We start from the raw sequence: 57,330 nt of genomic DNA on the forward strand, positions 1-57,330 counted from the left end.
TGAGAGTAGGACGCCGCCAAGCTTGTTGTTTTTATATCGTCGCGGGGTGGAGCAGTTCGGTAGCTCGTCGGGCTCATAACCCGAAGGTCGCAGGTTCAAATCCTGCCCCCGCAACCAAATTATTTTATATACCAATAGGGAGTACTGATTGAGTGCAACCCAAATGGTCCGGTAGTTCAGTTGGTTAGAATGCCTGCCTGTCACGCAGGAGGTCGCGGGTTCGAGTCCCGTCCGGACCGCCATTTTTAAGACTTGTAAACGAAAACGTATAGTTTCGTTTTTTTTTATGTCTTTTTCTTTGAACAAGTAAGCATGCTACAATGAAATAGCTTGCGTTTGGCTACACTATCATGTGAAAAGAAAAGATAGATTACTTCGACACAGCCTGGTTTTTTCATACCAGGCTTTCTTTATATCATTTTTAGTTGGAACTGAGGCTCATATTCGCTACACTAATATTAACTGTGTCTGACATGATGTCTACTCAATCAATTGATTGCATGAAGGGGCTGTCTTTTATGGATGAGTTTGATCTTATACGCCGGATTACACCAGAAGAAACGCATCAACGTTCCTTGGTCATGGGGATCGGTGATGATGCAAGTGTTTATCAACCTCATTCACATTGTGAAGAGGTCGTTTGTGTTGATACAATGGTGGAGCATGTTCATTTTCGTTTTGATTTTTCCTCGCCCTATGAGGTTGGCTTTAAAGCGCTGGCTGTCAATGTCAGTGATATTGCGGCAATGGGAGGAACACCAAAGTATTATCTTGTATCAATTGCGATCCCGCCTCATGGTGATGAGACAATCGTCACTGCTCTTTACGAGGGAATGAAGACTTTGGCTGACATATATCATATGGATTTAATTGGCGGGGATACAGTAGCTACCCGCAGTGATTTTGTCATCACGGTGACGGTTATTGGTGAGGTTCCAAAGGGAACAGCTTGTTATCGTCACAGTGCACAGACAGGAGACGTCGTCTTTGTCACAGGTGAACTTGGTTCATCAGCTGCTGGGTTATCACTCTTAATGAACGAAGTAGACCCTGCAAAGGCAGTCGATGCTGCTTTTTTTCTTAAGCGTCACAAAATGCCAGAGCCTCACATTGCTGCCGGACACATTTGCTCAAGCTTCCCGCGGGTGACCTTGAATGATGTGAGTGATGGATTAGCAAGTGAGCTGAACGAGATAGCAGAAGCAAGCCGGGTGACGATGGAGATTGAAGCTGACAAGCTCCCAAAGCATCCCGATTTACCGCTGTTACGTAAAGACTGGCTTGAATGGGTGTTATTTGGTGGAGAGGACTTTGTATTAACTGGCACGATTCCAGAGGCTGATTGGGAAAGCTTTCAAGCGCAATGTCAAAGAAAAGATATTCAGATCACACGCATTGGACACGTTAAAGGTGATCAAGCGGCCAGCGTGATGTTAAAAGACAATGATCAACAAACAGTGTTAATGAAAAAAGGATATAATCATTTTAGGAAATGAGGTGACATGAACCGTGAAATTAACATGGACGACAAAAGGTGCGGATGAGACGAAACGAATTGCTGCTGCCTTGGCCAAACTTGTAATGCCGGGCGATGTATTGACCTTAGAAGGCGATTTAGGCGCAGGCAAAACCACTTTTTCAAAAGGATTTGCGGAAGGTTTAGGTATTACCCGTATCGTCAACAGCCCCACCTTTACGATTATTAAAGAATATACAGATGGCAGACTGCCACTTTATCATATGGACGTGTACCGCATGGAAGATGCGGAAGAAGACATCGGACTCGAAGAATATTTTGAGGGCGAAGGTGTATGCTTAGTTGAATGGGCACATCTTATTGAACCTCAATTGCCTTCTTCCTATTTAAAAATTGATATGCTGAGAACAGAACGTGAAGAAGAACGTCATCTCACGTTTGATGCAAAAGGGGAGCGCTACGAGACCCTTTGTAAGGAGATGAAAGAATTTGACCATACTGGCGATTGATACGTCAAACCATACACTAGGAATTGCTCTTGTAAGAGATTTCACAGTAATTGGAGAGAGCATCACGTACTTAAAAAAGAACCATTCCGTCCGAGCGATGCCAACAGTCGAAGCTTTGATGAAAGAATGTGGTGTAGCACCAAGTGAACTAAGCAAAATCGTTGTAGCGAAAGGACCTGGTTCCTATACTGGCGTCAGAATCGGTGTGACCATTGCAAAAACACTTGCATGGACGCTGTCTATCCCGATATCGGCTGTTTCGAGCCTAGAAACGCTTGCTGCAAATGGTCAATATTTTGATGGATGGATTTCGCCGCTATTTGATGCGAGAAGAGGACAAGTTTATACTGGGCTATATACGTTTGAAGCAGGAGAGATCAAAGAGGTCAAACCAGACCAAAATATGTTGCTCACAGATTGGCTGCATGAGCTGAGACAGACAGGAAAGCCTGTTTTATTTCTTGGGCATGATGTGCATCTTCATCAAGAGAGCATTCGCTCCATTTTAGGAGAGGCTGCTGTGTTAGCAGAGGGGGCATTTCATAATCCAAGACCTTCAGTGCTTGCGTATTTAGGAGCAGACCGTCCTGCTGAAGATGTTCACCAGCTTGTCCCTAATTATATACGTATGGCAGAAGCGGAAGTGAAATGGCTTGAAGGACAAAAATAATCTCAACACAGCAGAGATCCGGCGAATGACGGTAGAGGACATTCCAAAGGTGTATACGATTGAAGTGCATTCGTTTACAGCACCTTGGAAAAAGGAATCGTTTGTCTATGAGATTCTCCATAACCAATACAGTCATTATTTCCTCATTGAAGAAGATAACCAGCCTGTTGGGTATTGCGGAGTCTGGATTGTGATGGACGATGCACAAATTACGAATATTGCGATTCTCCCGGAGCATAGAGGAAAAGGCTACGGGGAAGCATTGCTTCGATATGTCATGGAATTTTGCAAAGAAAAAAAGACAGATCATCTTTCTTTAGAGGTGCGGGTTTCTAATACACCAGCACAATCCCTTTATGAAAAGCTTGGTTTTAGACCTGCATCTATTCGGAAGAATTATTATACAGATAATGGGGAAGATGCATTAGTTATGTGGGTGAATATAAATGAGTGAACAAACAGACCGATTCATATTAGGTATCGAAACAAGCTGTGACGAAACAGCTGCGTCCATTGTGAAAAATGGAAAGGAAATTGTAGCCAATGTTGTGGCCTCGCAAATAGAAAGTCATAAACGATTTGGCGGTGTTGTGCCAGAAATCGCTTCGAGGCATCATGTGGAGCAAGTCACGATCGTATTAGAAGAAGTGATGGCACAGGCCAATATGAGCTTTAAGGATTTAGATGCCATTGCTGTCACAGAAGGGCCGGGCTTAGTCGGTGCACTTCTGATCGGTGTCAATGCAGCGAAGGCACTGAGCTTTGCTCATCAAATACCACTCGTTGGTGTTCATCATATTGCTGGACATATTTATGCAAACCAGCTTGTTGATGAATTGCTGTTTCCATGTTTAGCTCTTGTCGTTTCTGGCGGGCATACTGAGCTTGTTCTAATGAAGGAGCATGGGTCCTTTGAGGTCATTGGAGAAACATTAGATGATGCGGCTGGAGAAGCCTACGATAAAGTGGCCCGGACGATGGGGCTTCCGTATCCAGGCGGGCCTCATATTGATCGGTTAGCACATGAAGGGGAGCCAACGGTCAAGCTCCCTCGAGCATGGCTTGAAGAAGGGTCCTATCACTTTAGCTTCAGCGGATTAAAATCAGCTGTGATCAACACCTTACACAATGCGTCTCAAAAGGGAGAAACGATTGCCCCAGAGAATTTAGCAGCAAGTTTTCAGGAAAGCGTGATTGAGGTGCTTGTTGGAAAAACATTAAAAGCGGCTGAAGCGTATGGTGTGAAGCAGGTTGTTCTAGCTGGAGGAGTCGCTGCCAATAAAGGACTGAGAGAAGCTTTAACATCAGCATTTGCAAAGCTGCCAGACGTGAAGGTTATCATTCCGCCATTGTCTCTTTGCACAGACAATGCAGCCATGATTGCCGCTGCTGGAACCATTGCATTTGAAAAAGGAATAAGGGGCGATATGGCGATGAATGGTCAGCCTGGAATGCCACTTGTCTCATATGAATGAAAACTCCTGTGGATATACAGGGGTTTTTTTCATTTTCAATGAAAGCGTTTTATGCACATGTAAACGTTATATATCCACAATTGTTAGAAAATTTCGTTTTAAAATGAAGGTGATGTGTATAAATACGAACTTTTATGTGGATATGTGATTAAAACTCTGTGGATAAAGTGGATAAGTGCAATTTTTAAAAGAATAATAAAGAAGTTCTTGTGGGTATCATTGTGGATAATAATTTTCACGAAAAAGAAAAAAGAGCACCCATTAGAGTACTCTTTAAGATTCTGATAGCTCTTCCCACTCTGCAAAAAGTGATTCAAGCTCTTGATTGAGCGCATCATTTTCAGTTTGAATGGCTTGCACCTTCTCGTGATCTTGGAAAATAGCAGGATCACATAGAAGCTGTTCATTTTCACCGAGCTTGTCTTCAATGACGGCGATTCGCTCTTCAATTTCTTCAATTCTGCGCTGCTTTTGTCTTTCTTTCTTTTTCAGTTCTTTTTCTTCTGCATAGGAAAGCTTGGCTGTTTCGACTGGTTGTGATACTTGTTTTTTAAGCGGCTCATGCTCCTGGAGTGCTTCAAGCTCTAATTGTTCGTTTTTCTTTTCAAGATAGTAGTCGTAGTCACCAAGGTATTCTTTTGTTTCTGTTTGCGACAGCTCGAGTACTTTCGTTGCCAGGCGGTTAATAAAATATCGATCATGGGAAACAAATAAGATGGTTCCCGGATAATCAATGAGCGCATTCTCTAAAATTTCCTTACTATCTAAGTCAAGATGATTCGTAGGTTCATCAAGAATGAGGAAATTGGCTTTTTGCAGCATTAGCTTTGCCAGTGCAAGACGCGCTTTTTCTCCACCACTTAATGCATGAACGGGCTTTAAGACATCATCACCGGAGAAAAGGAAGTTTCCTAAACATGTCCGAATTTCTTTTTCAGTCATATGTGGATAATCATCCCAAAGTTCATTTAGCACTTTCTTGGAGGATGTCAGTTTGGCTTGTTCTTGGTCATAGTACCCGATTGTGACATGAGATCCGAAAGTGATATCGCCTTTTACAGGCGTTAATGTATTCGTTAAGGTTTTTAAAAGTGTTGATTTCCCGATTCCGTTAGGACCAATGAGTGCCACGCTATCCTCGCGTTTAATATGAAATGAAAGAGAGGATAGGAGCGGTGTTTTTTCATCATAACTAATATCGAGATCATGCACCTTCAGCACATCGTTGCCGCTTTGTCTCGTAATATCAAAGTGAAAGCTTGCGGATTTTTCATCTCCTTGTGGCTTATCTAAACGATCCATCCGCTCCAGCTGCTTCCGTCTGCTTTGAGCGCGCTTTGTGGTGGAGGCTCTTGCTAGGTTGCGATCCACAAAATCCTGTAGCTTCGAGATTTCTTCTTGCTGCTTTTCGTAGAGCTTCGTATCTCGCTCTAACTGCTCGGCTTTCAATTCAAGATACTTACTATAATTGCCTGCGAATTTTTTCATCGCTGTTCTTGAGACTTCATACACATGGTTGACCACTTTGTCTAAGAAGTAGCGGTCATGGGAAACGATGAGAATGGCACCTGTATAATTTTGCAAATACTGCTCAAGCCATGATAAGGTATCAATATCTAAATGGTTGGTTGGCTCGTCCAGGATTAAGAGTTCTGGTTTCATTAATAATAGCTTACCAAGTGCTAGACGGGTTTTCTGGCCGCCGCTTAAGGATTGAACAGTTGTTCCATCTTCAAAATGACTAAAGCCGAGCCCATGAAGAATGGAGCGGACATCTGCTTCATATTGATAGCCGCCTTGATCTTTAAATTCCTGCTGAAGCCTATCATAGGTTTTCATGAGGGAATCCAGTTCTGATCCTGTGGAAGAAGCCATTTTTTCCTCAATGGTTCTCATCTCTTGTTCCATTCTTTTTAAATGATCAAAAACCGATAATAATTCGTCTTTTAATGTACGTGTAGACGTCACATCGGTATGCTGTGCTAAATAGCCGATCGATAGGTCCTTCGGTTTGATGATCTCACCTTGCTCGTAAGACATTTGACCGGCAATGATTTTCAAAAGCGTGGATTTGCCCGCGCCGTTACGACCTACAATGGCAATTCGATCCTTTGCTTTGACTTCCAATTTTATATTCGTTAAAACGGTATCAGCGCCAAACGATTTGGACAGCTGATTCACTTGTAAAATCATCATGTAACTTCACCTCTGCTATAATATGTTAAGTGTAGCTTATCAGCAGTAAACCAGCAAATCTTACATACAATCGACATATTCAAATGAAAGACAGATAGGAAAAAATAGTGTATGATTTGAGGGAGGGAGCGTTGGAAGATGAGTCAATTTAGCCACTTTAACGAACAAGGAAGAGCAAGGATGGTCGACATTAGTGACAAATCGTCTACAGTGAGAACCGCCGTTGCTGTTTCAAGCGTTCGTATGATAAAAGAAGTGTTTCATAAAATAGAGCAACGTGAAATTGGAAAAGGGGATGTGCTGTCTGTCGCACAGGTTGCTGGCATCATGGCAGCAAAGCAAACATCTAGCATCATTCCAATGTGTCATCCGCTCGCACTAAAAGGCGTGGATATCTCCTTTGATTGGGAGGAAGACGGAAATGCGCACATTCTGAACATACAAGTACAGGTGAAAACAAAAGGAAGTACGGGTGTGGAGATGGAAGCGCTCACTTCTGCTTCAGTATGTGCACTGACCGTTTACGACATGTGCAAAGCGATTGATAAAGGCATGATCATCGGTCCTACCTATCTAGTTGAAAAGACAGGCGGGAAAAACGGTGATTTTCACAGAGCATCTGATATTTAAGTTGGAGGACCTTATATGAATATAGACCAGTCAAAAATTCCACAAGCGACAGCCAAACGTTTGCCGCTTTACTACCGTTTTTTAAAAAATCTGCATGCATCAGGAAAACAAAGGGTGTCATCGGCAGAGCTTAGTGATGCAGTCAAAGTGGATTCTGCGACCATTCGCCGAGATTTTTCGTACTTTGGTGCACTAGGGAAGAAAGGGTACGGCTATAATGTCGATTACCTCTTGACCTTCTTTAGAAAGACCCTTGACCAAGATGAAATGACCAATGTCATGCTCATCGGTGTCGGGAATTTAGGGACTGCTTTTTTACACTATAATTTCATCAAAAATAATAATACAAAAATTTCAATGGCTTTTGACGTCAATGAGAGTAAAATAGGAAGTGAGATAGGCGGCGTGCCTGTCTATGATTTGGATAAGCTTGAAGAGCATGTGCAAGAGGTAGGAGATATTCCTGTTGCGATTTTGACAGTACCTGCCGTAGCAGCTCAGTCCATTACAGATCGTTTGATTGCCCTTGGCATCAAAGGAATCCTTAACTTTACGCCGGCTCGATTGAATGTGCCGGAACACATTCGAATTCATCATATAGATTTGGCGGTTGAACTTCAGTCTCTTGTGTATTTCTTAAAGCATTACTCTGTTACGCAGGAGGATTGATGAAAAGGGGTAAAGGGGGTGGAGCAAATGGGTCCGATCGGTCCTGGAAGTTTGGTTCTGATTGCGATTGTTGCGCTTATTATTTTTGGGCCGAAAAAGCTTCCTGAATTAGGAAGAGCAGCAGGAGATACATTACGTGAATTCAAAAATGCCACAAAAGGTTTAGCTGATGATCAGGAAGAAAAAAAGAAAAAAGAAGATCAGTAGAATAGGATGAGCTTCATGAATGTCAAAGATATGCCGCTTATGGAGCATATTGTGGAACTGCGGAAACGTTTAGTGATCATTGCGATGTTTTTTGTCACCTTTATGGTGGCAGGTTTTTTTCTTGCTAAGCCGGTCATTGTGTATTTACAAAATACCGATGAAGCGGCAACACTGACACTAAACGCGTTTAAGCTCACAGATCCACTGTACGTATTTATGCAGTTCGCTTTTGTCATTGCTCTCGTTTTGACGTGTCCCGTGATTTTATATCAGCTATGGGCGTTTGTGAGCCCTGGTTTATATGAAAAAGAAAGAAAGGTGACACTTGCTTACATTCCAATTGCACTGCTTTTATTTTTGAGCGGTGTGGCTTTCTCTTATTTTATTTTGTTTCCATTCGTCGTTGATTTTATGATACGAATGTCGAATGATTTAAATGTAGAGCAAGTGATTGGGATTCATGAGTATTTTACATTTCTGATGCAGTTAACACTTCCATTTGGCTTTTTGTTTCAGATGCCCGTCGTGTTGATGTTTCTCACAAGACTTGGCATCATTACACCGATGTTTTTATCAAAAATACGGAAGTATGCCTATTTTGTCCTCCTTGTCATTGCCGCACTTATTACACCGCCAGAGCTCGTTTCTCACCTCATGGTTACCTTGCCAATGCTCGTTTTGTATGAAGTGAGTATTGTCATTTCAAGAGTGACCTTTCGCAAAATGCAGCAAACAGAGGAGAAAGAAAATCATTATGTCTCATAAAAAAAGCATCGTGATCACGATGCTTTTTCTATTTTGAAAATAATTGGTTGATCGCTTGAAAGAGGTGCTGGTAATATGCGGGCTCATGCGGGACAAAATCATGTACACCTACTTCTTTATTTTCCTCATGTCGTTTTCCATCTATATCGACTTCAAAGCCTTCCACCTGAATTCTTTCACATGTCCCTGTGAAAAGATGCTGTGCATCGAGGCATTTCGTACGATAAAGTCCAGCGACTTCTTCTTTTTGTAATTGAACGTTCATCTGCTCTTCTTGATGGACGTAAAGATACACATGGCAATATTCACGATCGATGAACGCAGGCATATGGATCTCATCCTGTATGACACCTGCAAAGGTCAGGACCTCAAAAGGCAGAGAGAGACCAAGCTCTTCTTCTACCTCTCTTATGCCATCAGAAGGCTGTTCATCTGAGAGAAGGTGACCTGCTGCGGTGATATCAAGCAGAGAAGGAAAATCCTTCTTGGCAGGACTTCTTAGCTGAAAATAGAGATATACTGTGCCATGTTCCTTTTTGAGAAGCCAGAAATGAAAGGTTTCATGCCAAAGGCCCTGTGCATGGACATCTGAACGGACGGCAACTCCAATTGTTTCTTGCTGATCGTTTAAGATGCTCAGTTTTTCATGTTCCATGAAGACACGTCCTCCATAAAAAAACCATTTTCCAAGCGCCGGAAAATGGTTTTTGATTTATTTTTGCTGCTGTTTTTTGAGTTTGACCGAGAAGGCAAACATTTTAAACGCGATGTTGATATTATAGGCCGCAAACACCATGAGCAAAATGCTGTAAAATGACCACATGTCACCTGGGTTTTGAATGGCCATATAAGTGAACGCCACACCTACGGCAAAATAAATGATGCCCCATACGACTGGGTTTCTCATGAGAAAAAGCCTCCAATAATTAGTTGCATTGTTTGAGATTGTTCTTCAATCATTTTTTTCACTGGCTCAATCTGCACAAGAATGACGAGCGAGTTCATCAGCATGTGTGCACCGATTGGCACAATGATTCGTTTTGTTTTCGCATATAAAAAGGCAAAGGTAAAGCCCATCGCAGTATAGAGCAAGATATGAGCAAAATCAGTGTGTACAGCGGCGAAAACCACTGAACTAACAAGCGCTCCAATGAAGAAATTCGTTTTTTCATAAATGACACCAAAAATGATTTTTCGGAAAATGATTTCCTCTAAGATAGGTCCAATCAGGGCGATGACGATCACAAGCCAAGGAACGGCATCCATAATGGATAAAATGGCTTGAGTATTTTCTGACTCACGGCCAATACCAAATGCATATTGTTCAATCGCTCCTGCAATCGATTGCGCAAAGAGGGAAAGAAAGAAACCACCAATGATCCAAGCAATAGCAGAACCGATGGAAACCGGTGCCTCATTCCGAAGTGAAGCTTTTGGGACGGTTCGAAGAATGAACAAAATGATGATTAATCCAATACAGAAGCTGATGATTGTCCATGTTCCTGATAATTGTGAGAGCTTCATTTGTGTCATCGGTGTATGAATAAATCCTAACCACTTCATAATGAGCACATATGGAATTGCAGAAACCTGCACCAATATATACGTTAAGATGATGTACCAATATTGTTTTTTCAAGTAACGAAAACCCCTTTACTAAAAGAACTAGATTTATTGTAACACAAGTCTTCTTTTTCGATGAAAAGGAAAGAACCTGTGATGAAAAAAGATCGTGAAAGCGTAAAAATTTTTAAAGGTTTTTACTTGAAATTACGGAAGACATTCTTTATTATAATAAATGTGTTAGCACTCACTAGTGATGAGTGCTAAAAAAGACTACATATAAAAATTGAGGAGGTTGTTTCTTATGTTAAAGCCATTAGGCGATCGCGTAATCATTGAACTCGTTGAATCTGAGGAAAAAACCGCTAGCGGTATTGTTTTACCGGATTCTGCAAAAGAAAAACCGCAAGAAGGTAAAATTGTGGCAGCAGGTTCAGGGCGTGTACTTGAAAGTGGTGAGCGCGTTGCGTTAGAAGTAAACACAGGCGACCGCATTATCTTCTCAAAATATGCAGGCACTGAAGTGAAATATGAGGGCAAAGAATATTTAATCCTTCGTGAAAGCGACATTTTAGCTGTTATTGGTTAATCACATAAAAAAGATTGAGATATATTTCTAAAAAGACTGAGGAGGTTTCGTTATTATGGCAAAAGATATTAAGTTCAGTGAAGAAGCACGTCGCGCGATGTTACGTGGTGTAGATGCACTTGCAGATGCTGTAAAAGTAACTTTAGGACCTAAAGGACGTAACGTGGTTCTTGAGAAAAAATTCGGTTCTCCACTTATCACTAATGATGGTGTAACGATTGCAAAAGAAATCGAATTAGAAGATGCATTTGAAAACATGGGTGCAAAACTTGTGGCTGAAGTTGCAAGCAAAACAAACGATGTAGCTGGTGACGGTACAACAACTGCAACAGTTCTAGCTCAAGCAATGATCCGTGAAGGCCTTAAAAACGTTACAGCTGGTGCAAACCCTGTTGGCGTTCGTAAAGGGATTGAAGAAGCAGTCAAAGTAGCACTTGAAGGCTTGCACGAGATTTCTAAACCAATCGAAGGCAAAGAATCAATTGCTCAAGTTGCGTCTATTTCTGCAGCAGATGAAGAAGTCGGAAGCCTGATCGCTGAAGCTATGGAGCGTGTAGGAAACGATGGCGTTATCACAATCGAAGAATCTAAAGGTTTCACAACTGAGCTTGAAGTGGTTGAAGGGATGCAATTTGACCGTGGATACGCTTCACCATACATGGTAACTGATTCTGATAAGATGGAAGCGGTTCTTGAAAATCCTTACATCTTAATTACTGATAAAAAGATCACAAATATCCAAGAAATCCTTCCAGTACTTGAGCAAGTCGTACAACAAGGAAAACCATTATTGATCATTGCTGAGGATGTAGAAGGCGAAGCACTTGCAACACTTGTTGTGAACAAACTTCGTGGTACATTCAATGCAGTAGCAGTAAAAGCACCTGGATTCGGTGATCGTCGTAAAGCAATGCTTGAAGACATCTCTGTTCTAACTGGCGGAGAATTAATTACAGAGGACCTAGGACTTGACCTGAAATCAACTGAAATCGGTCAGCTTGGCCGCGCGTCTAAAGTCGTTGTGACAAAAGAAAACACAACAATCGTAGAAGGTTCAGGAGATTCTGCTCAAATCGCAGCACGCGTGAACCAAATTCGTGCGCAAGTAGAAGAAACAACTTCTGAATTCGATAAAGAAAAATTACAAGAACGTCTTGCAAAACTAGCTGGTGGCGTCGCTGTCATCAAAGTTGGTGCTGCAACTGAAACAGAATTAAAAGAGCGTAAACTACGCATCGAGGATGCACTGAACTCAACTCGTGCAGCAGTTGAAGAAGGTATCGTATCCGGTGGTGGTACAGCACTTGTGAATGTATACAACAAAGTTGCTTCAATCGAAGCTGATGGTGACGTTCAAACAGGTGTAAACATCGTTCTACGTTCTCTTGAAGAGCCAATTCGTCAAATCGCTCACAACGCAGGTCTTGAAGGATCTGTCATCGTTGAGCGCTTGAAAAACGAGGAAATTGGCGTAGGCTTCAACGCAGCAACAAACGAATGGGTAAACATGATCGAAAAAGGAATCGTTGACCCAACAAAAGTAACTCGCTCTGCACTTCAAAACGCAGCTTCTGTTGCAGCAATGCTTCTAACAACTGAAGCAGTCGTTGCTGACAAACCAGAAGAAGGCGGCTCAGGCGGCGGAATGCCGGATATGGGCGGCATGGGCGGTATGGGTGGAATGATGTAAACACCCCCGAAAACCCCTTGAAATATAGGGGTTTTTGTTTTGTCTTTTTTTAATTGGTCACGTGTATATGAGAAATGATGAATTGAAACCTTCACCGCTTTTCATTCGTTAACATTAGTGACAGTGATTTCATGGGACTTTACCCGATATGAAGAGAATGGGTGATTTTAAAAAGAAAAGCGGTGATCATATGGGCTTGACGACTTGGGTGGCGATTATTCTTGTACTAGTCATTGTGTTTGGATTATGTGGATCGAAGAAGCGTGAGAAATAATGAAAGAGTTAACCCCACTTCCTAATAGGAGTGGGGGATTTTTATTGCTAAAGTGGAAAACGTTTGAAGAGTTTTAAAAGGAGCTCGTGATTTTTCAAGGCTTCATGCTTACATATCCACTTCAAAGAAGCCATTCCGACGTGGAATTATCAGCCTGTCCATGTATATGGAAAATGAATGCAATAAAAAAGCCCTTATTATTCAAGGGCGTTAATGAAAGTTTATTTTACTTTGACTGTGAATGTCACGTCTTTACTATTCATGAAATCATCAGTTGTGACATCTCCAAATTTCAGCTTTAATTCTTTGATGTTTTTAATGTTGATCTCTTTGCCTTTAGGAGCTAAGAATTGAATGACGCCATCTTGTTTCACGCCACCTTCAACATCTCCTCCAATCTTACCGTCAGTCATAAACATATTCGCATCTAACTGCATACTTCCAGCTACAGCTTTACCTTGATCTGGATAGAAATTTAGGACTTTATCTGTCGTATTTTCGATGTTCATGCCTACATTAATTCTATCCTTCATAATTTTAATTTCGCCAAGATTTACTTTCATTCCTTGAGCATTCGTTTTGTATTTACTTGCATTAATTTTCTTTGAACCATCATCTTCTTTATTTTTTGATTGTGATTTTGTACTTGTTGACTCTTTTTCTTTAGACGCACCCGTAGATACATCATTTGTTGAGCCGCATGCAGCCAGTGTGAATGTTAGCCCTAAAGCTAGAAATAAAGCATAAAATTTTTTCAAAATAAAAATCCCCTTCAGTCAATTTATATAAGCATCTTTTAATGGCTTATATATTATATAGTACTATTATAATAGGATAAAAGAATCTATAAATCAACATAAAATGATAAAAATAGAAAATATTTGTTGATTGAGGTTGAATCGTCTTTGAATATTTTATAAACCGGTTAGCTTAAAATTACTTAAAATCTTTTCTGATGACTTAAAATTAACCTGAATTTCCTTATAATAGAATTATTGCGAGGGATTGGGAGTGATTGGGATGGATGATACATTGGTTAAGATGGTTAATAGAGAGGGTCATCATGACAGCTTATTTCTAAATATATCTTCAAATGCAATTGGAGCTCTTTCAAAGGAATCTGCTGAGAGGATTTTAAAGAGAAAGGATACCAATGAAATTCATCAATTGATGTATGTTCCTATTGAAAATGCTGATGACCTTAAATGGTTGATTCATAGTTTGCATAGAATCATCATGGATGAAAAAGATGTACATGTCGTTCTTGAATTGGCAGATCTACTGTATTTCTTCGTTGTTCCTTTTTATAAAGAAGAATTAGTGAGCCAAGGAGAGCTGTCTTACTTGATGAATGATATGTTGTTTATTCTGGATCTTTGGACAAATCAAGACCTAGTAGAGCTAGTTGATGCCATTCAATTTGAATTAAAAAGAGTAGAGAAAAAAGGCTTGTAGAGCGATCTCTACAAGCTTCCCTCGTTATTCTGATGCAGTTGTTTTATTGACGACAGGCTCTTTTCTAAACACACCCATACATCCTGCGATGATGATTAATACAGCTGGAAGGATAAAGAACATAGAGATAGAAATAATGCCACCAACAGCAGATACTAATAATAAAATCCCGCCAAGCTTTGCTTTTTTCTTCACGATAACAGATGCCACAATAGCAAGAATAGAGAAAAGCATTGCAGCCCAGCCTAATCCTGTAATTTCACTAGTGCCTGTGTCGCTAAATGCCGCATCGATTCCCCCAAAAGCAAGTGCGAACATTGCGCCGAAAAATCCAAAAATTCCTCCAATTAAGCCTAAAACAAATTCCGTCGTTCTTTTCATGGTATGTTCCTCCGATATGTAATTAAGAATTATTGGTACTTAAGAACCAACACAATCTTACTAATCGGCATTCCTTTCATAATGTTAATAGTTTTGTCAAAAAAACAAGAAAATCCATGAAGAATTTTCTTGTTCATCTACTGGGCTCTTTCCCAGGTGATTCTTGTTTCATTTGTTGTTTTCTTTCCTTTTGCGAGTACCTTGCCGTTTTCTTGTTTCACGGTGATCTTTAGGTCATAAAAGGAATAAAGGGCGCCGAGGCTGTCATTTTCCGGTTTATGCAGGTTGTTTTCCTTTTCAGTTGATGCCCCAATGGCGAGCGTCTTGGCAAAGTTTAAACCGATGACTTCAGCGTAATCACTATTGGTATTAGAGGAAGCTGTCACGTTTAAAGAAATGACTTTCTTCTTTTGATCAACGGTGATGGCTGTGTCTTTTACGAGCTTAGACTGCTCCATGACCTCTTTTGTTTCTTTTTGAATGCGTTCATTAATTGTAGGAAGTGCCTTAGATTCTGTTTTTTGTTCTTTTGTCGTATTCGAGCAAGCTGCTAGAATGAAGAGACCTGCAACTAGACTCATGAAAATAAGTAGACTTTTTCTCACGTTCGTTCTCCTTTTTCCTTCGAAGTATGTATGCTTATGTTACCACGAATTCTTGTTTTGATTAAAAGACAAGTGTTGATAAGCTGTGAACAATAAAAAGCACCCAAAACTGGGCGCATTTTTCTTATTGTGCTGAAAGGCTTGTACTAAGTGGAATAGAAGAATGTACCGTGAATGTAGGGGACGGCGCACCTGATTCTAGATTTTTACGCAACAGCGATGATTTGATGGTACCATCCCATTTTTTATAGATGCTTCCTGATGTATCTGCACGAAGCTGTACGTTCGAGAAGCTTGCTTGTGAGTAGCTGTTTGCCCCATTATCCTGAACACCGTGTACCATTTTGACAACATCAAGGTTTTTGAGACGGCTAGGGTTGAAAACAGGCTGCTTGTAGCGCAATTTTCCATTGACATATAGTGACACCGTGCCATCACCATTGTTGATGAGCTTTAGGTTGACACGTTCGCCATCCTTAATGCTCTTATCGTATTCACTGTTCCAATATTGACTGCCGCCTTGTGAGCCGCTGCCAAGAAAGACCTTATAGCCAGAAGGCGTTTTTGAAATACCGCTCTCTATAACGGCAGAGCCAAGACCTAGATACCAGTCAGCATATCCATTTTTAATCGTCGCTGTTTTCGGAAGTACAATATCAGCAGAGATGCCTGACCATTTCGCTTCATCCGTTTGTGTCACAATCGCACCGTGACGGGGACCAGCTGCTGAGGCAGGTAGACTTGAAAGCATCAAAACGAACGTTAAACTCACACTCAAAGCGATGAACCACTTTTTCATAAAAATTCCTCCTTAAATTTGATTCACTTTTATTATATAAAATGAAAGAGAGGGGCTACTTGCATTTTTCTGGCTTATTTTGGTGTTTTTTATGAACAAAATCGGTCATAAAGTGGTCAACTTGTATTCGAATTGTAATGTGACTGTAAAATAACTGGGGGCATCTTCATGTATAATAAGTGCAGAAACCAAATACGGAGGATTTTTTAAATGAATAAAAAGCTTATCGCGACAATCGTAACAGTAGCTAGTTTATTTTTAGCGTTTAGTTTCTCACATGGAGCAAGTGCAAAAAAAGTAAGCGGCAATATTACTTGGTATAATGGTGTCGGTAAAAAAGGCGCAGATGGAAAAAAACTCGGTCATTGGGATGCAGCAACTAAAATGGGATTTGACGTACCGAAAAAGGGTACAAAACTAAGAGTGACAACTAAAGCGAAACCACATAAAGTGATTACAGTCTATAAATATGATGTAGGTAGAATGCCAAACGCTGTATTAGACGTTAGTCCAAAAGCATTCAAAGCACTTGGGTATAAAACAAGTAAAGGTGTCGTAAAAGGGCATTACACTTATTAATACATAGGCATGCAAAGAAGCGGGGAAAGTTCATTTTCTGGCTTCTTTTCTTGTGGAGAGGGTCTGAAAGACAATGAAAAAATCAACATGGTGGATCATCACGGTCATTGGAGTCGCAGTGATTGCGGCAGTTATTTTCTTCATGGTGAAGCCGGCGCAAGAGGCGAAACATGCAGGAAAAGTCAAAACGAATCAAGATGCAAAAGACGAATTGCTCGTTTCATTTACGGATCAACAGTTAAACAATACGTACTATCTGCATGACCGAGCGCTTCATACGGAGAAACTGACAGCGTATCCTTCGATTGCTTATGATTCTACGAAACAGCTTTTATATTATACGTATACGGACGAGGACACACAAAAAGTAAGTATTCGGGAATTGAATGTGAAAAATGATGAAGAAAAAACGCTGTTTACAAGTGACGATTCCATCGACAGTATGAGGCTTTCTGGCGATGGAAAACAGTTATTACTAAGGTATAACAAGGATTCAGGGGAGCAATTTTGTGTCGCTTCTTTTGATTTGAACACACACAAAGTGAAGATGCTGTATCCAGAAAAAAGCAAGGATGATACGGTGAGTTCTTTTGCTTATGATCCGTCTTCAAACCTCTTGGCGATCCAGCATTATTCCTTAAAGGAAGATTATCAGAAGACCGATGAAGCGAATGAAAAGGGAAAAGACCCTGAACCAACGACCATGAAGATTACCCTGCAAACAGGTGAGAAGGGGAAACGTATCGCACGTATCTCACAAACGATCAATGATATTTCATTTTCACCAGATCATAAAAAATTGGTTTATACAGAAGTGAAAGTTCGAAAAGAAAAAGAAGTATCCTCTATTAAGATGCTGAATGTAGAAACGGGAAAAACGACGACACTCGTTAAAAATAGCCAGGATGCTCATATTTTAAGTGCTGCACAGCCGCAATTTTCTACAGACGGGTCTTCTGTTTATTTCTTAGGGGTTGCAAAGAACGCTAAGGAATTAAAGGATGACACCGGAAGAAAGGCTAAAGTAAGGACGATTTTTGAATATGATATCAAGAAGAAAACAGTAGAAGCCGCTTGGGAGAAGGATGGCGGAATCATTAACAATTTCACTGTCAATCGATAAAGGATGCGTTCAGTTATTTTATATAACTGGACGTTTTTTTATTTTGCCAGTTGAAAGGGCGGATAATTAGGTGAATTCATGAAGGGAAAGTCAGTTTTTAAGCAGGGAAATGAGTGGTATTTTCGTATTTTGCTTGTGTGACAGAGGAGAGGAAAGAGTGTAGCATAAGTGGAAATAAAAAAACGAGAGGACAGATGGCTTCTCGTTTTCTCTAACTTATTTGGTGTTATTGTCTAGTAAGTTTTGAAAGATAAATAGGGCATTAATGGAATGAGGGAATCCAGCTACCTTTGTACAGTGCTTAATAATCTCCATGACCTCTATGACAGAGAGTCCAATATGTAATGCTTGTTCGAAATGCGTCTTTAATTCGTCATCACAATTGCCTTTTGTGATGAGGGCAGATAATGTACTGATGGCCTTCTGTTTATCGTCTAATATGAAGTGGTTGAATTCTTTTTGTTCACCGAGTTCAATTGTTAGCTGTTCAATGTTTGACCGAATGCTCTCGTTTTCATGAATTGAAAGCTTCTCTATGTTACCTGCCGCTATTTCTTGTTTGACCTGGCAAGTCTCTTTTTCTTCATTCAAATTGAACTCCTCCGTTTTTTATCGCAATTTTCCATTTGTTTGTTCAATGTTTCTTGGGTGCCTTTTGATAGATGTAATGGGTATATAGTAGTATTATCGGTTTGCTTCGTCAACTTTTTAAGTGTTGAATGTACAAAGAAACCATTCATTAAGTGTATTGTTCAATTTCCAAATAGATAGATCGTGAAAAGGAAATAAAGGGCTAATGAATCGATGTCAGTTAGCCCTTTCACGATAACTTATTTCATACAAGTTTCTACGTCTGTAGGGAAGAGTCGTTTTATTTTTTACTAAATGATATCCATCGGCCGCATCATGTCATAATCTTCGTGCTCTAAAATATGACAATGCCACACATATCGTCCGCTGTATGGGACAAATCGAGCGATGATTCGAATGACTTCACCTGCATGGGCCTGAATGGTGTCCTTGTACCCTTGTTCATGCAAAGGAGGTGCTTCATTTGGTCCTGTATACACGATTTCTCCTGTCGATTGATAGACCTCTGTATCAAATGGTCTTCTGTCTATTACCCTAAATTGAACAAGATGTAAATGAATAGGATGTGTGCCCCTGGTTGGATTGACGATAGACCACATCTCTACACTGCCAAGTCGAGGATTTTCCGTGACGGGGTCATTCCAAAAGTGGTTATCCAGTAATAAAATAGGGCGACCATATTTATCCTGCGTGCCGGTAAGTGTGAGCGTACGCTCTTTATCAGCTCGACTCGGCCGAAGCGGTGGCAGCGGTTTGAAGATTGGGCGTAATGCTTTAGGTGCTTTCCCTTTTAGCGGACGTGTGACCTTAAACTGCATAATGTTTGCATCGGTTTCTGGATTTACTTCCTGTCCGCAGCCTGCTTTATTTTTTAGAATAATTGTTTTGTTTTCATAAGCTGAAAAGTCGATGATGACGTCGAAACGTTCAGCAGGTGCAATGCTAAAGGACTGATGATGAACAGGTCTTGGTAAAAAGCCGCCATCAGATCCAATTTGCAAGATCGTGGCATCGTTATCTAAATGCAGCTCGTAAGTTCTTGTATTGGACGCATTTAAAATGCGAAAACGGTATTTTCGCGGCTCTACTTCTAAATACGGCCATACTTTTCCATTAACCAGTATCGTTTCCCCGCAAAAAAATGGGACGATGGAGGGATCAGGAATGTCACTGTCTTCTGGCGTGTTGCTTGGTCTGCTTGGATAAAACAGTGCGCCATCCTCCTGAAACGTACGGTCCATGATCATTAAAGGAATGTCATATTCATCTTTCGGTAATTGTAATGATTTTTCAAACGGATCTGAGATCAAGTAAAACCCAGCTAAGCCGGCATATACATTTAATCGTGTTAATGCCATCGCATGATCGTGATACCACAATGTGCATGCTTGCTGGTGGTTTGGGTATTCGTAAATCTGCCGTTCAAAGAAGGGGCCTGTCGCTTCAAAGTCTCGTGAAAACCAAGCCTCTGGATAACCGTCACTGCTTGCTGGTGTGACCCCGCCATGTAAATGAACGACAGTTTTGACTTCTGGTTCGTCATGATGGCCTTCGTGAATGGTGTGATCGACCGGCAGAAAATGCTTAAGCGGCAATTTGTTCATCCATTTTACTTTGACCTTTTCATTACGATTCACTTTAATGGTCGGACCAGGCAAACTGCCATTATAGGTCCATAGCTTGGTTGGGGGCAGGTCTCTATGAACTTTTAAGAATACCTCCTCCATGGCGATTTCATAATATGTTTGTCTTGGGTTCTTTTTGACAGGCTCCGCGACTTCTGGAATTGGTAGCTCGTCAACAAATTTTTCTAGGTTCATTTTCACTAATCCTCACTTAGAATCAATTTGATACATTATAAGTGCGGACATCAAAATAGGTGAATAAAATAAAAAAACCCGCTTTTCAGCGGGAGAATTAAGGGTGTTTATTTTCAAGCGCCGCATTTGCAGGCACCTTTTTATTCGGTTTAAAGATAAAATAGGCAGCTAGCACACCAAAGGTAATGATACTCGTCAAAATGAGCTGTGGTCTCATTGATTCGATAAACAGCATAGAGGCCAAGATAGCGCAAATGACCAAAATGGTAAAGTACGTGAGGTATGGGAACAGCCACATTTTGATTTTAAGTTGTTCTGGATTTTCCTTTTCGATTTTACGGCGCATTCTTAATTGCGAAACAGCAATGACCAAGTAGACAAGAAGTGCAATCGCGCCAGATGCATTGACTAAGAACAAAAAGATGGTTTCAGGATAAAAGTAGTTCATCATGACGGCAATATAGGAAAAGAAGGTACCTGCGACTGTAGCCGCTACAGGAACACCACGCTTGCTGATTTTCATAAAGCGTTTCGGGGCTTCGCCTCTTTCCGCTAATGAATAAAGCATTCTGGACGTTGTGTATAAGCCGGAGTTTAAACAAGAAAGAACGGCTGTTAAGACAATGACGTTCATGACTTGAGCGGCTGATGGGACGCCGATGTATTCTAAAACAGCAACGAAAGGGCTTGTTAAAATACTTGCTGAATTCCATGGGAGTAGGGTGACAACGACGGCGATTGATCCGACATAGAAAACAATAATACGCCATACAACAGAACGAGTAGCCGTTGTAACCGATTTGACAGGATCTGCTGATTCACCAGCCGCAATTGCCACAATTTCTGTTCCCATGAAGGAAAAGATGACGACGACGATCCCGAGCAGCACAGAGCCGAATCCGTTTGGAAGGAAACCGCCGTTCCCTGTTAAATTGGCAAGACCTGCGGTATGATGACCGCCAAAACCAAAGATAAATGCAAAACCAATAAGTAGAAAGAGAATAATGCTGACGACTTTAATTAATGAAAACCAATATTCAAATTCGCCAAACGATTTAACCGAAAAGATATTTGTCAATGTTAAGAGGATTGTGAGGATAAGACTTGTGAGCCAAACAGGTGCATCTCCATACCAATATTGAATAATGGCAGCACCGGCAATGGCCTCGATGGCGATGACGATCACCCAGAAGAACCAATAGAGCCAGCCGATTGTAAACCCAGCCCATGGGCCAATGGCGTCGCTTGCATATTGTGAGAAAGAACCGCTTGTTGGATAGGCACACGCCATTTCTCCAAGCATTCTCATAATAAAGATCACCAGAAGTCCGGCAAACGAATAGGAAAGAATGGATCCAGGCCCTGCAGAATGAATGACAGCGCCGCTACCAACAAATAGCCCTGCCCCAATGACCCCTGCTATGGAGATCATTGAAATATGTCTTGTCTTAAGGTTTTTTTGAAGACCGTTTGTCATGTTGGACATTTCTTTACCTCCAAACACTTCTCTTTCATAGAGAATTTGTTTTTAGAATATTTTAAATTTTATCATACTGAATTGTCATTCAGCATTGGACAGGTTATCAAACTGACCTTTCAAACCTCTTAACATGATGTTAAAAATTATAAAGGATTTGAGAGATTATGTTCCCTCTTTTTCCTCAGCTCATTCTTAAAAATAGCATAAAATAGGAGGAGGGAAAGTTGTGTCTCAAAATAAAATTATTCTGATAATTTCTCGCGAAGAGTGATTTTGTTTCATGTCCATTACGGGGCGAATTGGAAAAAGGTTGATGGGAGAAGGTTTTGAGATCAATTGACCTTGTAAAAATAAGTTTGCTTAGGTCAACACATTTCTATGTATCCTATTTTGCTGACAGAAGCGAATCATGTTGCTGTAGACCCACACGGGCTTTGCTTTGTAAGATAAATAATAGAAAAGTGATGTGTGAGGAGGCGCGGTTTGACATGGAGCGCTATAACGAATTAAAACAAGGTGAAACAGGTGCTTGGGTCAGCATCATTGCCTATGTGATCTTATCTGCGGTGAAACTCATTATTGGGTATGTGTTTCATTCAGAGGCTCTTTCGGCAGATGGATTGAATAATACGACAGATATTATTGCATCTCTTGCTGTATTGATTGGGCTGCGTATTTCTCAAAAGCCGCCTGATGAAGATCATCCATACGGTCATTTTAGAGCAGAAAATATTGCGTCACTTGTGGCTTCCTTTATTATGATGCTTGTTGGGCTTCAGGTTCTGCTGAGTGCAGGCCAGTCGCTTTTCTCATCTGAGCATCAAACGCCTGATATGATTGCGGCTTGGACGGCAGCAGGAAGTGCTGTTGTGATGTACGGTGTGTATATTTACAACCGCAATCTGTCCAAACGAATCAATAGCCAGGCACTTCATGCGGCAGCTGCTGATAATAAATCAGATGCGTATGTGAGTATTGGGACATTTGTAGGGATCATCGCCTCCCAATTTCAGCTGGCATGGATTGATACGCTTGCTGCGTTTGTCATAGGTTTAATTATTTGTAAAACGGCATGGGAGATTTTCAGAGATGCCTCTCATTCGTTAACAGACGGCTTTCATATAAAAGATATGTCAAAATATAAAGAGACCATTGAGGAGACACCAGGAGTGGGCGATTTGAAAGATATTAAGGCGCGTTATCTTGGAAGTACAGTCCATGTAGATGTGGTGGTTGAGGTAGAGCCGCATTTAAACATTGCAGAAAGCCATGAGATTGCAGATGAAATCGAACGTAGAATGAAAAAGGAACATGATATTTTACATTCTCATGTTCATATGGAACCAGCAAGTGCGCCTAAAGAAGAGAAGAAGTCTTTTCCATCGTGAGAAGGCTTCTTTTTTATACGTGTTGATATTTTATGCAAATGCGCGTTGTATGGTAAAGTTAGACTATATGGAATTTGACAGAAACGTGATAGGGGGATCAGGATGGCATTTGATGAACCAATACATTCAGATTTACAAAAAATCGTAGATAACATCAATAAAGTCATGGTTGGGAAAAAAGACATTACGATATTAAGCCTTGTTGCGATTTTGGCGAAGGGGCATGTGTTATTAGAGGATGTGCCTGGCGTAGGGAAGACGATGATGGTTCGTGCTTTGGCAAAATCTATAGGCTGTGAGTTTAAGCGAATCCAGTTCACTCCTGACCTTTTGCCTTCAGATGTAACAGGTGTGTCGATTTATAATAAAAAGACAAATGAATTTGAATTCAGGCAAGGACCGATTATGGGGCAGATTATTTTGGCGGATGAGATCAATCGGACCTCTCCTAAAACACAATCAGCACTGCTTGAAGCGATGGAAGAGGGCAGTGTCACTGTGGACGGAGAAACGATGCCGCTTGCGGATCCTTTCTTTGTCATGGCTACACAAAATCCAGTGGAATATGAAGGAACCTATCCGCTGCCAGAAGCGCAAATGGACCGGTTTTTATTCAAGCTGCAGATGGGGTATCCAACGATGCTAGAGGAGCTAGAAGTGCTCAACTTGCAGGAGAAGCAATCCCCGATCGATACACTTCAAGCTGTGATGACAAAGGAGCATATTCATGCTTTGCAGCAAGCTGTTCAAACCATTCATGTGGATGCATCTATTAAAGAATATATTGTGGAAATCGCTCAAGCGACGCGGAATCATCCATCTGTTTATTTAGGCGTTAGTCCAAGGGGATCGATCGCCCTCATGAAAGCGGCACAGGCGTATGCACTTTTGAATCAGCGTGATTATGTCATTCCTGATGATGTACAGTATTTGGCGCCATATACATGGCCGCATCGAATGATTTTGACATCAGAAGCGACGTATGAAGGGAAGAAGGCGGAGACACTGCTGCGACAGCTGCTTGAGCAAATTGGCGTACCAGTTCAAAAGTCGATGACGCAATGACGTCACGTGACCGTTTCGCTATTTCATTATGGTTACGGGTGATGATGCTCATCATCCTCACTGCCGCAGCCTTTTGTTATGCCATGTTTCAGGGCGGCTTTGTAAGCTGGTTCCTTTTTTATGCGTGTTTACCATATGCTTTGTATGCTTTGCTATTTGCGCTCGTTCCGCTTCGCGCGACAGCGAAAAGGACATTGCAGCACACCCGGTTGAAGGCGGGGGATGTGCTGTCTGTTGACATTGACATCAAGCGAACGAATCCATTTCCGTATGTGTACGTCTTAATTGAGGATGATCCGCCGGATACCTTCCACTTGCAGGAACAAATTGAAATGAAGCAAATGCTGTTTCCCTGGTTTCGGAAAACGTGGCGATTTTCTTATCAATTGGATGATATTGTGCGTGGAGAGCATCAATTAACGGCGGTTAGAATCAAAACGGGTGATATGTTTGGGTTTGTTGAAAAAGAAGTGATTCTTCCATTAGAAGACAAGCTGCTTGTGTATCCAAAATTGCTGGATATTCCAGTTGAACCTACTGAATCGGTGAATGAAAATGGAGGCAAAGCGGTGCACTCGTGGTTAAATGAACCGACCAATGTGACGACAGGCGTGCGAGAATACCAGCAAGGAGACCGTTTTGCTTGGGTGGACTGGAAAACGACGGCCAGAAGAGGTCAGCTGATGACGAAGGAGTTTGAACAGAATCAAACAAAGGATCTTGTGGTGTTTGCTGATTTTACGGATGAAGCCGTATTTGAAACAGTCGTGTCTATTGCAGCCTCTGTTCTTCAAACGGCTGTGAAAAAAGGGGTGCCGTCAGGCCTTGTACCTCTAGGAGATCAGCATGCCTTTCGAGTGGATCAAGGAGAACTTCATTTACAGGACATGCTTTATTATTTGACAAGGGTGCAGTATCAGCCTTTTCGTGCACTAGAATATCAATCGTTAGCAGCGAGTGAGTACCAGCATTCAGGAAAATATATCATCACGGGTCAGCTACAGGAGGAGCTTGTCACCAGTCTTCTTAGACATCGAAACAAAAAGAACATCACCGTTCTTTTAGTGAAGAGAGCCGTGGACCGATTGACGACAAAAGAAAAACAGCTTGTAGACCGGCTCAAGGCTTCTGGAATACGTACCACCCTTTTATTTGAAGACCGGCTGCACGAAAGAACTGTGAGGTGACAAACATTTATGCTGCATACGCATCAGCGGCAAAGCCGTTTTGAGTTGTTCATCTATTATGCTGTAGCATTTCTGCTGCTTTGGGAGTGGCTTCGTCCACTTCAGGATTTTACAGAGACGAGTCATACGTCTTATTTCATCATTTTTATCGGGCTTACGTGTTTGTTTACGTTCTTTCGTCTTAAGTGGTATGTGACGTTTCCGATTTGTGCTGGACTGATTTTGCTTGCCTTATATTTGATCTTTTATCAATCAGAGCCAAGCTTTCCGGCTGCTTTACTTGCTGATATGAAAGATAATATCACGTTCATGAGCACTGGCATGTGGAGTGACATGTATCCGTCTTTCCGTACATTGTTGTTTTATATTTTGCTGTGGCTGCTTGTTTACTTGCTTCATTATTGGGTGGTCTATCAGCAGCGTATCTTTTTCTTTTTACTGATGACGATTGTGTATGTCACGATCCTTGATACGTTTACGCCATATGATGCGACCTTTGCAATCGTTCGAATTATGGTGTTTGGCTTTTGTTTGCTCGGATTGCTGTATTTTGATCGACTGCGTTCGGCTGAAGGCATTCGGGTCTCGCAGAAAGCGCGTCTTCAGTGGTTTTTACCGATGCTGGCGCTTGTTCTCGTATCAGCGTCACTCGGCGTTTCTTTGCCGAAGTCTGATCCGAAATGGCCCGATCCTGTCCCGTTTTTTAAGGCGGTCACGAATCAAGATAACGCAGCCGGGCAGAATAAGGTGGGATATAGTGCAGATGATTCGTCGCTTGGCGGACCGTTTAGTGAGGACCGGACACCGGTCTTTAAATGGAGCGGAAAGGAGCCGTCTTATTTTCGTGTAGAAACAAAAAGCATCTACACGGGAAAGGGCTGGGAGGATGCTTCAAATGATATGAAGCCTACTCGGTTAAAGGACGACGAGGTGCCGAACCGCTGGTTTACCGAGCAGGTGAAAACAGAGGAGCATGAAACGAGAGTCGATATGGAATCGGATTATCGTTTTCATCATGCAGTTTATCCAATTGGGACGATCAGGTTGACGCCAATGGAAAATATCCCGCTGCAAATGATAGGCAAAACAGAGAAAATTGTGCCGTCTATTCAAAACTCGCCGAAAAATTTAGGGAACTATCAAGTCAGCTTCTTATCACCTACATTTATCCTTGAGGACTTGCAGCGGATCAAAGTGCCGACCAAGCAGCAGGTGAATCAGCAGGTCGGACGTGAATATTTGCAGCTTCCATCCTCACTCCCAGAGCGTGTGAAAACTTTGGCAAACAGCTTAACGGAAACGAAGGATAATATGTATGATAAAGCCAAAGCGATTGAGGATTATTTAGGGTCTGCGAAGTTTTCATATGAAACGCAAAATGTCGCCGTGCCTAGTCGAAACGAAGATTATGTGGATCAATTTTTATTTGATACGATGATGGGCTACTGTGATAATTTTTCAACCTCTATGATTGTGATGCTTCGCTCGATCGGGATTCCAGCGAGATGGGTGAAAGGATATACGTCTGGTCAGTTATATGAAACACAGATGGATGGAAACAATGTGTATGAAGTGACCAATAACAATGCGCATTCATGGGTAGAGGTTTATTTTCCAAACAGGGGCTGGGTGACCTTTGAACCGACAAAAGGATTTACGAACCCAGAAACATTTACGAATGAAACCACTGCTAGCGATCAAACGGATGATCAAAAGGAAGAAGAGGATCAGTCTAGTTCTGATTCAAGCGAAGAACAGCAGCAAGACCAGCCGCAGCAGCAGGAAGCGGAGCAGCCGTCAGAACCAAAGGAACAAACAGCGCAAGCAAAGCCAAGTATGGTGCATGTTGGTTCAATCGTAGGGTATGTGGCCGGAGCTATTGTCCTTCTTGGATTCATCAGCTGGTTGCTTTATCGATTGAGAGCAAGATGGCTGCCATTCTTGATTGTAAGAAAGGTGAAACGTCTGCCAGATGAGGAAGCATTCTTCTATGCGTATGCTGCTCTATTAAAGCAACTTGGGCGCAGGGGAATCGAGAAAAAACCAGGTATGACGCTAAGAGAATTCGCTTCTTTGATTGATGAGAAGGATGGAGATCATGACATGTCAGAGCTGACGCAGCTCTATGAGCGTGCGCTCTATCGACGAGAAGATGTAGCGGCGCTTTGGCGGCAATCCGCAAAGTTATGGGAAAATTTAATAAACAGGAGATAGTCTTGACCGCGTACCTTCCTGTTGTTAGAATAGGTGAATATTAAAACCTTCTAAAATACATGAAATTGAAGCGCTCGGATGTGAGTCTGGGCGCTTCAAAAGCGTGATTCACACTGAGAGCAGGTTTTCTCCTCTCATTTTTTCTGTGCGTTTATAAAAACTATATTGGACATAGAGGTGACACCATGACAAATTTAGTAAATGAAATGATTTTGGTTCTCGATTTCGGCAGTCAGTACAATCAGCTGATCACACGCCGTATTCGTGAATTTGGTGTGTACAGTGAGCTTCATCCGCACACTTTAACTGCTGAAGAAATTAAAGAAATGGCGCCTAAAGGAATCATCCTTTCTGGCGGACCGAACAGTGTTTATGATGAAGGATCTTTCCGCTGTGATGAAAAGATTTTTGATCTAGACATTCCGATTTTAGGCATTTGCTACGGCATGCAGCTGATGACTCACTATTTAGGCGGGAAAGTAGAAGCAGCAAGCCAGCGTGAATATGGAAAAGCAGATATCCACATTAACGGAACACCTGCTTTATTCAAAGACCTTCCGACTGATCAAGTCGTTTGGATGAGCCATGGTGACCTCGTCGTTGAAGTACCAGAAGGCTTTACAGTTGATGCAACAAGTGCACATTGTCCAAACTCAGCGATGAGCTTAGCTGAGAAGAATTTCTATGGCGTTCAGTTCCACCCAGAGGTTCGTCACTCTGAGTACGGTAACGACCTATTGAAAAACTTTGTCTTCGGCGTGTGTGATTGTGATGGTAAATGGTCAATGGAGAACTTCATTGAAATTGAAATGCAGAAAATCCGTGAAACAGTAGGCGACAAACAAGTATTGTGCGCACTAAGCGGCGGTGTAGATTCATCTGTTGTGGCTGTATTGATCCACAAAGCCATCGGTGATCAGCTGACATGTATTTTCGTTGACCACGGTCTTCTTCGCAAAGGCGAAGCAGAAGGGGTTATGAAGACATTTAGCGAAGGTTTCAACATGAACGTGATTAAAGTAGATGCGAAAGATCGTTTCTTAAACAAGCTAAAAGGTGTATCTGATCCTGAGCAAAAACGTAAAATCATCGGTAACGAATTCATTTATGTCTTCGATGATGAATCGGACAAGCTCAAAGGAATCGACTACTTAGCACAAGGAACACTTTATACAGATATCATTGAGAGCGGAACAGCAACGGCACAAACAATCAAATCTCACCACAACGTAGGCGGTCTTCCAGAAGACATGCAGTTCGAATTGATTGAGCCACTTAATACGCTATTCAAGGATGAAGTCCGTGCCTTAGGTTCAGAGCTTGGCATTCCTGACGACATCGTGTGGAGACAGCCATTCCCAGGTCCAGGACTAGGTATCCGTGTACTAGGCGAAATTTCTGAAGAAAAACTAGAAATTGTTCGTGAATCGGATGCGATTCTCCGCGAAGAAATTGCCAACTTCGGCCTTGAGCGCGACATCTGGCAATACTTCACAGTCCTCCCAGACATCCGCAGCGTAGGTGTCATGGGTGACGCAAGAACATACGATTACACAATCGGTATCCGTGCTGTTACATCTATTGACGGTATGACGAGTGACTGGGCAAGAATCCCTTGGGATGTACTTGAAAAGATCTCAACTCGTATTGTGAATGAAGTGAAGCATGTGAACCGTGTTGTTTATGATATTACGAGTAAGCCACCTGCTACGATTGAGTGGGAGTAATAATAAGAAAGCCCAGAATCCTTATTAAAAGGGTTCTGGGCTTTCTTTTTTAAGCATTTGCAAACAAAATATTTATTTTTCTAATCCTAATTTATAAAATTCTTTATTAGAAAGTTTTTTTTCTAATCTAAGTCCTTCGTATTGCTCCTTAATAAAATAATTTTGAAGATTAAATTCATTATCAATATACACATCTATAACTCTTTGTAATAAGGAGTTTGCATAGGCTTCTGCAAATTTTACCAAGTAAGGTATAAGTTTTTTTGAAATATAACCATTATGAACAATTTGATTTCTAGTCTTGTAGATATAATCAATTGTCAATTTAACTTCATCTCTTTTAATTTTCAATCTTTGTATTGCTTCTTTATTATCATTATAAAAGTTAATGGTATTCTCTATTTCATCTAAAAAGCTTACCTTTGTGGTGTATGATAATAATTCATGTTTCCGTTTATCGAAATTGATTAATGATACTCTAGAGTCTTCATTATATGATTCATAGATTCCGACGTCTTTGATAAATTCGGTGGGTATATTTATAGTTTCATCATTTCTATGTGCATCTTGTGTATAATGCCTAGTTAATAAAAAGAGGTTATGGATAGGTCTAAATCTTTCCCAAAGAAAATACATATTAGATACAGTTTCTTTAATAAACGTAAATTTAGTTTCATTATTTTTTTTAGAGATATTAGCTAAACTTTCAAGGCAAATCCAGTAATTTAAAAGTTTATTTTCTTCTGATTCCCAAATAGACTTAGACATGAGCTCAATCACATTGATTATTGAATTCACTTCAATAAACATATTTCTCTTTTGAAGTATATCAATTAAATTAGAATAATCGTTCATTTCTTTATATTTTTCATTATTTAAAAAGATGGGGTGATCTTTGCTGAGTTTTCTTCTAAGAGTTTTTTCATCTCTATTTGAACGGGAGGTTATACCAAAGGTACTGTGCTGAGTGTCTGTTTTTTTTCCTATATATTGTCCATCCCAAAATACTTCTGTATATTTTGATGCGAATTTTAAATTTATTAAATTTAAAAAAATAAAATATTTCTCTTCAGCTTGTTTTTTTGCGATGTTAATAGATGTTGCTTTTACATTAATAATTACGTTACATCGACTTTTATTATCTTCAACTTCATCTGATGATTTTAGGGGTAATGGAAACAATTCGTATGACCATTCTTCTTTATCTAATTTTTGTGTTTGGAGTGGATCGTATATGGATAAACCAAATAATGTTTCGTTTCCATCTACTAGCATACCCCAAACGGGAAATATAAAAGTATAATCAACTTCCTCTAATACCAAGTTCTTTTTAAATATGTTTAATCTATCTTCCAAGCTTAAATTATCAATATATTCTTTAGCCTGGATATCAGGTAATTCTTCAGGAATATATTTAAATAAGATTATAATTTCTTCATCGTTTTGTAAGATATAGGATCTAAAAATTTCATCACATAATTTTTTTACATCGTCTATATCCATTCCGGAAGTTACCAAATCTATTATGATATCTTTTGTTAAATTACTTATTTTAATTCTATGTTCTTTTGAAAATGATTTCTTTTTAAGTAATATTAGTAATTCATCGAATAATATTTGTGCAAAAGATTCATTAGAGAATATTTCTGAAAGTTTTTTTGATAAAATATAAGCTGCTTGTCCATTTTTCTTTTCTAAATAATTTTTTAAAATAAGTAGTTCATCTTTATATAAATGCATATGTTGTTCTTTGAGAAACTTTTCTATTAAGTTTAGATAAACTTTCCGATTGTTCTCACTTTCAAATTTATTTAACTCATACTCATTCCTGATATCTAGTAGAACCATCCTGATATTAATTACATCAATTCCTATCTCTCCATTTTTAACTTCATTTGAAAGAGAATTCCATTTTTCATACCAATACTCTAGAGCTTCACTATACAAAGGGTCTTCGTTAAATATAGCTAATTGCAAAACAACACCTCATTCTTAAATTAATATAAAGGTAGATTTCTATATCTTTTCATTATAAAACTACGTATTAAATGTTCAGATGGATGCGATTTTTCACATCAAATACTTTACTTGTGGGTTCGCATCATATGAAAGGATAAAAAAACAAAGAGTTGATTGATTTCGTTCTTCGCTTCATAGATTGAGGAGTTGCTTTAACTTTTCATTCCTAATCTTCTCCACAACACCACCGCAAGAACAAGCAAAATGACACATTGAATCGAAAGTAAAAGCATTTGTAATTCCACAGGCGTTTGCCCATTTGTGGTTTGATCCACGATATTATGAACGGTATGCCATAAGATCACCCATTGCAAGCTGTTCGTGAGTGCCACGATTTCAGCTACAACGAATCCAAATAAAAAGGCGAATAAGATTTGTGCCACTGTTAATGTGATGCTTTTTCCGCTTAGTAGATTCGCAGCATGACCAAGACCGAATAGGACGGCGGAGCCCCATATGGCAGTGCTCAAGTTGATTTGTTTTAAATATTGGAACAGAATGCCGCGAAAAATTCCTTCTTCAAAAAGACCGACACACACCATGAAGAAACAAAGTGCTAGAAAGGAAGAAACAGTTAAATCCTTGTTGAATCCAGCAATAAACGGAATGGCCTCGATGATAAGGATAGGAAATATCCACATACCGAGAGAGCCTTTTCGAAAACCTATTTCTTTTAAGTGAAAACGGCTTTTCTGAATAATCAATAGAAGAAAGAGACAGCCAGCCAGCATCGCGCAGCCATTGATGATATAGATGTTCATTGGATCGGTTACTTCTTTGATGGATATATAGATACCTGCACTTGTTGGAATGATTAAAGAAAACAGCAGTAGAAGCACAGATTTTCGAATGATTGTCATTGGTTTCATGTTTTGATTCCTCCTCTAACGTCAGAGTAGCGGAATCAAGAAGGAGCCTCAATCAAATCTTTCTAACATGTCAATTTTTAGCCCCAAGATGCATATTAAGAAGTTGTTCGTTTCTTTCGCTGCTGTAAAAGATCGTTGATTTCCTCAGCGGTTGCTTGATCTTTTTTATACAATAGGTACTTAATTACAAAGAATAAAGCCATGACCACAAGAAAATTCACGATAAACGAAAGTGGGCTGATTTCACCGCTGACAATAATGAGGGTTGTTATAATCATACACATCACAAGGACGATATAAAGAATTTGTTGGAAAAGAATCCGTTTATGACTGTACGTTTGCTTTGGGTATAGCAAGAAGGTCAGGGCGCTTGAAAAAAAGGAACTGAACATGATGGCTTGTAAAATGTAAATAGGCATCGCTCCAAACGTAAAACAGTAAATCAGCACTAAGGCAGTAAAGATCATGCAAAATGTGATCAAAAGATTTGTGATATAACGTTTCATCCTGTTCACTTCCTCCGTAACCCAAGTTTCTCTTTTAATGATTGAATATAAAAACGTGAAATCATCACCTTTTCCTCATTTGTAAGCCGTGCTTCAAAACGACCGCTTGTTTTAGGAGAAATAGCGGCAATAGAATCTATATTCAGAATCATCGATTTTGAAATCCTGACATAATCATGCGCTTCAAGCAGTTCTTCAAGTTCAAATAACTTTTCCTTTAAGAGAAACACTCCATCTGATGTATACAAGAACGATCTTTTATCAACACTTTCTATATATAAAATGTCGTGATAATAGACCTTTTTCACTCTTTCTTTCGTAGGTTCTTGTGCTAAGAAATAGGGGGCTGACTGCTCCACTTGCTGGACAAGTTTTTCAATCGCCGGATTGAGCTCATAAATATGAAAAGAAACATACTCTGATTGCGGCTTTTGAATGAATTGAATATCCGTTTTCATTTGTTTCTCCTCTGTCTAAAATAGGATTTTTCGTAATCTCTCTTAAAAATCGAATACATATACACATCATCGAACCTCTTTTGCCCCAATTCATACTCCCTCAATAAACCCTCTCTTACAAATTCGATCTTCTCCAATAATTGAACAGAGGACGTATTTGCTGGATCAATAATGGCTTCAATCCGATTTAGGTTCATTTCCTGAAATCCATATCGCAACACCGCAGTAATCGCTTCCTTCATAATGCCTTTTCTCCAATGATCATGGTGTAATTCATAGCCAAATTCCGTACGGCGGTGCTGTTTTTCTAGATTGAGAAAGCCGCAGCTGCCGATGATGGTCGTATCTCCTTTTAAGGAAATACCCCACCTAATTCCTGTTTGTTCCTTGAAGATTTGGTTATACCAATCGACTTCTTCTTTCGTTTCTTCGATCGATTGATGAGCATCGATTCCCATATAGCGGCACACGGTTTCATTTGATAAGTAGAGGTGCATATCCTCAGCATCTGCCATTGTTGCTTGTTTTAAAATTAGTCTTTCGGTATGTATTGTTGGAAATGATGAGGGGAATGTGATTGGGGTCATTCGTTTATCCTCCATGTGATGGCTTTTGTTCTGTACATGCCTTACAATAAAAAAACCCTTTAATCAGTTTCTTCCATCATACCAAAAATTGAAATGTTTTCTATTGGTTTTCCTGTGTCTTTCGTTGGGTGCGTTCGTGTAAATAAAACGAATACCAAATCATCATCAGCGCTACAAGGCTTGCTAATCCGCCAATCCAGCTTAAATTCGTTATGTTTGAATATTGAATCATTACACCGCCCATTGATGATCCAAGCATCATGCCAATGTTCATGATCGCGGTATTAAAGCTTAGCACGGTTTCTGATGCTTGGGGTTTTAGGGAGATGAGATAAAATTGCTTCGCTGGGGTTGTGGTCCAAGTAGCGATGCCCCATATGGCGAGAGTGATCAAGACACCTGCTGTAGAGAATTGCGTAAAAAAGAGCACAAATAAGGACAACATCTGGATCATGATGCTGATCGAGATGGTTCGGTTTGGTCCCCATTGATCGACGGCAAAGCCACCAAAGCGTGAGCCGATAAAAGCGGAAATTCCTAAAATGAGTAAAGCGATACTAGTCATTTCAAGAGAAAAGCCGGCGGTCTGTCGCAATAATGGAGAGATATAAGCGAAGACCATTGTGTAGCCTAAGATCCAAAAGGCTGTCGTTGCTAAGCCGCTGATCACCCTTTTGTCTTGAAGGATGTGTAATTGCTGCTTCAATGGCAGATGAGAATGCCCCTCCATGCGTGGCAGTAATTGATAAAGAAGTATCAAGAGACAAGCAGTACCTAGCGCGATGATAAGAAAAATATAATGCCAATCCACATGGCCTGATAAAAATGTCCCGATTGGCACACCAAGTACGAGTGAAACTGTAAACCCAGTAATAACCGTTGCCATCGCACTTCCCTTTTTTTCTGGTGGGGCGAGCTGCGCTGCATAATTTGTTGCGAGCACAATATATAAGCCGCCACTCATGGCCATGATGACCCGCGAAAGCATGAGCAGCATAAAGTGATGGCTAAAAAAGGCAAGCACATTACCTGCTATAAACATGGAAATAGCCGATAAAAGAACCTTTTTTCGATTCAATTTCGATGTGGCCATGACTAAAAAGAGGGCACCCACGGCATAAAAAAGAGAATAGATGGTGATGAGCTGACCCGCAACAGGGATTGAGATGTGCAGATCGTCAGAAATGATGTCCAGTATGCCTGATACGACAAATTCTGAAGTGCCTGTGACGAAGGAACCGACGGCTAAAAGTAATATGAGCAATGGATAAGATTTACTTTTCATTTTGAACCCTTCCTTTATGTTGAAACGTTGTATTCATTTTAAATTCCGTGCTAACATAAGTAAAATTGATGTTTTTCATGAAAGGGATGAGTGAATACTCATGAGCTTTGTTCGATTCGAGACGATGGCTAAGGTGGTCGAGCTAGGCAGTTTTACAGCTGCAGCTGAAGCATTAAATATGACGCAGTCTGCCGTGAGTCATGCGGTGGCAAGTTTAGAGACGGAGTGGGGCGTGTCTTTATTCGTGCGTGACCGAAAAAAGGGCATAACGCTGACAGACACTGGCGAAACCCTTCTTCCGCATATAAGAGAAGTGCTAAATAGAGTAGAGAAAATTCAGCAGGAAATTGCGCTCACCAAAAATATTGAATCTGGCTTGATTCGGATTGGAACATTTGCCAGTGCATCCGCTTGTTTATTGCCAAAACTGCTTGTGAGCTATCAGAAAAAGCATCCAAAGATTGAATTTAAGTTCTATGAGGGGACATATGAGGAAATATTGGAGTGGCTCGATTCTGGCATTATTGATGTTGGTTTTGTTGTAAAAGGTAAAGCGGATGAAGCCTTTGATCTGCTGCCACTCATAAAAGATAAAATGGTGGTCGCCTATCACGAAAATCATCGTTTTAAGCAGCAGCCAATTGTAGATATGGAAGAATTAGCGGATGAACCGTTTATTATGCCAACTGGCATGTATCAATCCCATGTAGAGGATATTTTTTCAGAGGCACAAATCAAGCCGTCTATTTTATTTGAAGTGCATGATTGTACGACCATTGCCCGCATGGTTGGGGAAGGACTTGGTGTGACGATAGGCCCTGATTTATTCCTGAAAACGCAGCAACTTGTGCAGATCAGTCATCTGAATGTATCGCATCATCGTGAGGTGGCGCTTGCCTGTCCATCGCTCACGCAAGCTTCTCCTGCTGTGAAGGCTTTTTTCGATGTAGCTGAAACGGTTTTTACAAGAATTCAGTGATGGGTGTATAAAGAACTAGATGTGAATTTCCAAATTCGTGTAATAAGACGAATGAAGCGGACATTTCTTTGAAAAATGTTCGCTTTTCATATTGTGTTTTAAAAATGAAGTTGGTACAATAGACACAGAAATCAAATAGATAGAAGTCGTATAATCGCGGGGATATGGCCCGCAAGTTTCTACCAAGCTACCGTAAATGGCTTGACTACGTCAATTCACACTCGTTTGATATAAATCATGCATTGTTCTTGTTTGATGTCACGGTCTGAATTCACATTGTAGTCAAGCGTCCCAAAATTGTTGGGGCGTTTTTTATTTGACTTGTGAATGGGACAGACTAAAGCAAAAGGACATGAAGGGAGTCAGTTGGCTTTGAAACAGTTTTTTCAGTTTGATGAGTTAGGAACAAATTATCGCAGAGAGATCATCGGCGGTTTAACCACATTTTTGTCGATGGCTTACATCTTGTTTGTCAATCCGATCACACTTGCTTTAGTGGCAGTACCGGATTTTCCAGATAAATTACGAATTGATCAGGGTGCTGTCTTTACAGCGACGGCGTTAGCCTCTGCTGCCGGGTGTATCCTGATGGGATTGATCGCCAGGTATCCGATTGCGATTGCACCCGGTATGGGTCTGAATGCCTTCTTCGCCTTCTCGGTTGTTCTTGGTATGGGCATCTCATGGCAGGCAGCATTATCAGGTGTTTTTGTTTCAGGATTGATTTTCGTCGCCCTTTCTTTAACAGGTTTCCGTGAAAAAATCATCAATGCCATTCCGGCTGAGCTAAAGCTGGCAGTGGGTGCGGGTATTGGTTTGTTCATTACGTTTGTCGGTTTGCAGGGCTCTGGCATTATCGCCAATAATGATAATACGCTCGTTTCGATTGGAAACATTCATAGTGGTCCTGTCCTGTTAACGGTGTTTGGTATCGTTGTGACCGTCATTTTAATGGTTCTTCGCGTCAATGCAGGTGTCTTCATTGGGATGCTTGTGACAGCTATTGCCGGGATGATCTTTGGTCTTGTACCAGTACCGTCTCAAATTGTAGGAAGTATTCCAAGCTTGTCTCCAACCTTTGGTCAAGCCTTGATTCATTTACCAGAAATCTTCTCGATTCAAATGCTTGTCGTGATTTTAACCTTCCTATTCGTTGGGTTCTTTGATACAGCTGGTACACTTGTGGCTGTGGCAACACAGGCTGGTTTAATGAAAAATAATGAGCTGCCGCGTGCAGGAAGAGCACTGCTGGCGGATTCTTCTTCTATCGTCGTCGGTTCTGTCCTTGGAACATCTACAACGACGTCTTATGTAGAATCTAGCTCAGGTGTTGCTGCTGGTGCGCGTTCTGGTTTTGCAGCCGTCGTCACAGGTATTTTCTTCTTGCTTGCGATGTTCTTCTCACCGCTTTTATCCATCGTTACATCGAATGTGACTGCACCTGCTTTAATTATTGTCGGTGCGCTGATGGTCGCTCCGCTGGCGAAGATTGCATGGGATCGTTTTGAAATTGCGGTACCAGCTTTCTTAACGATGATTATGATGCCACTGACATACAGTATTGCAACAGGGATTGCGGTTGGCTTTATTTTCTACCCGATCACCATGATCTTTAAAGGGAAAGCCAAGGAAGTGCATCCAATTATGTACGGATTGTTTGTCATTTTTATTCTATACTTTGCTTTCTTGAATCATTAATGATTTCACCCAAAACAGCCGCTCGTGTTAGCTGCTGTTTTTTTGTTGAGGAAAAATAAAAACATAGTTGACTTATAGGAATTATGTGTTTATGATAAAAAGACATAATTCGCTGATTGGATCACCAAAGGCGCTTTGATTTCCTTTTTTCAATAGAAGGTTTCAGGGTGCCTTTTTTCTGTTACACATTCATTAAAAAGGGGAGGAGATGTCTTGTGTCACGCTGGCTTAGACAGGTGATTGAACGGAAAAAGCAGGTGCTGATTCAAAAGCTCCTTTTATGGGGGCATGAGGAAAAACAGGAAGCGCTCATGCATTATACGATTCATGAGCTGGAAAATGAGGTTCTCTATTTAAAAGAGCGAAAACAAAAATAGGGGGATGAGCGATGGATGAACAAAAGCTGAATTATATTTTATCTGCCTTAAAAGGGATCGACTATGGATCAGTGGTCATCACCATTCATAATGGACATATTACACAGGTTGATACGACCAAAAAGACTCGGTTCCCCGCTCATCAGGAGAATCTCCGGGTCCCGCAAGGAAAGCGGAGTCAATATCGTTGACCATGAATTTCAACATTGATAAAAAGCTGATGGAGGCCGTCAGCTTTTTTGTTTTGTCTTATTTTCTCTCCATTTTAAAACCTCTGCTACCTTTTATCCGTCTATTCGTATGAACGTCAAGGAATCTTGACTGAATAGAGAGACTCCGCTACTTTAAGAGGAGTCATCCGAACAGTTCATGCACTTGAGCACTGTAAGGATTGGATAGGAGTTGATATGAGATGTTAGAGAAAGATCAAGATCAGGGGACATCTGAAAAGAAAAACGAAGAGTCATCAATAGATCAAGAAACAAGGCAATCCCGCCTCAGTCGCAGCGCTGCAAAACGAGGAAGAACCTCAAAATCAGCGGATGATGAGCGTTCAGCTATCCAGCGTATACTGCAAGGTGTAGGAGGCGCGTTTAAGCGTTATGGTTCATATGGACTGGCGATGTTAAAATCACCGAGCCAGGCCATTAATCAAGCGGAAACATTGCGTATGAAGTACGCCTGGATCTCGATTGTGTTATTCAGCGTGTTTTTTGCTTTAGGCAACTATGTTCAATTAAAGGCGTCAAAGACCCGCTTATTAGGCTTTGGCATTCATTATTCTTTTGGCGACGCCTTTTTGAAGGTAGCGGTCTTTACACTCATTCTGTTGACATTGATGATGCTTACCGTCTGGCTGCTCGGAAAGTACATGCTAAAAGGAAACATATCACTGAAAGAAGTGATCATGAAGTTTGGCGCTGCGCTTGTGCCGGTTTTGGTTTTATCCATCTTTTGGCTTGTATTTGCCATGCTGAATATTCCATACGTGACTGTCATATTATCCGTGATGATGTTTTTCGGTCTCCAGTTAATAGCGGTGGTGCTGTTTCATTCGATTCAATCAGAGCATGAAGGCATGCGCGGAGATTTGATGTATGCTGGATGGGTCTTTTTATTGGTTGAGCTCATCATCATTGCGCTGCTTTGGGGCATTGTTGGAGAATATTTGATTCCATCACTTGTTCCTGTCCGGTTTGGATAAACATCGTGAACCTCCTTTTTTCATAAAGGGGGTTTTTATGTTGAGAAGAGGAAAAAACGGGTAAACTCTTGGTAACAAAGACCACCCTTGATGTCGAAAGATAGATGTGTTTTTCTCGCGCAAATTTGATTGTATCAAGGTATGTTCTCTAGTAGAATATGGGGTGCTTTATTTGATTTTTAGTGCAGGGGGTTCGAATCGTGCTTCAACAACTTTTATCCAATGCGTTCACCATGGTTTTGATCATTTTAGTGATTAATATTGTCTATGTCTCTTTTTCCACCATGCGTTTGATTTTAACAATGAAAGGCAGACGGTACGCAGCTGCTTTTGCTGGTACGATCGAAATGCTCATTTATGTGATTGGGTTAAGTATCGTACTTGATAACTTAGATCAAGTACAAAATATCATTGCGTATGCGCTAGGCTATGGGATGGGGATCATTGTCGGGATGAAAATTGAAGAGAAGCTGGCACTTGGCTACACAACGGTTAATGTGATTACAAAAGAATTGGATGTCGATCTCCCAAGACAATTGAGAGAAAAAGGATATGGCGTCACCAGCTGGGTAGCAGGCGGTCTTGAAGGAGACCGGACAGCGTTGCAAATTTTAACACCGAGAAAATATGAGCTGCAATTATATGAAACGATTAAAACGCTGGATTCAAAGGCGTTTATCATTTCATATGAGCCTAAATCGATTCACGGCGGCTTCTGGGTGAAGGCTGTGAAGAAAAGGAGAATTAAAGAATGACCGCAAAACCAAAGAAGAAAAAATTCTACGTGGAAGACAACATGACGATCGACCAAGTGTTGTCCCAGATGGCAGAGGAAGGCTATTCACCTGTCCGTCGAATGGAGGAGCCCATTTTTCAGGAAAAGAAGGAAAATGGGTCGATTCAGATCATTCCGATTGGGAAAAAAATCGTATTTGAAGGAAAAATAGTCTAAATCCGAACATTAAAACGACGACTTCATAGATTGTTCGATAAATCCGTTGACATCATGAACATCCGTTGTTAAGATAAACATGAAATCAAAACACGAGCCTCATATAATCTTGGGAATATGGCCCATAAGTTTCTACCCAGTTACCGTAAATGACTGGACTATGCAGGATAGTGAACAAAACTGACATGGCGTTTCAAAAGCGAACAGCGCTTACCATGGCCCGGTTTGTGTTGCTTCCTAACAATGCAATGCAAATCGGGCCTTTTTGTTCGGCGTTTGACAAGCTGCTTAGGTTTGGGAAGCGTGTCAAACGATACAAAATCGAATATCAGCTTAAAGGTGGGGACAAAATGAAGCCGCTTGTAGGTGTCATCATGGGAAGTACATCTGATTGGGAAACAATGAAAAATGCGTGCGATATCTTAGAGGAATTAGACATTCCGTATGAAAAACAGGTTGTATCCGCACATCGGACACCTGACTTGATGTTTGAATATGCGACGGAAGCAAGAGGTAAAGGACTCAAGGTCATTATTGCCGGTGCTGGAGGCGCAGCTCATTTACCGGGGATGGTCGCAGCGAAAACGACACTGCCGGTCATTGGTGTGCCTGTACAATCAAAAGCATTAAATGGACTGGATTCCTTATTATCCATCGTTCAAATGCCAGGCGGTGTACCAGTTGCCACAGTGGCGATTGGCAAAGCCGGTGCCACAAACGCAGGTCTTCTTGCCGCACAAATGATTTCAGCATTTGATGAAACAATTGCCGCTCGCCTTGAAGAAAGAAGAGAGCAAACAAAACAGACTGTATTAGAAAGCAGTGATCAGCTTGGCTAAGCAGACCATTTTTCCAAACGCAACCATCGGGATCATCGGAGGAGGGCAGCTTGGCAGATATATGGCTGTCAGCGCAAAGCAAATGGGGTACCGGGCAGCTGTCTTAGATCCGGTCACACAATCTCCTTGTGGACAGGTGGCTGATACAGAAATCACAGCTGCATACAGTGACCTTGAAGCGATTCGAAAGCTGGCAGAAATCAGCGATGTGGTGACATATGAGTTTGAAAACATTGATTATGATGCGCTCAATCAGCTGAAGGAAGAGGCCTATTTACCGCAAGGAAGTGAACTTCTTCTTTTAACTCAAAATCGTGAAACCGAGAAAAAAGGGATTGTAGACGCAGGCTGTGAAGTAGCGCCTTATCGCATCATTCATGATGAAAAGGAGCTAGAAGCCGCAGTGGACGTGCTTGGTTTGCCAGCCGTGCTGAAAACATGCCGAGGCGGTTACGATGGAAAAGGACAGTACGTGATCAAAGAGAAAGGTCAGCTGCATGAAGCTGCTGCCTTGCTCACTCATGGAACATGTATTTTAGAAAGCTGGGTCCCATTTCAAATGGAGCTCTCGGTCATCGTCACGCGGTCTGTTCACGGGGAAATTGCGGTATTCCCAGTCGCTGAGAACATTCATAAGCACAATATTTTGTTCCAAAGCATTGTACCTGCAAGGGTGGATGACCGCATTCAAGAGAAGGCGAAGGGGCTGGCAACGACACTGGCTGAAAAGCTAGGCTTAGTCGGTACACTAGCGGTAGAGCTGTTCCTGACAAACGAAGGAAAGCTGCTCGTCAATGAACTGGCACCACGCCCGCATAATTCTGGACATTATACACTCGACTTATGTGAGACGAGTCAGTTTGAACAGCATATTCGCGCGATATGTGGTTTGCCGCTTGGCGGTACAGCCCTTTTATCTGCGGGCATGATGGTGAACTTATTAGGCGATGAAGTGGATATCCCAAAAGAGCATCCTGAGCTTCTAAAAGAAGCGAAGCTTTATCTATATGGAAAGCATGAAGTAAAAGCCGGCCGCAAAATGGGGCATATGACATTTATGAAGCAGCTCGATGATGAATGGATGACAAACATCACAAAGATATGGACTGAAAGAGATGGAGGAAACGGGAAATGATCGAACGTTACGCACGACCAGAAATGTCAGCAATCTGGACAGAGGAAAACAAATTTAATGCATGGCTTGAAGTAGAAATTCTCGCTTGTGAAGCTTGGGCAGAGCTTGGCGTCATTCCGAAAGAGGACGTTGTGACAATGCGCAAAAATGCAAGCTTTGATATTGAACGTATTTTAGAGATTGAACAAGACACACGCCACGACGTGGTTGCCTTTACGCGTGCTGTATCTGAATCTCTAGGAGAAGAAAGAAAGTGGGTTCATTACGGATTAACCTCTACAGACGTAGTGGATACGGCGCTTTCATATCTATTAAAACAGGCGAATGATATCTTGCTCAAGGACATTGAGAGATTTGTTGACATACTAAAAGAAAAAGCAAAAGAGCACAAATATACCGTCATGATGGGCCGTACACACGGTGTACACGCTGAACCGACAACATTTGGCCTAAAGCTTGCTCTTTGGTACGAAGAAATGAAGCGTAACTTAGAACGTTTTAAACAAGCAAAAGCAGGCATCGAATACGGCAAAATCTCTGGTGCTGTTGGCACATATGCAAACATCGACCCGTTTGTTGAGCAATATGTATGTGAAAAGCTTGGCATTAAAGCTGCACCAATCTCTACCCAAACCTTGCAGCGTGATCGTCATGCAGATTACATGGCTACTCTTGCACTCGTCGCAACGAGCATTGAGAAATTTGCTGTTGAAATTCGTGGTCTTCAAAAGAGTGAAACACGTGAAGTCGAAGAGTTCTTTGCAAAAGGACAAAAAGGATCATCGGCTATGCCGCATAAGCGGAATCCAATCGGCTCTGAAAATATGACGGGAATTGCCCGCGTCATCCGTGGTTATATGCTGACTGCTTATGAAAATGTGCCGCTTTGGCATGAGCGCGATATTTCTCATTCATCTGCTGAGCGCATCATTTTACCGGATGCAACGATTGCACTGAACTATATGCTGAACCGTTTCTCAAATATCGTGAAAAACTTGACGGTCTTCCCTGAGAATATGAAACGCAATATGGACCGCACACTTGGCTTGATTTACTCACAGCGTGTTCTTCTTGCATTAATCGATACAGGCATGGCACGTGAAGAGGCGTATGACACCGTTCAGCCAAAGGCAATGGAAGCGTGGGAAAAGCAAGTGCCGTTCCGTTCATTAGTAGAAGCAGAAGAGAAAATCACTTCACGCTTAACACCTGAACAAATCGCTGACTGCTTCGATTACAATTATCACTTGAAAAATGTCGATATGATTTTCGAACGTCTAGGTCTTGCGTAAGAAATGGACCGCCTGCTCGTCAGGCGCCCAATCCTGAAAATTGCCAACATTCAAATTAGGAGGCCAACCTGAATGACTGTGAAACAAGAACTTCTCTACGAAGGCAAAGCGAAAAAAATCTATCAGACCGATGACGAGCATATTTTATATGTCGAATATAAAGACTCAGCTACAGCGTTTAACGGCGAAAAGAAAGCTGAAATCGAAGGCAAAGGCAGACTGAACAACGAAATTTCGAGCTTAATCTTTCAAATGCTGCATGAGAAGGGGATTAACAATCACTTTGTGAAACGCCTCTCTGAAACAGAACAGCTCATTCAAAAGGTACAAATTGTTCCGCTTGAAGTGGTTGTACGAAACGTGGTGGCAGGCAGTATGTCAAAGCGTCTCGGAATCCCAGAAGGAACGAAACTGGACACACCTTTGATCGAGTTTTACTACAAGGATGATGCACTTGGTGATCCGCTCATTACAGAAGATCATATTCGCATTTTAGATGCAGCGACACCAGAGCAGGTCGAGGAAATGAAACAGATCACAAGACAAGTGAACGAAGAGTTAAAGCAAATCTTCTCAGATTGCCATGTGAATTTAATTGATTTCAAGCTTGAATTCGGAATAGATCACGAGAATCGTATTTTACTAGCTGATGAGATTTCACCTGATACGTGCAGGCTTTGGGACAAAGACACAAACGAAAAGCTTGATAAAGACGTGTTCAGACGAAACCTGGGCGGCTTAACGAATGCATACGAAGAAATTTTCAAAAGACTTGGAGGCCATAAACATGTATAAAGTGAAAATTTTTGTCAGCTTAAAAGAGAGCGTTCTTGATCCACAAGGAAGTGCCGTGCAGCACGCTTTGCACAGCATGTCTTATCAGGAAGTAAAGGATGTCCGTATCGGGAAATACATGGAGCTTGTCATTGAAAAATCAGATCGTGATTTAGACACAGTTGTCAAAGAAATGTGTGAAAAATTACTTGCCAACACGGTGATTGAAGATTACCGCTATGAGGTGGAGGAGGTTGTCGCACAGTGAAGTTTGCAGTGATCGTCTTGCCTGGCTCTAACTGTGATATCGATATGTACCATGCGATTCAAGATGAGCTAGGTGAACAAGTTGAATATGTATGGCACGACGAAACGAGTCTTGATGGATTTGACGGTGTACTCGTACCAGGCGGCTTCTCTTATGGGGATTACTTAAGATGTGGGGCGATTGCTCGCTTCTCAAACATCATGCCGGCGGTGAAAAAAGCAGCTGAGGAAGGAAAGCCTGTTCTTGGTGTTTGTAACGGGTTCCAAATTCTTCAGGAGCTTGGCATTCTTCCGGGTGCGATGAGACGGAATAAAGACTTGAAATTTATCTGTCGTCCAGTTGAACTCATTGTAGAGAACAACGAAACGCAATTTACAAGCGGCTATCAAAAAGGCGAATCCATTACGATTCCTGTAGCGCATGGTGAAGGCAACTTCTACTGTGACGAAGACACGTTAGCGAAGCTCATTGAACGCCGCCAAATCGCTTTCACTTACGGAGACGATATTAACGGCAGTGTCAATCGAATTGCTGGTGTAACGAATGAAAAGGGCAATGTACTTGGCATGATGCCGCACCCTGAGCGCGCGGTTGATTCATTACTAGGCAGCGCAGACGGACTTAAATTGTTTCAATCTATCGTGAAAAATTGGAGGGACACTCATGTCACTACTGCTTGAACCAAGTCACAAGCAAATTAAAGAAGAGAAATTGTATCAGCAAATGGGATTGAGTGATGAAGAATTCGCTTTAATCGAATCCATTATTGGCAGGCTGCCAAACTACACAGAAACGGGTATTTTTTCTGTCATGTGGTCAGAGCATTGTAGTTATAAAAACTCGAAGCCTGTTTTAAGCAAATTCCCGACAAAAGGAGAGCACGTCCTTCAAGGTCCTGGGGAAGGCGCTGGGATCGTTGATATTGGAGACAACCAAGCGGTTGTATTTAAAATCGAATCACATAACCATCCATCTGCGATTGAACCGTATCAAGGAGCGGCGACAGGTGTCGGCGGAATTATCCGTGATGTATTCTCCATGGGTGCGCGTCCAATTGCTGTATTAAACTCTCTTCGTTTTGGTGAACTGACTTCACCGCGCGTGAAGTACTTGTTTGAAGAAGTAGTGGCAGGGATCGCAGGCTATGGAAACTGTATTGGGATTCCAACAGTCGGCGGAGAGGTTCATTTTGATCAAAGCTATGAAGGCAATCCGCTCGTGAATGCGATGTGTGTTGGATTAATCAACCATGAGGACATCAAAAAAGGGCAGGCCAAAGGTGTTGGCAACACGGTCATGTACGTTGGTGCGAAAACGGGACGAGACGGAATTCACGGTGCTACATTTGCCTCTGAAGAATTCTCTGATGAATCAGAAGAAAAGCGTTCAGCTGTTCAAGTCGGCGATCCATTTATGGAAAAGCTGCTGCTTGAAGCGTGCCTTGAAGTCATCAAAAACGATGCACTCGTTGGTATTCAGGATATGGGAGCGGCTGGTTTAACAAGCTCAAGTGCGGAAATGGCAAGTAAAGCAGGCTCTGGCATCGAGATGAACCTAGACCTCATTCCGCAGCGTGAAACAGGCATGTCAGCATATGAAATGATGCTGTCTGAATCCCAAGAGAGAATGCTGTTGGTCATTGAAAAAGGCCATGAGCAAGAAATCATTGATATTTTTGAAAAATACGATCTTGAAGCAGTCTCAGTCGGTCATGTGACAGACGATAAAATGCTTCGTTTACTCCATCAAGGAGAAGTAGTATGTGAGCTTCCAGTTGATGCTCTTGCAGAAGAAGCACCGGTTTATCACAAGCCGTCAAGTGAGCCTGCATACTATCGCGAGTTTTTAGAAACAAAAGTGGAAGCTCCAGCGATCACAGATGCAGCAGATACATTGAAACAGCTGTTAAAGCAGCCAACGATTGCGAGTAAAGAATGGGTTTACGATCAATACGACTATATGGTTCGTACAAACACAGTCGTTGCACCTGGTTCTGATGCGGGTGTGCTCAGAATCCGTGGGACGAAAAAAGCTCTTGCGATGACAACAGATTGTAACGCACGTTATCTCTACCTTGATCCAGAGGTTGGTGGGAAGATCGCCGTTGCAGAAGCCGCACGTAACATTGTCTGCTCAGGCGCTCGCCCGCTTGCAGTAACAGATAACTTGAACTTCGGTAACCCGGAGAAACCAGAAATCTTCTGGCAGATTGAAAAATCTGCTGACGGCATTAGCGAAGCTTGCCGTACATTAAGCACACCGGTCATCGGCGGTAACGTCTCTTTATATAACGAGTCAAATGGAACAGCCATTTACCCAACGCCAGTTATTGGCATGGTTGGTTTGGTTGAAGATACAGCTCATATTACGACTCAATCGTTCAAGCAGGCAGGCGACGTCATTTTCGTCATTGGTGAGACGAAGGAAGAATTCGCAGGTAGTGAGCTTCAAAAGATGACAGAAGGCCGCATCTACGGAAAAGCACCAGAAATTGATTTGGATGTCGAGCTCACGCGTCAGGAAGCCCTTCTAGCTGCGATTCAAAACGGACTTGTTCAATCAGCACATGATGTGTCTGAAGGCGGTCTTGGTGTAGCACTGGCTGAAAGTACATTTGGAACAGACGGTCTTGGCGCCGATATCCAGATCGATCTAAACAGTGCGGCATCATTATTCAGTGAATCCCAGTCACGTTTTGTCGTCACAGTGAAACCTGAAAACCGCGAAGCGTTTGCTGCGGCTGTGAAAGATGCGAAAGAAGTCGGAACGGTGACAAATGATGGTGTGTTTACTGTCAAGAATCAAGAAGGACAACAATGGATTCATGCAGCGGTCAATGAGCTTGAACGCGCATGGAAAGGAGCGATCCCATGCTTGCTGAAATCAGAGGCTTAAACGAAGAGTGTGGTGTCTTTGGGGTTTGGGGACACGAAGAAGCCCCTCAAATCACATATTACGGATTGCATAGCCTTCAGCACCGAGGACAAGAAGGTGCGGGAATTATTGCAACAGATGGTGAAAACCTGACGTCACACAAAGGCCTTGGACTGATTACGGAAGTCTTTCAAAACGGTGAGCTAAAGGATTTAAAGGGAAGAGGAGCGATCGGACACGTTCGTTATGCGACAGCAGGCGGAGGCGGCTTTGAAAATGTGCAGCCTCTCTTCTTCCGCTCGCAAAACAACGGCAGTCTTGCCCTTGCTCATAACGGGAACTTAGTGAATGCAACGCAATTAAAGCAGCAGCTTGAGAACCAGGGAAGCATTTTCCAGACATCTTCTGATACAGAGGTGCTGGCTCATTTAATTAAGCGCAGCGGGTATATGGATTTGAAGGATCAAATCAAAAATGCTCTGTCTATGCTTAAAGGAGCGTATGCTTTCCTAATTATGACGGAAACAGAAATGATCGTGGCACTTGACCCGAACGGCTTACGTCCACTTTCACTTGGAATGCTTGGGGACGCTTATGTTGTCGCTTCTGAAACATGTGCATTTGATGTCGTCGGCGCCACGTATTTACGAGATGTGGAGCCTGGCGAAATGCTGATCATTAATGATGAAGGGTTGAAATCTGAACGCTTCTCGATGAACATTAACCGCAGCATGTGCAGCATGGAATATATTTATTTCTCAAGACCTGACAGCAATATCAACGGCATCAACGTGCATAGTGCGAGAAAGAACCTTGGCAAAAAGCTTGCCGAGGAAGCGCATGTCGAAGCAGATGTGGTCACAGGGGTACCAGATTCGAGTATTTCTGCAGCGATTGGATATGCCGAAGCAACAGGCATTCCATATGAGCTTGGTTTAATTAAAAACCGTTATGTTGGCCGGACCTTTATTCAGCCGTCTCAAGCATTGCGTGAGCAGGGCGTGCGTATGAAGCTGTCTGCTGTGCGCGGGGTTGTCGAAGGAAAGCGTGTTGTCATGGTGGATGATTCCATCGTACGCGGGACAACGAGCCGCCGAATTGTCACGATGCTAAGAGAAGCGGGTGCGACGGAAGTCCATGTACGTATTAGTTCACCGCCAATCGCTCACCCGTGTTTTTATGGAATTGATACGTCCACACACGAGGAGCTGATTGCTTCTTCTCATTCAGTAGAAGAAATTAGACAGGAAATCGGTGCAGACTCCATTGCATTTTTATCTGTAGACGGTTTAATGGACGGGATTGGCAGAAAGTATGATGACCCGCAGCGTGGTCAGTGTTTAGCATGCTTTACTGGGAAATACCCGACTGAAATCTATGAAGATACTGTCCTTCCACATGTGAAGGAAACAGTCCTGACGAAATAATCGAATAATGGAGCAGCAGTCAATGTGATTTGATGTGCTGCTCTTTCATTCTGCCGAAAATACATGGAAGACAAGCAGATAAAAGGAGTGAATGGGATGTCAGAAGCATATAAAAACGCCGGTGTCGACATCGAAGCAGGATACGAAGCCGTCAAACGAATGAAAACACACGTAGAACGTACAAAAAGAGCAGGTGTCATGGGTGCTCTAGGTGGATTTGGCGGTATGTTTGATTTATCTGAGTTGCCATACAAAAAGCCCGTTCTTGTTTCAGGAACAGACGGAGTTGGTACGAAATTAAAGCTCGCCTTTTTAATGGATCAGCACGATACGATCGGTGTAGATGCCGTTGCTATGTGTGTCAACGATGTGCTGGCACAAGGGGCAGAGCCGCTCTTTTTCTTAGATTACTTAGCAGTCGGAAAAGCAGATCCTTTGAAAATTGAATCCATCGTAAAAGGAGTAGCTGACGGATGCGAGCAGTCTGGTTCGGCGCTTGTCGGCGGAGAGACAGCAGAGATGCCGGGTCTTTACACAGAAGAAGAATATGATATTGCCGGGTTTTCTGTAGGTGTCGTTGAAAAGGATGAAATCGTCACAGGAGACAGCATCAAGGAAGGGCATTTGCTGATTGGGCTCAGCTCTAGCGGAATTCATAGCAATGGCTATTCTCTCGTTCGCAAAGTATTGCTGGAAGACGCTGGTCTTGACCTGCATCAAATGTACGAACCTTTTACAAGACCACTCGGAGAAGAGCTTCTTGAACCGACAAAAATTTATGTAAAGCCCGTTCTCAAACAGGTGAAAGCCGGTAAGATTGACGGCATGGCACATGTGACAGGCGGCGGCTTTATTGAGAATTTACCACGTATGCTGCCTGATGGGCTTGGCGTTGAGATTGATAACGGCTCATGGCCGGTACCACCAATTTTCTCCTTTATTCAAGAAAAAGGACAGTTAAAAGCAGAAGAGATGTTTAACGTGTTTAATATGGGCATTGGCTTTGTCTTAGCTGTAAAAGAGGATGTACTTGTGGATGTGATCAGCGGACTTGAACAAGACGGAGAGAAAGCCTTCCTTATCGGACGAGTTCAAAAAGGAGAAGGCGTCACTTTCGGTGGTGGAAGCCTCTCATGAAAAAGTTTGCGATCTTCGCCTCTGGAAGCGGGACGAATTTTCAAGCCATTATAGATACGTTAAAGGAAGAACAGTGGCAGGCAGAGGCCGCCATTGTGATTTGTGATAAACCGGGTGCAAAGGTGCTGGAGCGGGCTGAGAAAGAGGGCATTCCCTCCTTTGCTTTTACCCCGAAGGCCTTTCCGAATAAAGCCGCTTTTGAACAAACGATTATTGAACAGCTTAGGCTTCATGAAGTGGAATGGATTTTCCTTGCTGGGTATATGAGACTGATTGGGCCGACATTACTTGAAGCATTCAGAGGGAAAATCGTGAATATCCACCCGTCCTTACTGCCAGCATTTCCAGGGCTTGATGCGATTGGACAAGCCTATCAAGCAGGAGTCAAAGTGGCAGGCATCACGGTCCATTTTGTCGACGAAGGCATGGATACCGGGCCGATTATTGACCAAGCCGCGATTTACATCGAACAAGGGGAAGACCTTGAATCGATTGAAAAAAGAATGCATGAACTAGAACACACACTATATCCAAAAGTGATCAAATCACTTTTAGAATTATCTTAATGAGGTGACGAAGGCATGACGATCAAACGCGCATTAATCAGTGTTTCCGATAAAACGAATCTTGTACCTTTTGTGAAAGAATTAACAGAACTTGGCGTTGAAGTGATTTCAACTGGAGGTACACACAAGCTTCTTCAAGAGAACGGCATTGATGTCATTGGCATTTCTGAAGTGACTGGCTTCCCAGAAATCATGGACGGACGACTCAAAACGCTTCATCCGAATATTCACGGTGGACTGTTAGCAGTGAGAGAAAACGATGAGCATATGGCACAGATTGAAAAGCACGGCATTCAGCCAATTGATCTTGTTGTCGTGAATCTCTATCCATTCAAAGAGACGATCTCAAAAGACGATGTGACGTATGAAGAAGCGATTGAAAACATTGATATTGGCGGACCAGGAATGCTTCGTGCGGCATCAAAAAATCATCAAGACGTAACAGTCATTGTCGATCCTCGTGATTATGATACAGTCATTCAGCAAATCAAAGAAGGCGGCGTGTCACTAGAGAAAAAACGTGAGCTTGCGGCAAAGGTATTCCGTCATACGGCTGCTTACGATGCTCTGATTGCGGATTATTTAACGAACTATGTTGGCGAAACAGAGCCAGAACAGTTCACGGTCACGTTTGAGAAAAAACAAGCCCTTCGTTATGGAGAAAACCCGCACCAAGCGGCGACTTTCTATGAAAATGCTCTTCCAAGCAAAGGCTCGCTTGCAACAGCGACACAATTACATGGTAAAGAGCTTTCCTACAACAATATCAAAGATGCAGATGCTGCTCTTCAAATCGTACGTGAATTCTCGGAGCCAGCGGCTGTGGCTGTAAAACATATGAACCCATGCGGCGTTGGTACAGGAGAAACGATTGCAGAAGCTTTTGACCGTGCATTTAAAGCAGATGAAACGTCTATTTTTGGCGGTATTGTGGCGCTGAACCGTGAAGTAGACAAACAAACGGCTGACGTTCTGCATACGATTTTCTTAGAAATCGTCATCGCCCCATCGTTTAGCCAAGAAGCACTTGATGTGTTAACGGCGAAAAAGAATCTTCGTCTGTTAACATTAGATGTAGAAGCGGATCTTGAGAAAAAAGAAAAGCAGCTGACGAGTGTTCACGGCGGACTGCTTGTGCAGGATATCGAAACGTACGGCTTAGAGGAAGCAACCATCTCGATTCCGACGAAAAGAGAACCAACAGAAGATGAATGGAAAGATTTAAAGCTTGCATGGAAAGTGGTCAAGCATGTGAAATCAAATGCCATTGTCCTAGCGAAGGATCAAATGACAGCAGGCATCGGCGCTGGTCAGATGAACCGTGTCGGCTCGGCTAACATTGCCATTGACCAAGCAGGTGAAAAGGCGAAAGGGAGCGCACTAGGCTCTGATGCGTTTTTCCCAATGGGCGATACAGTCGAAGCGGCTGCTAAAGCAGGCGTAACAGCGATTATTCAGCCAGGTGGATCCATTCGTGATGAAGAATCGATTCAAAAGGCAGATGAATACGGCATCGCCATGGTCTTCACTGGCGTTAGACATTTCAAACATTAAGGGGATGACAGTGTGAACGTATTAATTATCGGCAGAGGCGGAAGAGAGCATACCATTGCTTGGAAAGTGAATCAAAGTGAACTTGTCAGCCAAGTATATGTCGCACCCGGCAATGATGGAATGACAGGCGACGCACAGCTTGTACCAATCGACGAAGGCGATCATGAGGCGTTAATTCATTTTGCAAAGGAAAACGATATCGGCTTAACGATTGTCGGACCAGAGGTTCCTTTAATTGCAGGTGTCGTCGATGCATTTGAAGAAGCAGGTCTAAAGGTATTTGGACCAAATGCAAAAGCTGCGGTCATCGAAGGCTCAAAGGAATTTGCAAAAGATTTAATGAAAAATTATGATATCCCGACAGCCGCTTACGCCACCTTTACATCGTTTGAAGAAGCAAAGGCATATGTGGAAGAAAAGGGCGCCCCAATTGTCATTAAAGCAGACGGGCTTGCCGCAGGAAAAGGCGTGACAGTGGCAATGACGCTTGAAGAGGCGATCAACTGCCTGCATGATTTTTTAGAGGATGAAAAGTTTGGCGATGCGAGTGCATCGGTTGTCATTGAAGAATTTTTAACAGGTGAAGAATTTTCACTGATGGCCTTTGTCAATGGAGAAAAGGTGTACCCAATGGTGATCGCACAGGATCATAAACGGGCCTTTGAAGATGACAAAGGACCAAACACCGGCGGGATGGGTGCGTATTCACCAGTTCCGCAAATTTCAGATGAAGTGGTCCAAAAAGCGGTAGAAGACGTCGTGAAACCGGCGGCTCGCGCGATGGTGCAAGAAGAGCGTCCGTTTACAGGCATTTTATATGCCGGCTTAATGCTGACACCAGAAGGCTCAAAGGTCATTGAGTTCAATGCACGCTTTGGCGACCCTGAAACGCAGGTCGTGCTCCCTCGTCTTGAATCAGATCTAGTGCAAGTATTCCTTGATATTTTAGATGGAAAAGATGTGGACTTACAGTGGAAAGACACCGCTGCTGTCAGTGTGGTTCTTGCTTCAGAAGGATACCCTGAGGACTACGCAAAAGGCACGCCAATTGGTGCTTTGCAAACAACCGTCTCTAATGTCGTGACTTTCCACGCAGGAACAAAAAAGGAAAACGATCAATTCGTCACAAATGGCGGACGTGTAGCAAATGTGACCGCATTTGACGACACATTTGAAGCGGCAAGAACAAGAGTGTATGAAGCGGTTGAAGAAATCATTCAGCCAGGTCTATTTTATCGCCGTGACATTGGCGCCCGTGCGCTGAAGGCAGCGGGGAAAACCGTTTAATCAAAACACCTTTCTATCTGATGAGATGGAAAGGTGTTTTTTGTTCATGAGAAGGGATGCCGATTGAATATGAAGAAGTAGTATGGGATCACGAATAGATTTAGGGAGGAAACATGGAAATCAAAGCATTTATGATCTTTGCAATCGTCATACTTATTTTATTTCTCATAACTATAAATAACATCATGTTGATTGCCATTAAGCAGAATAAATTGAAAAAAGGCTTAGCCCTTAGTTATATGATCCTTTCGATTTTTTCTGGCAGTGCTATTTCTTCATTTTTAATTTGGAAGTTTTTCATTAGCTAAGAGAGGAATGAGTGTATGGTGCAATTGAAGAAACTTGCAAACGAGCGTTTTTCTGCCTTCATATGTATTGATTCATTTAATGAGCGAATTCGTTTGGATGACTATAGCGGCAGGGTGCAGGATGTGATTCAGTCCGTGCTTCAGGAAGCGGCGGACTGTAAGGCTTCTAAGATCATTGCAAAAGTAAGGCGTGAGCATATGTCTCCTTTTTTAGAAAAAGGCTTTCGGCTTGAAGGGGTGTTTTCTCATTATTTTCTTGGGAGTGATGCGTACGGCATGTCTCTCTTTTTGACCGAAGATCGGATGAACAGTCCATATTGGCTGAAGGAAGATGAAATAGTTGCATCTATTCAAGAAAAGCCGATCAAAACAGACCAAGGCACATGGCAGGATGAGTATGTGTTGAGGAAAGCCGGTCCAGAGGATGTGCACAAGCTGGCAGCGCTCTATGATGCTGTCTTTGAAACGTACCCCACGCCAATGAACGAGCCAGATTACATCCGAAAGGTAATGGAGGAAGGGACGATTTTTTATGCCATTGAACATGACGGTCACATTGTGAGTGCAGCATCCGCTGAAATCAATGTGCCATATGGTCATGCGGAATTAACAGATTGTGCGACCCTTCCAACATACAGAAAACTAGGATTCATGCATCATTTGATTCTAGCACTTGAAAAAGAGCTTCAATCCATGCATATCTATGTCTTTTACTCTCTTGCACGTGCACTATCCTATGGAATGAATCAAGTGTTTTATCAGCTTGGTTATACATACACTGGGCGCTTCCAAAACAACTGCTATATTTTTGACAAAATTGAAGATATGAATCTATGGGTCAAAACGCCAAATGAATCATGAAATGGTTCTCATCTGATCAAGCAGACCAGAGAGGCGGTACGCCATAATACTGAGCTGCAGCTTCATCCGATCATCAGTGGATTTGAGGCTGCAGCCTGTTCTCGTTTCAATTTGTTTCAGCCGGTAGCTTAACGTATGCCTATGAATAAACAATTCTCCCGCAGATTTTTGAATATTTTCATTGTGTGCTAAATACACTTCGAGTGTATGGATCAGGTCAGCCCCTTGTTTTTTTGTATAAAGCAAAGGACTTAACAGCTCCACGTAAAAGTCATGCAAGTTCATACCGGCTTCGTTCATTTCAAGAAGCATGCCATATAAGCCAAGCCTTTGATAATGAATGATGCTTTCGTCTGTCTTTAAAAGCGGAAGAAGCCTTGCTGCATACTGCGCTTCCTTCGCGCTTTTTGCAAAGAGAATGATCTGGTCATAGGCTCTCCCAATGCCAATCACAATTGGGTGGACGGGGAAAAAATAAGACCAAGTGCTACGGCACTCCTCTGATGCGTGATACCACTCCGTTTCTTGAAACACTTTTTTTCCTGCTGGAGTCAGCACAAAAACGGAATCAAGCCTTGCCTTTAATAAGAAAGGAATATGTCTGCGTTCAAATATTGATGTGAGTAATTGAGATAGACGTTGCACCATCTGGTGATCGAGCTGTGTGTGCTGATGCTGAAATTGAAAGTAAATGACAACTTGTTCATCGCTCATATCATATTGCAGCTTAGTAGCTTGTTCAATCACATAGCTTTCTTCTGTATATTGCTGCTGCAAAATATCATCTAACAAATGACCCTGCATTTGATTTTCTGTATCTTGAATGGCTTTTTGTTTCAACCATTCAATGGCATACACGGCCCCTGCATGCTCAATTGCAATCGCATCGAGATGATGCCACGCCTCCTTTTTCTTTAAAGACACAATAAACCCGAAAATATCGCCCATCGCAATCACCGGACATGCAGCCAGGACAAACGCACCGCATGTGTCATAGACGAGCCGCCCTTTCTCCTCTGCCTGCTTGAGAAGAGGTGTGGTTTCAATTGGTTCACGATCTGTCAGAAAGCCAAAAGCAGGAGAATACGTCACTTCATCTTTTATGAGATGAGCTGCCTTTTGATGCAAAAAGACATCAAGCACGACGATGTTTGCCGCAGTGAGATGTGCCAGCTCATCCGTAATTTGCGTCACGTTTTTATTGCTCACATTTAAATGGGTCAATCTTTGATGAATCGCTGAAGAATATTTGAGTTGATGGAGCTGACTGCTGACGATTTGTTCTAGGACGGCTTTTGTAATGTCTGAGAAGTTGACATGTGAAGGGATCTCAATGAGCGGAATGCCGCTGTTTTTGGCTGCCTGAATGAGTGATGCCGGGATCTCTGTTAAGTACACACCTTTATAAATCGCAATGGCTGATAGGCGATCAGATTGGATCAATTTTTCAAGCCGTACGCGTCTCTCCTTATTTTCTGCAAGCCCAAATCCGGTTGTGACGAGCAGTTCCCCTTCTGAAACCCTGGAAGTGTCTTCGATAATTTCCACAATGGTCACCCATTGAATGAGGCGATCCAGTCCATTTTCTCCAGCAAGCAGTTTTGTTTCCTTCATAATATCGAGCGAGAGTGCGTCTTTGACGAGAAGCGCCATAGACTCATGACCTCCTTTTGAACACTTTTATACACGATGTATAAAAAATGTGTATGAAATTCGGGCATGTGGCGAATGGAGGATGACTGCCCTCTTGATTAAGCTAATCTTATAACAAGTATACAAAATTTTCTTGCGATTCATGTGAAAAGAAAAGTGCAGCTGCTGACGAGAGAGGGAGGAATGGCAAAGTGGAGACCCGGGATTACTTAATCAAACCGATGTTAAACCAGCATTATCCTGTGGCTGTGAAAGGAGAGGGGATTTATTTATACGATCGGGACGGAAAAAAATATGTAGACGGCTCATCAGGGGCCGTCACGGCGAGTATTGGACATGGTATACAAGACATCGTTGATGCCATGACAGAGCAAGCGAAAAAAGTGAGCTTTACGTACAGATCACAATTTACAAATGAACCAGCGGAAGAACTTGCGTATGAACTCAGTACGCTTTGTCCAGGCAATCTGAACTGGTCTTTTTTTGTCGGGAGTGGATCAGAGGCGACGGAGACAGCGATGAAAATCGCGATACAGCATTGGCAGGAGCAGGGAAAGACTGAAAAGAATCACATCATATCCAGATGGATGAGTTATCACGGTATCACGCTTGGAGCGCTGTCGATGTCAGGACATATTGCAAGAAGAGAGCGCTTTGAACCACTGCTTGAAAAGCATCCAGTGCTGTCTCCGCCCTATAGCTACCGGTCATGGCTGCCTAAAGAAGAAAGCAAGCAGGTCGAGTGGTATGTACAGGAATTTAACACCGTTATCAAGCGTATAGGAAAAGAGAGGATTGCGGCTTTTATTGCAGAGCCGATTGTTGGAGCAGCGGGTGCGGCACTTGTTCCGCCCGACGGATATTTTGAGGCGATGAAGCGGGTTTGTGAGGAAAACGACATTTTAATGATTGCAGATGAAGTCATGACAGGCTTTGGACGAACTGGGAAAATGTTTGCCATGGAGCACTGGGGCGTCGTACCAGATATTATGGTTCTCGGAAAAGGCATGAGTGCCGGCTATTCACCGATTGCGGCAACCGTATCAGCGGATCATGTGATCGCACCAATTCTCAGCGGCTCAGGCTCTGTCATGGCAGGTCACACGTATAGTGCCAATCCGCTTTCAGCAGCCGTCTCACTGGCTGTCATTCGATATATGAAAAAACATCAGCTTCATGAACGAGCTGATCTGTCCGGACGATATTTAATGAATGCTTTAAAGGATGTGCAAACAAACCATTCTATCATTGGGGATGTAAGGGGAAAGGGATTGCTTATTGGCATTGAGTTTG

At 42.1% G+C, this 57,330-nt stretch carries 60 protein-coding genes, 2 tRNA genes and 2 riboswitches (1 of these 64 only partly in view); of the genes, 44 read left to right on the forward strand and 18 right to left on the reverse strand.

What is annotated here, in order from left to right:
- The first annotated feature begins 40 nt into the window (after window positions 1-40).
- From IEE86_RS12895 to tsaD, 7 genes are all read left to right on the forward strand, one after another.
- A tRNA-Met gene (locus tag IEE86_RS12895) sits at window positions 41-117 on the forward strand.
- Window positions 118-165: 48 nt separating this feature from the next.
- Window positions 166-242 (forward strand) — tRNA-Asp (locus tag IEE86_RS12900).
- Between the two features lie 276 nt (window positions 243-518).
- Window positions 519-1,496 carry a thiamine-phosphate kinase gene (gene thiL, locus IEE86_RS12905; protein WP_191097581.1) on the forward strand — a complete coding sequence of 326 codons (978 nt, stop codon included), beginning with the start codon at window positions 519-521 and terminating at the stop codon, window positions 1,494-1,496.
- 13 nt (window positions 1,497-1,509) lie between these two features.
- A complete protein-coding gene (tsaE, locus tag IEE86_RS12910) occupies window positions 1,510-1,986 on the forward strand; it encodes a tRNA (adenosine(37)-N6)-threonylcarbamoyltransferase complex ATPase subunit type 1 TsaE (protein WP_191097582.1) in 477 nt (158 codons plus the stop codon).
- Complete coding sequence (tsaB, locus tag IEE86_RS12915) at window positions 1,967-2,656, forward strand: tRNA (adenosine(37)-N6)-threonylcarbamoyltransferase complex dimerization subunit type 1 TsaB (protein ID WP_191097583.1); 690 nt, start codon at window positions 1,967-1,969, stop codon at window positions 2,654-2,656. The genes tsaE and tsaB overlap by 20 nt, the downstream gene beginning before the upstream one ends.
- Window positions 2,657-2,681: 25 nt before the next feature.
- Window positions 2,682-3,110 (forward strand): ribosomal protein S18-alanine N-acetyltransferase, encoded by a 429-nt coding sequence (gene rimI / locus IEE86_RS12920; RefSeq protein ID WP_191097752.1) that lies wholly within the window; start codon window positions 2,682-2,684, stop codon window positions 3,108-3,110.
- Entirely contained in the window at window positions 3,103-4,131 is a 1,029-nt protein-coding gene (tsaD, locus tag IEE86_RS12925; protein WP_191097584.1) for a tRNA (adenosine(37)-N6)-threonylcarbamoyltransferase complex transferase subunit TsaD, read from the forward strand. The genes rimI and tsaD overlap by 8 nt, the downstream gene beginning before the upstream one ends.
- Window positions 4,132-4,404: 273 nt before the next feature.
- Here tsaD and IEE86_RS12930 read toward each other — a convergent pair whose 3' ends face one another.
- Entirely contained in the window at window positions 4,405-6,327 is a 1,923-nt protein-coding gene (locus tag IEE86_RS12930; protein ID WP_191097585.1) for an ABC-F family ATP-binding cassette domain-containing protein, read from the reverse strand.
- 138 nt (window positions 6,328-6,465) lie between these two features.
- Here IEE86_RS12930 and moaC point away from each other — a divergent pair, with 138 nt between their 5' ends.
- The 4 genes from moaC to tatC are packed head-to-tail and all read left to right on the forward strand — an operon-like array spanning window position 6,466 to window position 8,598.
- Window positions 6,466-6,957, forward strand: coding sequence for a cyclic pyranopterin monophosphate synthase MoaC (gene moaC / locus IEE86_RS12935; protein WP_191097586.1), 492 nt, complete (start codon window positions 6,466-6,468; stop codon window positions 6,955-6,957).
- Between the two features lie 15 nt (window positions 6,958-6,972).
- Complete coding sequence (locus IEE86_RS12940; RefSeq protein WP_008355687.1) at window positions 6,973-7,626, forward strand: redox-sensing transcriptional repressor Rex; 654 nt, start codon at window positions 6,973-6,975, stop codon at window positions 7,624-7,626.
- Between the two features lie 27 nt (window positions 7,627-7,653).
- Entirely contained in the window at window positions 7,654-7,833 is a 180-nt protein-coding gene (locus IEE86_RS12945; RefSeq protein ID WP_003214302.1) for a twin-arginine translocase TatA/TatE family subunit, read from the forward strand.
- 6 nt (window positions 7,834-7,839) lie between these two features.
- Window positions 7,840-8,598: a twin-arginine translocase subunit TatC gene (gene tatC, locus IEE86_RS12950; protein WP_191097587.1), complete on the forward strand. Its 759-nt coding sequence runs from the start codon at window positions 7,840-7,842 to the stop codon at window positions 8,596-8,598.
- 28 nt (window positions 8,599-8,626) lie between these two features.
- Here tatC and IEE86_RS12955 read toward each other — a convergent pair whose 3' ends face one another.
- The 3 genes from IEE86_RS12955 to IEE86_RS12965 are packed head-to-tail and all read right to left on the reverse strand — an operon-like array spanning window position 8,627 to window position 10,236.
- On the reverse strand, window positions 8,627-9,253 hold the full coding sequence (locus IEE86_RS12955; protein ID WP_191097588.1) for an NUDIX hydrolase: 627 nt from the start codon (window positions 9,251-9,253) through the stop codon (window positions 8,627-8,629).
- A gap of 57 nt (window positions 9,254-9,310) precedes the next feature.
- Complete coding sequence (locus tag IEE86_RS12960) at window positions 9,311-9,505, reverse strand: YdiK family protein (protein ID WP_034320377.1); 195 nt, start codon at window positions 9,503-9,505, stop codon at window positions 9,311-9,313.
- Window positions 9,502-10,236 (reverse strand): CPBP family intramembrane glutamic endopeptidase, encoded by a 735-nt coding sequence (locus IEE86_RS12965; RefSeq protein WP_191097589.1) that lies wholly within the window; start codon window positions 10,234-10,236, stop codon window positions 9,502-9,504. Before IEE86_RS12965 ends, IEE86_RS12960 begins: the two co-directional genes overlap by 4 nt.
- 229 nt (window positions 10,237-10,465) lie before the next feature.
- Between IEE86_RS12965 and groES the strand changes: the two genes are divergently transcribed.
- From groES to IEE86_RS19570, 3 genes are all read left to right on the forward strand, one after another.
- On the forward strand, window positions 10,466-10,750 hold the full coding sequence (gene groES / locus IEE86_RS12970; protein WP_003214120.1) for a co-chaperone GroES: 285 nt from the start codon (window positions 10,466-10,468) through the stop codon (window positions 10,748-10,750).
- Between the two features lie 55 nt (window positions 10,751-10,805).
- Window positions 10,806-12,440, forward strand: coding sequence for a chaperonin GroEL (groL, locus tag IEE86_RS12975; protein ID WP_007496015.1), 1,635 nt, complete (start codon window positions 10,806-10,808; stop codon window positions 12,438-12,440).
- A 148-nt stretch (window positions 12,441-12,588) separates the two neighbouring features.
- Window positions 12,589-12,714, forward strand: coding sequence for a hypothetical protein (locus IEE86_RS19570; protein ID WP_263479582.1), 126 nt, complete (start codon window positions 12,589-12,591; stop codon window positions 12,712-12,714).
- Window positions 12,715-12,935: 221 nt separating this feature from the next.
- Here the strand turns inward: IEE86_RS19570 and IEE86_RS12980 are convergent, their stop codons facing one another.
- Window positions 12,936-13,472, reverse strand: a complete 537-nt coding sequence (locus IEE86_RS12980; RefSeq protein ID WP_191097590.1) for an LptM family lipoprotein — start codon at window positions 13,470-13,472, stop codon at window positions 12,936-12,938.
- A 262-nt stretch (window positions 13,473-13,734) separates the two neighbouring features.
- On the opposite strand from IEE86_RS12980, the gene IEE86_RS12985 reads away from it, so the two are divergent.
- Entirely contained in the window at window positions 13,735-14,169 is a 435-nt protein-coding gene (locus tag IEE86_RS12985) for a hypothetical protein (protein ID WP_191097591.1), read from the forward strand.
- A 24-nt stretch (window positions 14,170-14,193) separates the two neighbouring features.
- Here IEE86_RS12985 and IEE86_RS12990 read toward each other — a convergent pair whose 3' ends face one another.
- From IEE86_RS12990 to IEE86_RS13000, 3 genes are all read right to left on the reverse strand, one after another.
- Entirely contained in the window at window positions 14,194-14,550 is a 357-nt protein-coding gene (locus IEE86_RS12990; protein ID WP_191097592.1) for a DUF4064 domain-containing protein, read from the reverse strand.
- 137 nt (window positions 14,551-14,687) lie between these two features.
- A complete protein-coding gene (locus IEE86_RS12995) occupies window positions 14,688-15,155 on the reverse strand; it encodes a hypothetical protein (RefSeq protein WP_191097593.1) in 468 nt (155 codons plus the stop codon).
- Between the two features lie 124 nt (window positions 15,156-15,279).
- Entirely contained in the window at window positions 15,280-15,954 is a 675-nt protein-coding gene (locus tag IEE86_RS13000) for a hypothetical protein (RefSeq protein WP_191097594.1), read from the reverse strand.
- A 210-nt stretch (window positions 15,955-16,164) separates the two neighbouring features.
- Between IEE86_RS13000 and IEE86_RS13005 the strand changes: the two genes are divergently transcribed.
- Entirely contained in the window at window positions 16,165-16,533 is a 369-nt protein-coding gene (locus IEE86_RS13005; protein ID WP_003213878.1) for an RlpA-like double-psi beta-barrel domain-containing protein, read from the forward strand.
- Window positions 16,534-16,606: 73 nt separating this feature from the next.
- The gene (locus tag IEE86_RS13010) at window positions 16,607-17,656 is read left to right on the forward strand and encodes a hypothetical protein (protein WP_191097595.1); all 1,050 of its coding nucleotides are present in this window, start codon (window positions 16,607-16,609) and stop codon (window positions 17,654-17,656) included.
- A 216-nt stretch (window positions 17,657-17,872) separates the two neighbouring features.
- Here the strand turns inward: IEE86_RS13010 and IEE86_RS13015 are convergent, their stop codons facing one another.
- The 3 genes from IEE86_RS13015 to gabP form a co-directional block, all read right to left on the reverse strand.
- A complete protein-coding gene (locus IEE86_RS13015; protein ID WP_191097596.1) occupies window positions 17,873-18,247 on the reverse strand; it encodes a carboxymuconolactone decarboxylase family protein in 375 nt (124 codons plus the stop codon).
- A gap of 290 nt (window positions 18,248-18,537) precedes the next feature.
- Window positions 18,538-20,067, reverse strand: a complete 1,530-nt coding sequence (locus tag IEE86_RS13020; RefSeq protein WP_191097597.1) for a multicopper oxidase family protein — start codon at window positions 20,065-20,067, stop codon at window positions 18,538-18,540.
- Between the two features lie 97 nt (window positions 20,068-20,164).
- Window positions 20,165-21,553, reverse strand: coding sequence for a GABA permease (gene gabP / locus IEE86_RS13025; protein ID WP_191097598.1), 1,389 nt, complete (start codon window positions 21,551-21,553; stop codon window positions 20,165-20,167).
- A 482-nt stretch (window positions 21,554-22,035) separates the two neighbouring features.
- On the opposite strand from gabP, the gene IEE86_RS13030 reads away from it, so the two are divergent.
- The 5 genes from IEE86_RS13030 (at window position 22,036) to guaA (ending at window position 29,128) form a co-directional block, all read left to right on the forward strand.
- Window positions 22,036-22,935, forward strand: a complete 900-nt coding sequence (locus tag IEE86_RS13030) for a cation diffusion facilitator family transporter (protein WP_191097599.1) — start codon at window positions 22,036-22,038, stop codon at window positions 22,933-22,935.
- A 102-nt stretch (window positions 22,936-23,037) separates the two neighbouring features.
- Window positions 23,038-24,000 carry an AAA family ATPase gene (locus tag IEE86_RS13035; protein ID WP_191097600.1) on the forward strand — a complete coding sequence of 321 codons (963 nt, stop codon included), beginning with the start codon at window positions 23,038-23,040 and terminating at the stop codon, window positions 23,998-24,000.
- On the forward strand, window positions 23,997-25,187 hold the full coding sequence (locus IEE86_RS13040) for a DUF58 domain-containing protein (RefSeq protein WP_191097601.1): 1,191 nt from the start codon (window positions 23,997-23,999) through the stop codon (window positions 25,185-25,187). Before IEE86_RS13035 ends, IEE86_RS13040 begins: the two co-directional genes overlap by 4 nt.
- A 9-nt stretch (window positions 25,188-25,196) precedes the next feature.
- Window positions 25,197-27,401 (forward strand): transglutaminase TgpA family protein, encoded by a 2,205-nt coding sequence (locus IEE86_RS13045; protein WP_191097602.1) that lies wholly within the window; start codon window positions 25,197-25,199, stop codon window positions 27,399-27,401.
- Between the two features lie 185 nt (window positions 27,402-27,586).
- Window positions 27,587-29,128, forward strand: a complete 1,542-nt coding sequence (gene guaA, locus IEE86_RS13050) for a glutamine-hydrolyzing GMP synthase (protein ID WP_191097603.1) — start codon at window positions 27,587-27,589, stop codon at window positions 29,126-29,128.
- A 72-nt stretch (window positions 29,129-29,200) separates the two neighbouring features.
- Here the strand turns inward: guaA and IEE86_RS13055 are convergent, their stop codons facing one another.
- From IEE86_RS13055 to IEE86_RS13080, 6 genes are all read right to left on the reverse strand, one after another.
- The gene (locus tag IEE86_RS13055) at window positions 29,201-31,105 is read right to left on the reverse strand and encodes a hypothetical protein (RefSeq protein ID WP_191097604.1); all 1,905 of its coding nucleotides are present in this window, start codon (window positions 31,103-31,105) and stop codon (window positions 29,201-29,203) included.
- A 194-nt stretch (window positions 31,106-31,299) separates the two neighbouring features.
- Window positions 31,300-32,016, reverse strand: coding sequence for a CPBP family intramembrane glutamic endopeptidase (locus IEE86_RS13060; protein ID WP_191097605.1), 717 nt, complete (start codon window positions 32,014-32,016; stop codon window positions 31,300-31,302).
- Between the two features lie 95 nt (window positions 32,017-32,111).
- Complete coding sequence (locus tag IEE86_RS13065; protein WP_191097606.1) at window positions 32,112-32,522, reverse strand: hypothetical protein; 411 nt, start codon at window positions 32,520-32,522, stop codon at window positions 32,112-32,114.
- Between the two features lie 5 nt (window positions 32,523-32,527).
- Window positions 32,528-32,980, reverse strand: coding sequence for a LytTR family DNA-binding domain-containing protein (locus IEE86_RS13070; RefSeq protein WP_191097607.1), 453 nt, complete (start codon window positions 32,978-32,980; stop codon window positions 32,528-32,530).
- Window positions 32,977-33,567, reverse strand: coding sequence for a GNAT family N-acetyltransferase (locus tag IEE86_RS13075; RefSeq protein ID WP_191097608.1), 591 nt, complete (start codon window positions 33,565-33,567; stop codon window positions 32,977-32,979). Before IEE86_RS13075 ends, IEE86_RS13070 begins: the two co-directional genes overlap by 4 nt.
- Before the next feature lie 100 nt (window positions 33,568-33,667).
- Window positions 33,668-34,852 carry an MFS transporter gene (locus tag IEE86_RS13080; RefSeq protein WP_191097609.1) on the reverse strand — a complete coding sequence of 395 codons (1,185 nt, stop codon included), beginning with the start codon at window positions 34,850-34,852 and terminating at the stop codon, window positions 33,668-33,670.
- A 100-nt stretch (window positions 34,853-34,952) separates the two neighbouring features.
- On the opposite strand from IEE86_RS13080, the gene IEE86_RS13085 reads away from it, so the two are divergent.
- The 21 genes from IEE86_RS13085 to ablB all read left to right on the forward strand — a co-directional run bounded on the left by IEE86_RS13085 (window position 34,953) and on the right by ablB (window position 54,384).
- On the forward strand, window positions 34,953-35,831 hold the full coding sequence (locus tag IEE86_RS13085; RefSeq protein ID WP_191097610.1) for a LysR family transcriptional regulator: 879 nt from the start codon (window positions 34,953-34,955) through the stop codon (window positions 35,829-35,831).
- 126 nt (window positions 35,832-35,957) lie between these two features.
- A riboswitch (purine riboswitch) is annotated at window positions 35,958-36,059 on the forward strand.
- Window positions 36,060-36,203: 144 nt separating this feature from the next.
- The gene (locus tag IEE86_RS13090) at window positions 36,204-37,529 is read left to right on the forward strand and encodes an NCS2 family permease (RefSeq protein ID WP_191097611.1); all 1,326 of its coding nucleotides are present in this window, start codon (window positions 36,204-36,206) and stop codon (window positions 37,527-37,529) included.
- A 215-nt stretch (window positions 37,530-37,744) separates the two neighbouring features.
- Window positions 37,745-37,906 (forward strand): hypothetical protein, encoded by a 162-nt coding sequence (locus IEE86_RS13095; protein ID WP_166644707.1) that lies wholly within the window; start codon window positions 37,745-37,747, stop codon window positions 37,904-37,906.
- 11 nt (window positions 37,907-37,917) lie between these two features.
- Window positions 37,918-38,097 (forward strand): YezD family protein, encoded by a 180-nt coding sequence (locus IEE86_RS13100; protein WP_191097612.1) that lies wholly within the window; start codon window positions 37,918-37,920, stop codon window positions 38,095-38,097.
- A 221-nt stretch (window positions 38,098-38,318) separates the two neighbouring features.
- Window positions 38,319-39,110, forward strand: coding sequence for a hypothetical protein (locus tag IEE86_RS13105; protein WP_191097613.1), 792 nt, complete (start codon window positions 38,319-38,321; stop codon window positions 39,108-39,110).
- Window positions 39,111-39,310: 200 nt separating this feature from the next.
- Window positions 39,311-39,865 (forward strand): DUF2179 domain-containing protein, encoded by a 555-nt coding sequence (locus IEE86_RS13110; RefSeq protein WP_191097614.1) that lies wholly within the window; start codon window positions 39,311-39,313, stop codon window positions 39,863-39,865.
- Entirely contained in the window at window positions 39,862-40,062 is a 201-nt protein-coding gene (locus IEE86_RS13115) for an NETI motif-containing protein (protein WP_099727399.1), read from the forward strand. The genes IEE86_RS13110 and IEE86_RS13115 overlap by 4 nt, the downstream gene beginning before the upstream one ends.
- A 79-nt stretch (window positions 40,063-40,141) precedes the next feature.
- Window positions 40,142-40,243: riboswitch (purine riboswitch) on the forward strand.
- A 169-nt stretch (window positions 40,244-40,412) separates the two neighbouring features.
- Window positions 40,413-40,901 (forward strand): 5-(carboxyamino)imidazole ribonucleotide mutase, encoded by a 489-nt coding sequence (gene purE / locus IEE86_RS13120; RefSeq protein WP_050945777.1) that lies wholly within the window; start codon window positions 40,413-40,415, stop codon window positions 40,899-40,901.
- Window positions 40,894-42,036: a 5-(carboxyamino)imidazole ribonucleotide synthase gene (gene purK, locus IEE86_RS13125; RefSeq protein ID WP_191097615.1), complete on the forward strand. Its 1,143-nt coding sequence runs from the start codon at window positions 40,894-40,896 to the stop codon at window positions 42,034-42,036. The genes purE and purK overlap by 8 nt, the downstream gene beginning before the upstream one ends.
- On the forward strand, window positions 42,033-43,328 hold the full coding sequence (gene purB, locus IEE86_RS13130) for an adenylosuccinate lyase (protein ID WP_191097616.1): 1,296 nt from the start codon (window positions 42,033-42,035) through the stop codon (window positions 43,326-43,328). Before purK ends, purB begins: the two co-directional genes overlap by 4 nt.
- A 72-nt stretch (window positions 43,329-43,400) precedes the next feature.
- Entirely contained in the window at window positions 43,401-44,123 is a 723-nt protein-coding gene (gene purC, locus IEE86_RS13135; RefSeq protein WP_106051973.1) for a phosphoribosylaminoimidazolesuccinocarboxamide synthase, read from the forward strand.
- Window positions 44,116-44,370, forward strand: coding sequence for a phosphoribosylformylglycinamidine synthase subunit PurS (gene purS, locus IEE86_RS13140; protein WP_003214349.1), 255 nt, complete (start codon window positions 44,116-44,118; stop codon window positions 44,368-44,370). The genes purC and purS overlap by 8 nt, the downstream gene beginning before the upstream one ends.
- Entirely contained in the window at window positions 44,367-45,050 is a 684-nt protein-coding gene (purQ, locus tag IEE86_RS13145) for a phosphoribosylformylglycinamidine synthase subunit PurQ (protein ID WP_191097617.1), read from the forward strand. Before purS ends, purQ begins: the two co-directional genes overlap by 4 nt.
- Window positions 45,034-47,265 carry a phosphoribosylformylglycinamidine synthase subunit PurL gene (gene purL / locus IEE86_RS13150; RefSeq protein WP_191097618.1) on the forward strand — a complete coding sequence of 744 codons (2,232 nt, stop codon included), beginning with the start codon at window positions 45,034-45,036 and terminating at the stop codon, window positions 47,263-47,265. The genes purQ and purL overlap by 17 nt, the downstream gene beginning before the upstream one ends.
- Window positions 47,241-48,671, forward strand: coding sequence for an amidophosphoribosyltransferase (gene purF, locus IEE86_RS13155; RefSeq protein WP_191097619.1), 1,431 nt, complete (start codon window positions 47,241-47,243; stop codon window positions 48,669-48,671). Before purL ends, purF begins: the two co-directional genes overlap by 25 nt.
- A 96-nt stretch (window positions 48,672-48,767) precedes the next feature.
- Window positions 48,768-49,808, forward strand: a complete 1,041-nt coding sequence (purM, locus tag IEE86_RS13160) for a phosphoribosylformylglycinamidine cyclo-ligase (RefSeq protein WP_191097620.1) — start codon at window positions 48,768-48,770, stop codon at window positions 49,806-49,808.
- Window positions 49,805-50,374: a phosphoribosylglycinamide formyltransferase gene (gene purN, locus IEE86_RS13165; RefSeq protein ID WP_191097621.1), complete on the forward strand. Its 570-nt coding sequence runs from the start codon at window positions 49,805-49,807 to the stop codon at window positions 50,372-50,374. Before purM ends, purN begins: the two co-directional genes overlap by 4 nt.
- Window positions 50,375-50,389: 15 nt before the next feature.
- Window positions 50,390-51,928: a bifunctional phosphoribosylaminoimidazolecarboxamide formyltransferase/IMP cyclohydrolase gene (purH, locus tag IEE86_RS13170; protein ID WP_191097622.1), complete on the forward strand. Its 1,539-nt coding sequence runs from the start codon at window positions 50,390-50,392 to the stop codon at window positions 51,926-51,928.
- 12 nt (window positions 51,929-51,940) lie between these two features.
- Window positions 51,941-53,215: a phosphoribosylamine--glycine ligase gene (gene purD / locus IEE86_RS13175; protein WP_191097623.1), complete on the forward strand. Its 1,275-nt coding sequence runs from the start codon at window positions 51,941-51,943 to the stop codon at window positions 53,213-53,215.
- A 113-nt stretch (window positions 53,216-53,328) separates the two neighbouring features.
- Window positions 53,329-53,523 (forward strand): hypothetical protein, encoded by a 195-nt coding sequence (locus tag IEE86_RS13180; protein WP_191097624.1) that lies wholly within the window; start codon window positions 53,329-53,331, stop codon window positions 53,521-53,523.
- A 15-nt stretch (window positions 53,524-53,538) separates the two neighbouring features.
- On the forward strand, window positions 53,539-54,384 hold the full coding sequence (gene ablB / locus IEE86_RS13185) for a putative beta-lysine N-acetyltransferase (RefSeq protein ID WP_191097625.1): 846 nt from the start codon (window positions 53,539-53,541) through the stop codon (window positions 54,382-54,384).
- Here ablB and IEE86_RS13190 read toward each other — a convergent pair.
- A complete protein-coding gene (locus IEE86_RS13190) occupies window positions 54,379-56,037 on the reverse strand; it encodes a PucR family transcriptional regulator (RefSeq protein ID WP_191097626.1) in 1,659 nt (552 codons plus the stop codon). The two genes, ablB and IEE86_RS13190, sit on opposite strands and share 6 nt — an antisense overlap.
- Window positions 56,038-56,228: 191 nt before the next feature.
- On the opposite strand from IEE86_RS13190, the gene IEE86_RS13195 reads away from it, so the two are divergent.
- A protein-coding gene (locus IEE86_RS13195) for an aspartate aminotransferase family protein (RefSeq protein WP_191097627.1) crosses the window boundary here: on the forward strand, window positions 56,229-57,330 show its 5' portion. Its footprint extends 263 nt past the window's final position; the window shows 1,102 of its 1,365 coding nt (coding positions 1-1,102); the start codon lies at window positions 56,229-56,231; its stop codon lies off the right edge, out of view.

Origin of the sequence: Bacillus crepusculi (assembly GCF_014764715.1) — a bacterium.
Classification (GTDB): domain Bacteria; phylum Bacillota; class Bacilli; order Bacillales; family Bacillaceae; genus Bacillus.

What these genes read in the sequence shown, in the direction of transcription:
- IEE86_RS19570 (WP_263479582.1), top strand. Translation starts at nt 12,589, where the DNA reads ATGAAGAGAATGGGTGATTTTAAAAAGAAAAGCGGTGATCATATGGGC.
- IEE86_RS13190 (WP_191097626.1), bottom strand. Translation starts at nt 56,037, where the DNA reads ATGGCGCTTCTCGTCAAAGACGCACTCTCGCTCGATATTATGAAGGAA.
- IEE86_RS13040 (WP_191097601.1), top strand. Translation starts at nt 23,997, where the DNA reads ATGACGTCACGTGACCGTTTCGCTATTTCATTATGGTTACGGGTGATG.
- purF (WP_191097619.1), top strand. Translation starts at nt 47,241, where the DNA reads ATGCTTGCTGAAATCAGAGGCTTAAACGAAGAGTGTGGTGTCTTTGGG.
- guaA (WP_191097603.1), top strand. Translation starts at nt 27,587, where the DNA reads ATGACAAATTTAGTAAATGAAATGATTTTGGTTCTCGATTTCGGCAGT.
- IEE86_RS12990 (WP_191097592.1), bottom strand. Translation starts at nt 14,550, where the DNA reads ATGAAAAGAACGACGGAATTTGTTTTAGGCTTAATTGGAGGAATTTTT.
- IEE86_RS13065 (WP_191097606.1), bottom strand. Translation starts at nt 32,522, where the DNA reads ATGAAACGTTATATCACAAATCTTTTGATCACATTTTGCATGATCTTT.
- purM (WP_191097620.1), top strand. Translation starts at nt 48,768, where the DNA reads ATGTCAGAAGCATATAAAAACGCCGGTGTCGACATCGAAGCAGGATAC.
- purL (WP_191097618.1), top strand. Translation starts at nt 45,034, where the DNA reads ATGTCACTACTGCTTGAACCAAGTCACAAGCAAATTAAAGAAGAGAAA.
- IEE86_RS12955 (WP_191097588.1), bottom strand. Translation starts at nt 9,253, where the DNA reads ATGGAACATGAAAAACTGAGCATCTTAAACGATCAGCAAGAAACAATT.
- IEE86_RS13180 (WP_191097624.1), top strand. Translation starts at nt 53,329, where the DNA reads ATGGAAATCAAAGCATTTATGATCTTTGCAATCGTCATACTTATTTTA.
- purH (WP_191097622.1), top strand. Translation starts at nt 50,390, where the DNA reads ATGACGATCAAACGCGCATTAATCAGTGTTTCCGATAAAACGAATCTT.
- thiL (WP_191097581.1), top strand. Translation starts at nt 519, where the DNA reads ATGGATGAGTTTGATCTTATACGCCGGATTACACCAGAAGAAACGCAT.
- IEE86_RS13030 (WP_191097599.1), top strand. Translation starts at nt 22,036, where the DNA reads ATGGAGCGCTATAACGAATTAAAACAAGGTGAAACAGGTGCTTGGGTC.
- purB (WP_191097616.1), top strand. Translation starts at nt 42,033, where the DNA reads ATGATCGAACGTTACGCACGACCAGAAATGTCAGCAATCTGGACAGAG.
- IEE86_RS13020 (WP_191097597.1), bottom strand. Translation starts at nt 20,067, where the DNA reads ATGAACCTAGAAAAATTTGTTGACGAGCTACCAATTCCAGAAGTCGCG.
- IEE86_RS12985 (WP_191097591.1), top strand. Translation starts at nt 13,735, where the DNA reads ATGGATGATACATTGGTTAAGATGGTTAATAGAGAGGGTCATCATGAC.
- IEE86_RS13005 (WP_003213878.1), top strand. Translation starts at nt 16,165, where the DNA reads ATGAATAAAAAGCTTATCGCGACAATCGTAACAGTAGCTAGTTTATTT.
- purS (WP_003214349.1), top strand. Translation starts at nt 44,116, where the DNA reads ATGTATAAAGTGAAAATTTTTGTCAGCTTAAAAGAGAGCGTTCTTGAT.
- gabP (WP_191097598.1), bottom strand. Translation starts at nt 21,553, where the DNA reads ATGTCCAACATGACAAACGGTCTTCAAAAAAACCTTAAGACAAGACAT.
- purN (WP_191097621.1), top strand. Translation starts at nt 49,805, where the DNA reads ATGAAAAAGTTTGCGATCTTCGCCTCTGGAAGCGGGACGAATTTTCAA.
- purE (WP_050945777.1), top strand. Translation starts at nt 40,413, where the DNA reads ATGAAGCCGCTTGTAGGTGTCATCATGGGAAGTACATCTGATTGGGAA.
- groES (WP_003214120.1), top strand. Translation starts at nt 10,466, where the DNA reads ATGTTAAAGCCATTAGGCGATCGCGTAATCATTGAACTCGTTGAATCT.
- IEE86_RS13075 (WP_191097608.1), bottom strand. Translation starts at nt 33,567, where the DNA reads ATGACCCCAATCACATTCCCCTCATCATTTCCAACAATACATACCGAA.
- IEE86_RS13100 (WP_191097612.1), top strand. Translation starts at nt 37,918, where the DNA reads ATGGATGAACAAAAGCTGAATTATATTTTATCTGCCTTAAAAGGGATC.
- moaC (WP_191097586.1), top strand. Translation starts at nt 6,466, where the DNA reads ATGAGTCAATTTAGCCACTTTAACGAACAAGGAAGAGCAAGGATGGTC.
- tatC (WP_191097587.1), top strand. Translation starts at nt 7,840, where the DNA reads ATGAGCTTCATGAATGTCAAAGATATGCCGCTTATGGAGCATATTGTG.
- IEE86_RS13070 (WP_191097607.1), bottom strand. Translation starts at nt 32,980, where the DNA reads ATGAAAACGGATATTCAATTCATTCAAAAGCCGCAATCAGAGTATGTT.
- purC (WP_106051973.1), top strand. Translation starts at nt 43,401, where the DNA reads ATGACTGTGAAACAAGAACTTCTCTACGAAGGCAAAGCGAAAAAAATC.
- IEE86_RS13115 (WP_099727399.1), top strand. Translation starts at nt 39,862, where the DNA reads ATGACCGCAAAACCAAAGAAGAAAAAATTCTACGTGGAAGACAACATG.
- tsaD (WP_191097584.1), top strand. Translation starts at nt 3,103, where the DNA reads ATGAGTGAACAAACAGACCGATTCATATTAGGTATCGAAACAAGCTGT.
- IEE86_RS13000 (WP_191097594.1), bottom strand. Translation starts at nt 15,954, where the DNA reads ATGAAAAAGTGGTTCATCGCTTTGAGTGTGAGTTTAACGTTCGTTTTG.
- IEE86_RS13085 (WP_191097610.1), top strand. Translation starts at nt 34,953, where the DNA reads ATGAGCTTTGTTCGATTCGAGACGATGGCTAAGGTGGTCGAGCTAGGC.
- groL (WP_007496015.1), top strand. Translation starts at nt 10,806, where the DNA reads ATGGCAAAAGATATTAAGTTCAGTGAAGAAGCACGTCGCGCGATGTTA.
- IEE86_RS12960 (WP_034320377.1), bottom strand. Translation starts at nt 9,505, where the DNA reads ATGAGAAACCCAGTCGTATGGGGCATCATTTATTTTGCCGTAGGTGTG.
- rimI (WP_191097752.1), top strand. Translation starts at nt 2,682, where the DNA reads ATGACGGTAGAGGACATTCCAAAGGTGTATACGATTGAAGTGCATTCG.
- IEE86_RS12945 (WP_003214302.1), top strand. Translation starts at nt 7,654, where the DNA reads ATGGGTCCGATCGGTCCTGGAAGTTTGGTTCTGATTGCGATTGTTGCG.
- IEE86_RS13105 (WP_191097613.1), top strand. Translation starts at nt 38,319, where the DNA reads ATGTTAGAGAAAGATCAAGATCAGGGGACATCTGAAAAGAAAAACGAA.
- IEE86_RS13035 (WP_191097600.1), top strand. Translation starts at nt 23,038, where the DNA reads ATGGCATTTGATGAACCAATACATTCAGATTTACAAAAAATCGTAGAT.
- IEE86_RS13060 (WP_191097605.1), bottom strand. Translation starts at nt 32,016, where the DNA reads ATGAAACCAATGACAATCATTCGAAAATCTGTGCTTCTACTGCTGTTT.
- IEE86_RS13045 (WP_191097602.1), top strand. Translation starts at nt 25,197, where the DNA reads ATGCTGCATACGCATCAGCGGCAAAGCCGTTTTGAGTTGTTCATCTAT.
- IEE86_RS13010 (WP_191097595.1), top strand. Translation starts at nt 16,607, where the DNA reads ATGAAAAAATCAACATGGTGGATCATCACGGTCATTGGAGTCGCAGTG.
- IEE86_RS12930 (WP_191097585.1), bottom strand. Translation starts at nt 6,327, where the DNA reads ATGATGATTTTACAAGTGAATCAGCTGTCCAAATCGTTTGGCGCTGAT.
- ablB (WP_191097625.1), top strand. Translation starts at nt 53,539, where the DNA reads ATGGTGCAATTGAAGAAACTTGCAAACGAGCGTTTTTCTGCCTTCATA.
- IEE86_RS12940 (WP_008355687.1), top strand. Translation starts at nt 6,973, where the DNA reads ATGAATATAGACCAGTCAAAAATTCCACAAGCGACAGCCAAACGTTTG.
- IEE86_RS13080 (WP_191097609.1), bottom strand. Translation starts at nt 34,852, where the DNA reads ATGAAAAGTAAATCTTATCCATTGCTCATATTACTTTTAGCCGTCGGT.